The following is a 45,323-nucleotide window of genomic DNA, read 5'->3' as shown; positions in this document are numbered from 1 at the left end:
GATTCGGCCAACGCCCGCCCCATGTCTTCCACGCTCACTCGCAGCACCGAGGGGTCGCTGCGCACCAGCTGGTCAAGTTCTGCCGGGCTGGGAGCTGTTATGCGTGGCGAGCGGATGCGGGTGGTGGGCGTTGACCAGGTGCGTGTTGGCCGCCCGCAGCGCCTGTTGGCGCGGGTACCACTGTGGGGTCCAGGCGAGCGCGTTTTCGGAGACGGCGGAGGCGTCGGCCATCCCGGCATAGCCGGGGTTGCAGGCGTACGTGATGACGGCGACGCCGAGTCGGTTGCGCCGGCGGCGGTTGAAGCCGGCCAGCCACTCAGCCGGGCCGGCTCCGGACCGGGCAGGGAGCTGACCGGCATCTCATCTCCTAACGGGCCGCGGTTCGGGGCGCCTCGCAAGGATGCTGACCAGAGTCAACGTAGGCGGGCAAGCGTCTTGGGGCGACGCCCGTAAGGGGATCCGTTCCGGGCTGAGCGGGAAAACCCGTTGCGCGACGTCCTGTGATGAGTCAGAATATTGACCTATGGCCGAAGTTGTGCCGTTCTCCGAAGCGAAGGCCCACCTGTCCGAACTGGCCGAACGCGTCGAACTTGAACACGCGCGTGTCCTCGTCACACGCAACGGACGGCCGTCATTCGTACTGATGAGCCCCGACGACCTCGACGCACTCGAAGAGACACTCGACATCCTGCGGGACCCCGAGCTTGTCGCCTCGCTGAAGCGGTCGCAGGAAGAGGCTGCTCAGGGTAGTTCGCTGCCTTTGCCGTCTGCGTGAGTTCTCCGTCCGCGGACCCATACGATCTACGCATCACTGCTGAGGGACTCCGTCACCTGAACCGTCTCCCTACCAAGATCCGCGACGCGGCGCTGGCCACCCTACATGGCCCGATCCGCGAAAACCCGCGCCGGCTCGGCAAGACCCTCGTCGGCGAACTCGCCGGCTTGTTCTCGGCGCGACAAGGCGACTATCGGATCATTTACAGCATCGATGACACAGCCAAGATCGTCATCGTGCACGGGATTCAGCATCGAGCGTCGGTGTACCGCCGACGATGACTTGGGTCTGCGCGCCCGCTGCACCTGCTGTGCTCATCAAGGACGCCGACGCGCTGACGCGGGCGTAGAGTGGCCGAGTTGGACACCTATCGGCGCCTGGCCGACGGCTCCCCGATCGGCGACGTTCTCGCGCAGTTCGACGCGGAGGTCCTTGCCGCGCGCGGGGTGCCCGCGCGCGGCGATGGCAGCGAGGGCGCGTTGCTGTTGCCGCCCGGTTACCTGGCCGGGCTCGGCGTCGAGGCCGGCGATGTCCTCGGGTTGCGGGTCACCGCGTGCGGGTTCGAGGTCACGACGGTGGCACAGCCGGCTCCCTGTGATGTCGGCGCGGCGTTGGCCGCCCTGCTCGAGGAGCAGCCCCAGCGGCCCGAGATGCTCGACAACGCGGTGTGGACGGTGTGTGCCGACGACGAGGGACTGTTCCGGGAGCCGGCGGCGCCGTTGGGTGAGCTGCTCGCGGCGAGCGGGCTGGCCTGTGAGGGCGACTGGATCGCCTGTGCCGGTTTCGATTTCGCCGAGTGGCGACTGAACGCCCGGATCGAGTCGATCAAAGAGCGCTACGAGCTCGACGACGACGAGGCCCTGGCTGTGCTGGCCGTCGTGGGGATCTACGAGCAGACCCTCGATCTGGTCGAGGCCATGCAGAGCGCGGAGACCGCGCCGCCCGCGGATGACGAGGTGGCATTGGACCTCGACAAGGAGATCGCCGCCGCCGCGCTGCAGCCGCTGGCCGAGCCCGCCGTGGCGGCGGCCGCGCTGGACGAGATGCACGTGCACGACGACCAATCCGCCGCCGCGCTGGGTGTTTTCGCCGGGACGGCGGAGCCGCTGGCGTCGCGCGCGGCGCGGCCGGCGTTGCGCTGGATGCGGGCCAAGGCGCTCGAGGCGCTCGGCGACTGCGAGGAAGCGGAAGCGACGCTGCATGCCGCCGAATCGCTGGACCCGTCGTGGCCGCTGACCCTGCTGTCGTTGGCCCGCTATGCCGGCGACCGCGGCGACGCCGAGCGCGGCCTGGCGCTGCTGCGCCGCGCGGGGGCGCCCGACGACGACGACTTGGTGCAGCTGTTCGAGCGGTTCCGCCCGGCGCTCCGTGCCGGCCTGGGCCGCAACGAGCGCTGCTGGTGCGGGTCGGGCCGCAAATACAAGGCGTGCCACCTCAACCGCGAGCAGTTGCCGCTCGAGCAGCGGGCCGCGTGGCTGTACCAGAAGGCCGCCACCGATCTCATCGACAGCCCGTTCGGGTCCGTGTTCGTCGACGCCGCCGAGGCCCGGGCGCGGTACGGGGACTCCTCCGAGGCGCTCGTCGCCGCGTTCGGCGATCCGCTGGTCTGCGATGCGGTGCTCTTCGAGGGCGGGGCGTTCGCCGAGTTCCTCGACACGCGCGGGTTCCTCTTGCCCGACGACGAGCGCGCGCTGGCCGAGCAGTGGCTGCTGGTGCGGCGTTCGGTGCACGAGGTGCTCGACGTGTCACCCGGCCAGGGATTCACGCTGCGCGACGTGCGCACCGGCGACGTGCGCGAGGTGCGCGAGCGCACCGCCAGCGCGCGGGTGCGGGTGGGCGAATACTATTGCGCCCGCGTCGTTCCCGTGGGGGAGACGATGCAGGTATTCGGTGGGATGGAGCCGGTGTCACCGGGCGAGCGGGACGGGCTGATCGCGTTGCTCGACGACGAGCCGGCCCGGTGGAGCTCGTCGCGGCCCTGTCGCGACGGTTCGCTCCGCCGGTACGGTAGCCGAGGCGGCTCGCGGGTTGGCCGGGACCGTCGCCGACCGCTGCCTTGATCGGGTCTACGAGTCTTCCAGGTGGAAGCCTACTTTCATGGTCACCTGGTAGTGGCCGACGGCTTCGTCCTCCAGGTGGCCACGAATCGACTCCACTTCGAACCAATCCAGGTTGCGTATCGTCTGCGCAGCTCGCGCCAGGCCGCTGCGGATAGCCGCGTCGACGCCCTCGGGTGAACTTCCGACTATCTCGATCACGCGGTAGGTGTGATTGTTCATCGCTTCACCCTCGCACTGGCCGGGGCGTGACGAGCGGCCGGGTCGCGATCATGGCCCGGGGGATCGGTCGCCAGGGCCGGTGCACGGATCGACCGTTCGACAGTTGCTCGCGGGTGGATGAAGAGTTTGCCGATTCGGGTCCGAGAAAGAGGCGGTTCGCAGTACGCTTCCTGGCGACTGTGGTGGGGGTCCGTCGTGATCCCGGTGATTGCGGCAGAAAGAGGGGGAGAAGTGAACCGCCTCCTCGGGCTACGTCGGCGCGCAGGGTTGAGAGTCGGGGGACGCGTATCGGCGCCGACTGACCAGGAACGCCAGAGTTCCTCGGGCTCGGGTCCTGCGTTGGCCGCTGCGGGGCCCTCTGGCCGATTTATCCGTTTTCTCAACCTGTTTGGGCACCCGCAAGCTTTTGGCGCGATCGTCGTGCTGGCGGCACTGGCCGTCGTGCCCACGTTGTGGATCGGCTTTTACGCGGATGATTACAGTTTGATCGTCGAAATCGAGCATAAGGTGCCGTCTCTGGCGCACCGGTCTCCGCTCGACCTTTATCATTTTGCTTCCGACCGCACCGAGGTCGAACGCCAGATTCGGGACGGGCCGGCTCCGTGGTTCAGCGATCCCGGTTCGACGATGCACTTCTGCCGGCCGCTGACGAGTCTCATATTTGCTCTCGATCACAGTCTTTGGCGTTACCACGCGGTGGGCTACCACATCACCTCGGTATTGCTCTACGTCGGACTTGTGCTGTGCGTAGGCCTGTTTTTCCGCGTCGCTCTCGGCGTGCGCCGGCCAGGACCGTCGGCGGTGACGGCGACGCTGGCAACGCTGCTCTTTGCCGTTGACCCGCATCATGTGATGCCCGCCGACTGGATCTCGTCCCGCCACTTCGTGGTCGCGGCCATCCCGGCGGTGCTCGGTCTCGCCGCCCACGTGCGGTTCGTTCGCGACGGTTGGAAGCCGGGATTCTGGCTGGGCCCGTTCGGCGTCATGGTGGCCTTGCTCGGCAGCGAGGCGGGTGTGGGCGCTGTTGTTTACTGGCTGGCTTTTGACGCGTTCGGCCCGGCACGGCCCGAACGGTCGTCGCCCCGCTCTCGCCTGCTCTCGAGCATGCCGGTAATTGCGATCACCGCGGTTTATCTAGGCGTCTATACCCTCTTCGGCTTTGGTTCACGCGGCGGAGCATATTTCGATCCCACCAAAGAACCAATCGGTTTCTTGCGTGCCGCCGCTCAGCGGGTCCCCATGCTGGTGGGTATCGCGTTGTCGGGGATTCCCGAGGCGGCCCCGGCGGTTCCGACGGCGCTTTTTATTGTGCTTGGATTTGGCGCCGCGCTTATTGCGTTTGCGCTCTATCGGCTCGCGCGGCCAGCTATTTGCGATGCGGAGAAAGCCGCGCTGCGGTGGTTGCTCCCGGGAGCGGTGTTCTCGTTGGTGCTGACAGCTGGTCCTCCCAGTGCGCGGCTGATGCTGCTCCCGAGCATCGCGAGCGCGTTGTTGGTCGCCATCTTGATCTACGGCGGCAGCCGGCACCTCGCCACCGCACGCCCGAAATCGGCACTGCGCGCTGGACGGTCGTTTCTCGTTGGGGTACACCTCGTCCTGGCCCCGCTGGTGTTCGTGGTGGCCACCACGCAACTCGCCGATAGTGCTCGCGAGGAACGCGATGCCTTCGTCGGGGCCGAGTTCGATCATTCGGCAACCCAGCATGTGATCGTTCTGGCGGCCCCAGACATGCAACCGTTCTACGCCGGTACGGTCGCTCAGGCGCTCCAGCCGCGGGCGTTGAGTGGCTGGCATATCTTATCTATCAGCGACAGCGACCTTCGCTTTACCCGCACCGGTGTGGCCAGCTTCCGGCTCGACATTGTCGGCGGTGCACGTGGACGCAATAAAGCGTGGGATTCGCTCCGCGTGTCCCCCCGAGTTGGTCACCGCGTGGAACTCACCGGTGCTGCGGTGACCGTCCGCACCGTCGAGGGTCGTCTGCCGACATCCCTTGACGTGACGGTCGATGTCCCTCTCGATAGCCCCGGCCTCGCATTCGTGATCTGGCGTCACGGCCGCCTCGTCCGGTTTGTCCCGCCTCCGGTAGGGGGCAGCGTCGAAGTTCCTGGGAGCCTAACGCAGCCTAATTTCTCAGAGACGTCCCCGTGACGGGCCATGTATCCACGAGGTGCGTCCCAACCACTGTCGCCCACCGCACCCGACTATCGCGTCAACTCCGCGCAAAAACACCAGCCGCCTAGACCCCATCGACGTCGAGGCCGGGAGCAGCCATCGTGCGGTAGCCGATCGCAGACCCCGCCCGGCCCGCCTTTTCGACTTTTCGCGTGCGCGGTAGGGTTGTGATTCCTAAGCTGCACGCAGGGATGGTCTTTGTAGTGTTGCAGCTCGACGGTAGGTATTGAACAAAGCTCGTCGGAGGCCCTACTTTGGAAGTGTGCAAACACACGAAAGGATTAAGCGTGGTATCGGGAAAATCTGAAAACTCGTTGGAATTCACCGCGCACAACATTCGCCTCGACGACGGAACTTTCACGAAACCCGATTCAGCCACTTCAATGGTAGATCATCCGTGGTTCATATCGGCGCGCGGAATCCTGGAAACCGTCTTCCCTGGGGATAAAAGTCGACTCCGCTTGGCCGATGTGGGTTGCTTGGAAGGTGGGTTCGCTGTTGAGTTCGCACGCATGGGGTTCCAGGTTCTTGGTATTGAGGTGCGTGAATTGAATATCGCGGCGTGCAACTATGTCAAGTCAAAGACTGACTTGCCGAACTTGGCGTTTATCCAAGATAACGCCTTGAATATAGCCGAGCACGGCACTTTCGATGCTGTTTTCTGCTGTGGTCTGCTGTATCACCTTGATCGCCCTAAGAAGTACCTGGAAACGCTTTCAGCTGTAACGAAAAAGCTTCTGATTCTGCAGACACATTTTTCTCTTATCAGCCGGAACGATAGGAGATTTAGGTTGCCGACGAATATGTTGACAGACAAGCTACTGAGAAGGCCCGAGTCCACGAAGTACTCGCTTTCGCCGCCCAGCGAAAATGAGGGCCTTCCTGGAAGGTGGTATACGGAATTCTCCAACGAGCGATCATTCGACAAGAGGGAAACTGCGAAATGGTCGTCGTGGGACAATCGCCGGTCTTTCTGGGTTCAACGCGAACACTTACTTCAGGCGATTCGGGACGCTGGCTTTGACCTCGTGATGGAAGAATATGGTAATTTGCGACCAAACATTGCAGAATGTTTGGTCGGGGGGGCCTATCAAGCAAATCTTCGGGGGACTTTCATCGGTATCAAGACCTACAGTTCACCATAACCGCCGAAGTAGCTCGGCGTGTTATCTGAACCGCGGCGGAGTGGCTCTCGACGCTTCGGCATCACAGGGGCCACAGATCGTCAACAACCTGATACGGCCGTGCACTACCGCCACGCCCGATGAGCGTATTCGGCTACTCCCAACTGCCAGATTGGAAGCCTCCAAGCGGCGATTGTGCCAATTTTGGTGGTCTGTTGTTGAATGAGACGCATGCTGAACCTGGACACCCGTACTCGCGCCGGCGCCGTCCTCCGTCGCGCCGCGCGCCTCGGCCGCGGCGTGTGCTACGTGGGCCTCCATCAGTGCAACCTGTGCGGGTACTGGGTCCGCTTCGGGAGGCATCCTGACCTGCGAGACATGCTGGACCGGCATGGTTTTCGCTACTCCATCGACGACTTCGAGACCCTGAACCACCGCCGGTTCCTCTGTCCGGTATGCGGTTCAATTGATCGAGATCGGCTTTACAAGCTCTACGTTGACCAGTTCCTCCGACCCGACGGCATCCGCCGGGTGCTCGAATTTGCGCCATCAGCGCCCCTGTCCGCGTACCTGCGCAGCCGCGCCGACTTCCAGTACCGCACCGCGGATCTCATGATGACCGGCGTCGATGACGTCGTTGACATCATGGACATGCAGATGTACGCGGACGGCTCGTTCGACTTCTTCGTCTGCTCCCACATCCTCGAGCACGTCTCTGACGACGGCCGCGCACTCAACGAGCTTTACCGGATACTGGCGCCCGGTGGGTGCGGCATCGTTATGACGCCGGTGGGGCCTGACGGCTGCTTCGACGAGGATCCCGCGGTGACCGATGAAGCGGAGCGTTGGCGTCGTTTCTGTCAAGGCGACCACGTGCGTCTCTACGACCGCGTCACGCTATGTTCGCGTATCCGGCAGAGCGGATTCGAACTCTCTACGCTCGGCTGGCGCACTTTCACCCAGCAGACGTTCGTGCGGCATGGCATAGCTCTCAATTCGTTGTTGTATGTGGTGCACAAGCCAGAGGCCGCCGCGCTCTGACGGTCGACCTGGCGCACTGGGTTAGTGCGGGTCGGCGTGCGGCTGCACGCGACGCCTGGCTTCTCGCCTCAGGCGTTCGATCAACTGGGAGTATGAATCCACGAGCGCCCTTCGGCTCAGCGAATCGGCGCCGTGCGTGTACCACGTGGCTTTCAGTCGCTGCCAGGGCGTAGAATATCGTGTTTGAAGCGCCAGCATCGCAATCCGTGGGTGTTGTGTGACGGTTTCCAGTAACGCGGCGCGACCCTCCAGTCCCGGGACCTTGGCGACCTGGCGGAGCATGAAGTCAACCTGCTCGGCGACGATCTGTTCGCGCATCAGGTCGTCGGGGAACAGGTCAAGCATCGCGTCGAACGTCGCCGCATGCCCGAGACCATGCGCCACCCAGAACTTTGGTGGGTCGACGACGAGGTCGTACCACATGCCATGAGGGTGGCGACGGTAGACGGCCATCGTCTCCGGCAGCATGGCGATGCCGCCGTGAACCGCGTGCCGCACGTGCAGGTACCAGTCCAGCGGCATGACATCGGCCGGGATGTCGCCGTAGTTCGGGAGGCGGCGGTACATGACAGAGTTCGTCTGAATGAAGTTCCGCCTGAGCAGCTTGTCCACGCTCAGGTCGCGGCGCCAGGCGACCGGCGGGAATTCCGAATCGTCGATCCGGCCGTCTTCCCAGATCACTCTCACGGGATGGAAGCACACCGATACCTCGGGATGCTCGTCGAGGAATGTGACCTGTTTGCTGAGCTTTCGCGGATCGACCCAGTAATCATCGCCTTCGCACAGGGCGAGGTGCTCGCCACGAGCAGATGACAGGGCGTCGATCAGGTTCGCGTTAAGGCCCAGGTTTTCAGACCGGAAGATCGGCCGGAACAAGTCCGGGTGGCGGTCGGCGTACTCCCCGATTATTGCTGGCGTGGCATCGGTCGACGCGTCGTCGGCGACAATGATTTCCACAGGAAAGTCAGTCTCCTGAGCCACGAAGCTGTCAAGAGTTTGGCGGACGTAAGCCTCCTGGTTGTAAGTGGTCGCTACCACGCTTACTTTGGGGGCGTTCGCTGCTGTCCTGTCAGTCACACTGGGCTCCATTTTCGTCCCGTGGCTAAGACGCGTGCTGTGCCGTCGCCATCGGCCATGTCGTCACGTGAGGGCATCGTAACGATCTGCGAGCAGACAGCCTCCTTGGCCGGCGGCCTTTGAGACCCCAGACGAAGGTTCGCCGCGGAGTGCGGCTGCAAGCGAAGCGCCGCAGCGCCGCGTCGGCCGAAGTGGCCGCCGTACTCGGGCGGCCAGCCGAATTCAGGACTGGGTTGAGCTCGGTGTGCAGATTCCGTCTGGCGGCCAGACTCCTGGCTGGCGTCGTGGGAATCTGTCAGAGTGTTCCGAACACAGATCAGACAGCGGCATCCGCCGCGCATTTTTGGTGTCGTCCGGGCGGTTCATCGCCATTTGGGCCGGCAGCGTGGGCGACCGCGGTAGCGATCAGCGCGCGCGGCCCGGCGGCTTCATGGTTGTGCTGTTGGGTGCGCGCGACATGAAGCCCGCGCAAGACCCTGTTAGCGAAACCCAATCTGCCAGCAAGACCCAACGTATGGCTCCGTCTCAGCAACGAGCACCCACCTTGGGAGCGTCAAGGAAGGTCGTATTCGGCGGATGCAGCGCTGCTCCTCGATCGCCCGTCGTACTTCGTCGCTCCGACGGCCGCTGAACAGTCCCCCTCGCCGACAAGCGCAGCTCGACAATCTGGCGTGTCTTGGCTGTTCAGGGAGCTGTCGACAGAAATTTCGCAGTACCGTCACGAGACAGCTCGGCGCATAGTAACCTCCCGAGTGATGTTGTGGAACAGCGTGCTATTTCTGGGCTTCGGGATGGCGCTCGACCCGCTGCGGTTGGGGCTCGTCGCCGTCGTGTTGTCGCGCCAGCGCCCCATGCTGAATCTGTTCGCCTTCTGGCTGGGCGGCATGATCGCGGGCATCGGAATCGGAATGGCTGTGCTGGTTGTCATGCGCGACACCGCGATGGCAGCTTTGCGGAGTGCGGCGGCGGTGGTCGCAGACGTGCGATCCTCGATCGCCTTCTTCGAAGGTGGGCACCTTAAGATCACTCTTGGCGTCATTGCGCTGGTGTCGCTGGTGGTTCTTTTGGCGCGTGAGCGGGCGCGAACAGTGCGGCGCGTCGTCGCAGTCTCTGGCCATAGCGGGGGGACCGAGATGGCGGCGCAGCCGCGTGTGCTGCGATTGTTCGCCAGGCTCGGTGCTGTTAACCAAAGCATCCTGAACCGTGGGTTTTTCTGGCCGGCGTTCTTGGTTGGTCTCGGGTCGGCGACGCCGCCGGTGGAGACCTTGATGCTGCTGACCATCATCATGGCTTCGGGCGCTGCCATCGGCACGCAGTTCAGCGCATTCCTCGTGTACACCGTGATGGTTCTTGCGGTCATCGAGATTCCACTGGTCTGCTATCTGGGGGCACCCGAGAAAACTCAAGCGGTCATGGTGCGGGTCCAGAATTGGCTACGCGTTCGTCGTGCCCGGATTTCCCAAGCGGCGCTGGGTGTTAGCGGAGTGGTATTGATGGTTCAGGGCGTAGGGAGTCTCTAAAGGTGCGCCCTGCGAAGTGCGCTCGCCCAACTCGCAGCCGCTAGGGCTGCAGTGACTGAGCAACCGATCACGCCGAAGGCGCTCTCGCTCTCGACTGATGCGACGACTGTGGTATCCGTAGACGCCACGACGATCGATCTTGACGAAGCGGCCAACACTCCGCGTGTCTCGGTATGTGTACCCATGTACAACAACGGTGCGACGATCGAACGCTGCCTGCGGAGCATCCTGCAGCAGGACGGCGTCGACTTCGAGATAGTGGTCGTCGATGATGCCTCGACCGACGACGGTGCCGCGATTGCCGTGCGCATGCTCCGGCCCGGCGACCGGCTAATCTACGGCAAACCCCGCGCGGGACTCAACGGCAACCACAACAGGTGTCTGGAATACGCGCACGGCACCTGTATTCAGTTTGTCCACGGTGACGACTGGTTGCTCCCCGGGGCACTGTCGACGCTGTCCGGATATTTTGACGACCCGAATGTGGGACTGGCATTCGCGCCTCGGCACGTTAAGACGGATGACTTGAAATGGCTGCGTCGATGCGGTAATCCCCCGGGGCACTTTTGGGGCCTGAAAGAATACAACGATGGCCCGTGGCTGGTCACGCAGATGATGTTGCAGGGCGGGAAAGGGAATTGGATCGGCGAACCGACATGCGTGATGTTTCGCCGCGAATTGGCCCTGGAGGTCGGGGGACTTCGCGACGATATTTTCCAACTCGTCGATTTGGATTTCTGGTACCGCTTGATGCTGCGATCGGCGGTTTGTTTCGTCCCACGCGAGTTGTCGGTGCGCAGCCACAGCGGTGGCACCGAGACGGCGCGCAACGTCACAACCCGGCGTTGGTGGCTAGACCACCTGCGCATTCTCAGCTGGCTGATCGTGGACTCGGCATCGCCCGCTGCCGTTCGCATCATGTCGACGTTTTTGTGGCCACCCGCATGGTTGGTGGCCATGGGTGAAGTCATGCTGTTCGGGCCCCAGCGGTGGTCACGGCTGAAGATCCTTGCTCAAGCACCCTATCGGGAGTTCGCGCATGCCCGGCGGCTGCGCGACGACCCGTCAAGGCCGGCGGCGGTGTTGCCCGCGAGTAGACGAAGCTGACCTGGTTCACCTCTAAACAGTCTTGGGTGTGCTCGCCGCCGGGGTACGGTGGGTTCGTGTCACTTCTCATAATCGTCCCCGTGTTCGGGCAGCACGAGTACACCCACGCCCTGGTGGGCGATCTGGAGCGCGAAGGCGCCGACTACCTGATCGTGGACAACCGGGGCGACTATCCTCGGATCGGCGCCGAACGGGTCACCACCCCGGGCACGAACCTCGGCTGGGCCGGCGGCAGCGAACACGGATTCCGGATTGCGTTCACCGAGGGCTACTCCCACGCGATGACACTGAACAACGACACCCGGCTCTCCAAGGGATTCGTCAGCGCTTTCCTCGATCCGAGGCTGCCCGCCGATAGCGGAATCGTCGGGCCGATGTTTGATCATGGATTCCCTTACGCGACCAACGACCAGAAACCCGAAGCCGCAGATTACGTTCCCCGGCCACAGTATCGAGTAGTGCCCGCAGTGGAGGGAACGGCGCTCATGGTTTCGCGCGAGTGCTGGCAGGAAACGGGCGGTTTTGACCTTGTTAACTTCAAGCACATGTGGGGGCCCGACCTAGAACTTGCGGTACACGCCCGCAAGGCGGGGTTCGGCGTCTACACGACCGAGATGGCGTATATCAACCACTTTGGGCACAAGACCGCCAATGAGCATTTTGGCGCCTGGCGGTACACGCTTAGCGCGAACGTCGCGATGCTGCAGGGGCTGCGCAGGCTGCACGGCCTGGGGGCCGCGCTGGCCATCATGCGGCAGATCGGGGCCGCGCATGACCGCAAGTGGCACAAGCCGATTCCGCTCGACGATGCCAGCCGCCAGCTGACGGACTGACGGCCGTAGCCGGTCGTTCAGTGCACGATTTCGGCGGTCAGGCCGAAGTCGGCGAAAGTACGAGACGTGACGTCGCGCAGCGCATCCAAGGAGTTGTTGCGCCCGCTCAGCCAGGCGTTGACCGAGATCCACAGCTTCCCGCAGCTTCGCCCGGACACCAGGAACAGCTGCCCGCCCATGCGCTCCAGGGTGTGCTTGTTGATGCCCGGTTCGATCAACCGCCCCGACGCGTAGTCGGCCTCGGTGCCGTCCGGCCGGTTCACCGCCGGGTCGGTGTCCCCGAGATTGGAGCACCCGATCGGAAGGTCGGCGGTACCCAGGCCCATGCCCGCCGCCCGGCGTGCCACCCATTTGGGCGTCAGCGACGTCAGCGGCAGCGGCGCCAACAACTCCTCGGTGGTCTCGGCCAGGTCGGCGAACGCCTGCTTGAACTTGAGCCGCGCCTCGGTGAGGTCGGAGGCCAGGTGCGCCGGATCCACGGAGATGACCGGGAACACCAGGGCGTTGCCCCGGGTGTCGTCCTCGGTGCGGTTGCTGACCGGAAACGACAAGGTGACCGTGCCGTCGTCGCAGATGCGCCCCATCCGGGCGCCGAGTGTGCCCGCGAATCCTGCGAAGAGCGTGTACCCGTTGCCGCCAATGCTTTTCGCGCGTGCGTCCCACTCGGCCAGATCGACGTAGGCGGTCACGGCGGGCACCGTGACGGGCTGGTCGTCGCCGGCTCCCCGCGGTGAGGGGGGCGCCGACGCGATCGATGCGGCGACGTCGCGGCGCCGTTTCCGGGCGATACGCACCGTCGCGGCCACCGCCCGCCCCAGTTCGGGCGCCGAGGCGATGAACGCCCGGCCGTCCTCCAGCACGGCCCGCCTGCGGGTGCGGGAACGGGGGAGGGGATAGCCCAGGTAGCGCGTCCGCCCGTGGGCCGCGTCGCCGATCGCCTGCACAAACCCGATCCCGTCGACAAGCGTGTGCGAGCTCACCAGGGTGACGGCGGTGCCGCCGTCCAGCAGGGGCAACACCCCGAGATGCCGGCTGGGCCCGTATTCGGGATCCAGCGGCAGCCGCGCCCGCTCGAGAAGCCATGCGCTCACCTCCGCGCGCGGACGCGGTGCTTCGGCGACGTCGATGTCGGCGCCACCCCGGGAGATCACCCACCGGTCGCGCGCGAACGGGATCGGTGACCGTTCGACCCGCCGTCCCATCAGCCCGTACCCGAGGTTGCGGTGGAAGCGGCGCAATCCGTCCATATTCACCGGGCGGTTGTAGACCCAGCTGAACTGCACGAGCGCGCCATAGCCGAGCGCCCGCAGGCCCAGAAACGAGGCCTGGTCCATGTGTGCGAGGCGGTTATCCACCGCGTCCACGGTAGTTCATGGCCGGTACGGCACGCAGGGCTTTGGGTTCGCGCCCCGGCACGGTGACGGATTGGTATCCTGGCAACTTCGGCGTCTCGGCCGCAACGGCCCGTAACAAAGGTAATCTGTCCCCGTGGTTCAGTCTTCGATCCCTGCAGTGCTGCGCGAACGCGCGAGCCTGCAACCCAACGATACTGCGTTCACTTTCCTTGATTACGACCACGATTGGGACGGCGTCCCGATCACGATGACCTGGTCGCAGTTGTATCGACGGGTGCTCAATCTCAGCACCCACTTGCAGACTCATGGCTCGGCGGGTGACCGCGCGGTGATCCTGGCCCCCCAGAGCCTCGACTACATCGTCGGCTTTCTCGGCGTACTGCAAGCCGGACTCGTCGCGGTGCCGCTTTCGGTGCCCTACGGCGGCGCCCACGACGAACGCACCACGTCGGTGCTGGCCGACACCTCACCCTCCGTTCTTCTGACGACATCGGCCGTCGTCGACAATGTCCGTCCCTTCGGGCAGGCGCCGGAGGGCGAGTCCGCCCCGTCGATCATCGAAGTGGACCAGCTCGACCTGGATTCCCGCCAGAGCGGCCCCAGGCCGGGAACTCGGGGTGCCGGCAGTGACCCGTCGGACACGGCATACCTGCAGTACACGTCGGGCTCGACCCGGACACCTGCCGGTGTGACGGTCTCCAACAAGAACGTTTTCGCCAACTTCGAGCAGATCATGGCCGATTACTTTGTCTTTGAGGGCGGAGTGGCCCCGCCGGACCTCAGCGCGGTGTCGTGGCTGCCCTTCTACCACGACTTGGGTCTGATGCTGGGAATAATCATGCCGATCCTGGTGGGTGTGCCCAGCGTGGTGACCAGCCCGGTCGCCTTCCTGCAGCGTCCCGCCCGATGGATGCACATGCTGGCACACCCGGGTCGCACATTTTCGGGCGGACCGAACTTCGCCTTCCAAGTGGCCATGCGCAAGACCTCCAACGAGGACATGGCCGGGCTTGATCTCGGGGGTGTGCACACCATCCAGAACGGCAGCGAGCGGGTACAGCCCAAGACCCTCAAGCAGTTCGCCGACCGGTTCGCCCCGTTCAATCTCGATCCTGCGGCGCTGCGGCCTTCGTACGGCATGGCTGAAGCAACGGTGTACATCGCGACCCGTAACGTGGGTGAGCCACCCCACACCGTTCACTTCGACTCCGAGAAACTCCCCGCCGGCCAAGCGCACCGATGCGCAACCGGAAGCGGCACACCGCTGATCAACTATGGTGTCCCGAAATCGCAGCTGGTGCGCATCGTCGATCCGGACACCCGCACCGAGTGCGCGGACGGGGCCGTCGGCGAGATCTGGGTGCACGGCGACAACGTCGCCGCCGGATACTGGCGCAAACCCGAAGAAACCGCGGAAACGTTCGGAGCCCGCATCAACAACCCCTCGGAGAGCACTCCGGAGGGCCCGTGGCTGCGCACCGGGGACTCCGGCTTCTTCTCCAACGGCGAACTGTTCATCGTCGGCCGCATCAAGGACCTCCTGATTGTCTACGGGCGCAACCATTCTCCCGACGACATCGAGGCGACCATCCAGGAGGTCACCCCGGGGCGTTGCGCGGCGATCGCGGTCGCGGACAAGGGCGTCGAAAAGCTGGTCGCCATCATCGAACTCAAGAACAAGGGCGAGTCCGACGACGACGCGACGGACAGGCTGCGCCTCGTCAAACGCGAAGTCACGTCCGCGATTTCGAAGTCCCATGGGCTGCGGGTAGCCGATCTTGTCCTCGTCTCACCCGGCTCCATCCCCATCACCACGAGCGGCAAGATCAGGCGCTCGCAGTGTGTCGAGCTCTACCGGCAGGACGAATTCACGCGGTTGGACGCCTGAGTCTTTCCGTCATCGCCCTTGCGGTCCGAACAACGGGAGCGACTCGTCCTCGTCCCTCGCCTGTTCGGCGTCGTTCGAGTGGCCGTTGGCGCGGCCCGTGCCGTTGCTCCCGTTGCCGTGGCCGTTGGTTCCCGCGCTGACGAGTGCGTGCGCCAGGACGCCCGGGCCGAACAATGGCAGCGAGTGGCCCAGGTAGCGGTCGACTCTGCGTTTGTTGTTGCCGTTGCGATGGCCGTTGGCGGACACCGAAGCGCGTGCCGGTTCGACCAGATCATCCGTGAGGTTCGCTGACATGCCGCTGAGGTCGAACAAGGGCAGCGCGTGGTGGGGAACACGTGCGCTCGGTCGGCCCCCGCTGGTCGCCTTGCGTGCCCCCGATGCATGACCATTTGCCTGCGCGGCAGGCGACGGGACGTGCGTCCTGGGGCTGGGAAGGACCTTCATCCGGACCAGTTGTTCGGAGATCTGTTGCAGTTGCTGTTGTTTCGTCTCGTAAGCCGCGACCACCTGAGCGGGGGTCTTACCGAGGTTCGACGGCCACCAGTTCTTCTGGCCGATCATCGCGGCCAGCGCGGGCACGGTGATGGTGCGCACCACGAAGGTGTCGATCAGAATCCCCATGCCGAGGATGAAGCCGGCCTCGAGCATCGTGTAGATGCTGGCGCTCATCAAGCCGAACATGGACACGGCGAAAATCAGGCCCGCCGAGGTGATCACGCCACCGGTCGAACCCACGGTGCGGATGACCCCGACGCGCACCCCGTGCGGTGACTCGTCGCGGATCCGCGAGATCAGCAGCATGTTGTAGTCCGCACCGATCGCGACCAGCAGAATGAAGGAGAGCCCTGGAAGGCTCCAATGCAGGTTCTGGCCCATGAGTATCTGGAACACCAGGACGCCGAAGCCCATCGCGGACATGTACGAGAGCAACACCGAGCCGATGAGGTACAGCGGCGCGACAATGGCCCGCAGCAGGCCGACCAGGATCAGGAACACGATGAGGATCGTCGCGATGACGATGAAGTTGATGTCGCCGTTGTAGTAGTCACGGGTGTCCCTGAGCGCCGTCGGAACTCCGGCGACCGAGACTTTGGCGTCGGCCAGTTCGGTGTTCGGCAGTGCGGAGCGTGCCGCCTTCTCGATCGTGTTGACCTGGTCCATCGCCTCGGTGGTGAACGGATTCAGCCCGCTTTGGATGAAATAGCGGGCGGCGTGACCGTCCGGAGACAGGAAGATCTGCGCGCCTTTTTTGAACTCCTCCCTCGTCGTGATCTGGGGCGGCAGGTTGAAGCCGGCCATGGACGGCGTGGCGGCGTCCTGCTTCATGTTCAACAGGAACTGCGACGCCTCGTTGAGGCCGCTGCCGAGTCGCCGGGTCTGGTCGACCAACGCCTTCACCCCGCCGGCGATCGCGCGGCTACCGTCGGCCAGCGCGGTGGAGCCCTGTTGCGCCTGCGCCATCGTGGTCTGCAGGCCCTTGATCGTCTTCATGGCGCTGGATGCCTGGGTCAGCGTTTGCTGCACGGTGTCCAGCGTCTGGCCGATGGTCGCCGCTTTCTGGGCCGACTGCAGATTGCGGGACATGATCTTCAGCGAGTTCAGGGTTCCGTCGTTGTCGGCCGCGACCAGGGCCGCCAACCCGGCCCGCGACTGCACACAGCCGGGGTCGGCGTTGCACTCCGGGCTGTCGTTGAGCGCCGCCAGCATCGGGCCGGCCCACTGGGCCGTGTTCTGGGCGTGCGCGGTGGACGCGCCGAGGTTGTCGCCGAGCGACTTCATCTGCCCGGTGTAGCCGGCGCCCTGATCCAGCGCGGCGATCGTCTTGTCGCCGCCGAGCAGTTGCTCCATCGCCGTCAGCGCCCCGACCGTTCCGCTTAGGCTCGCCACGGCGGAGGACACCTGGTCCCGAAGCTGGGCCAGTGCGTCCGCCAACTGATTGGAGCCGTTGACCAGCTTGTCCAAGTCGTCGCCGTGGTTGGCGATCTGGCCGGACACCTCGTCGAGTTTGCCGCCGACCTCGCCGGCCTGCCAGGACAGCTTCATCTGTTCCAGCCGTTCGCCATTGGGCCGCGTCAGGCCGCGCACCATGGTGATGTCGGGCAGCTGGCTGACCCGGTTGGCGACCTGTTCGAGGTCGGCGAGGGCGGTCGGGGTCCGCAAGTCATGGGAGGACTGGACGAACAAAATCATCGGGGTCATCGCGTTCATCGGGAAATGGCGGTTCATCGCGTCATAGCCCTTGGAGCTGTCGACGGAAGCCGGCATCGTCTTGAGGTCGTCGTAGTTGAACCGCATCACGCTGGTGCAGCTGGCCAGGGCGATGAGCACGACCAGACTGCCCACCAGGTGGATTCGCGGCCGGCGCACCACCCGCGTGCCGATGACCCGCCACGTGCGCGTCGTCAACTCGCGGCGGGGCTTGATCCAGCCGCGGCGTCCCGCGAGGACGAGCAGGGCGGGCATCAACGTCACCGCGGAGCACAACGCCACACCGATCGAGATGGAGATCGCCGGGCCGACGGCCGAGAAGACTTGCAGCTTGGTGAAGACCATCGCGAGGAAGGTGACCGCGACCGTCGCCGCCGACGCGGTGATGACCTTCCCGATCGACATCAACGCGTTCTTGACCGCTTCATCCGAAGTTTGGCCGTGCCGCACATAGTCGTGGTAGCGGCTGATCAGAAAGACCGCGTAGTCCGTTCCCGCACCGAGCATGACCGCGCTCATCAGGATCATGCTTTCCAGGTTGAACGGCAGGCCCGCGCCGACGAGCCCGGACAACACGCCCTGGGTGGTCCCGATCGATGCGCCGATGTTGGCCAACGGCACCAACATGGTGACCACGTTGCGGTAGATGATGAACAAGATGACCAGCACACAGATCACGGTGGTGATCTCGATGAAGTGCGCGTCCTCTTCGGTCATCGCGGTCATGTCGGCGATCGTGGCCACCGGCCCGCTGAGGTATGCGGTGAGAGTGGTGCCGGCGGTGACTTGTTCGGCTATCTGTTTCACGTGATGAAACGCCGCAAGGGTCGCCGGCGCCATGGGCACCTCGGGGAAGCTGACCGGCAGGTTGATTGCCTTGCCGTCCTTGCTGGCCAGGAGCTCGCGCATCTCCGGGACCTTCAGGACGTCCTGGACACCTACCTTGGCCTGCTTGTCCTGCTCGTCCTGCTGCAGCCTGTCGACCAGTTTCCGGTAGACGCCTTCGTCGGTGGGGGTCAGCCCGTGCTCGTCGATCAGGATGATCAGTGCCTGGGAGCCGCCGCCGGTTTCGTGGAACGCCTTTTGCATCTCTTGGCCCACGAGCACCGTCGGGGCGTCATCCGGCAGCGGCTTTTGCTCCTGCTTCGCCGCCTGCACCGGAAGCGGCGGAAATATCAGCGCCAGGGCGCCGGCGAACATGATCCAGCAGGCGATGACCACCAGCGGCCGCCGCACCACCAAGTTCCCGAGACGGTCGAACAGCCCCCCGGGTTTCGCCGCCTCATGAGAACCGGTACGGCTTGACACGCAACAACCCTACAATTTGATCACGATCCACGTCGGGTGATCGCGATTCGCGAGGTGATCGTGATCTGGGCGTGACGTTAGCCGGGCCCGCGGCCGACCGAATCGGCGGTAGCCCGATGTGGCCCGCCATGCTCGCGTAAAGTTTGCCGTCATGTGGGGCATCGTGCTGTGGATGGCGCTGGTCACGGCGCCCGACCCGGTGCGCATGGGCATCGCCATCCTGTTGATCTCGCGGCCGCGGCCTTTGCTCAACCTGTTCGCATTCTGGCTCGGCGGCATGACAACGGGCGCCGTGGCGGGCCTGACCGCGTTGCTGGTTCTGCGCGACGCGTTGCCCGCCCTGGTGCACGACATGACGGCGACGACGGCCCGTTTCACCGGCGGGCACGGCCAGATCGTCGTCGGCGTCCTCGCGCTGTCGATCGCCGCGATCGGCGCGATGCGCAGGCCGGCGCGGGTGCCGGTAGCGGCCGCGTCGCTACCGCAATCGAGCACCCCGACGGCGTTCTCCCGGCTGGTGTCGCGTGCCCGCAACACCCTCGGTAGTGGCAATCCCTGGGTGGCGTTCGTGGTCGGTCTCGGGCAGGCGACCCCGCCCGTGCAGTACCTGACGGCGCTGACGGCCATCCTGGCCTCCGGAGCGGCGTTCGCCACGCAACTCGGCGCCGCCGTGGCTTTCACCGCCGTGACACTGGTGCTGGTCGAGATCCCGCTCGTCAGCTATCTGGTGGCGCCGGCGAAAACCGAGGCGATCACGCTGCAGGCGCACGGGTGGATGCGCACCCACAGCCGGCGGATCCTGGTCGTGAGCGCCGGCGTGCTGGGCGTCGTGATGCTGGCCCAGGGGACGGGCGTGGCCTGAATCATCGCCTGAGCTACCCTGCCGTTCCGCCGGAGCCCGCCGCGATCAGGTGGTGCCTCCGGACTTCGTCCTCGAGCAGGTCGGCGGTGGTGGTCACGCTGACCCTGGCCGGTGTCATGCGGTCGGCGATCTGGCGGGCGCGCGCGACGTAGTCCGGAGCCAGGACGGTGCGCAGGTCCTTGAGCAGCGACTTCTTGGTCACCCCCGCGAAGCGTCGCGCCTTGCCGACCTTGAGCGTCGCGACCTGCAGTGCCCAGGCGGGCTGTTCGGCGCCGATCCACAGGACCAGCGTGGGCACTCCGGCCCGCATGCCCGCGGCCGTGGTCCCCGCGCCACCGTGATGGACGACCGCGCGGCAGGAGGGGAACACGGCCGCGTGGTTCACCTCCCGGACCACCTTGACGTTGTCCCGGTGCGGCGCGTCGCCGAAGTCGGTGACCCCGGCGCAGATCAGCGCCCGCTCGCCCAACTGCGCACAGACGTCGCCGATCATCGCGACCGCGTCGGCGGGCGACTCGACCCGCATGCTGCCGAAACCGAAGTAGATCGGCGGCGTCCCCGCCGCGATCCACGACGCGACCTCGTCGTCGCACGCCGTGGACAGCTCCAGTGTCAGCTGGCCCACGAACGGGCGCCGGCTGTCCCACTCGTCGGTGAGACCCGGAAAGTAGACCGCGTCGTAGGCCTGGATCTCCAGCGCTCGGCCGTCGATCATCCGCCTGGCCGAGGAGCGCCACGTCTTGGGCAGACCCAAGGCGCGCCGCTGGGTGTCCTCGGCGTCTTTCGTCATCCACCAATACATCCCGTAGAGCGCGCGCATCGTCGTACGGATCAGCGGCCCGGGCACATACGGGACGATGTGGCCGTTGATCCGGTGCGGGAAGTGGTGCATGGCCGCCATCGGAATGCCGTAGTACTCGGCGATATTCGCGACGACGCCCTGGTAGGTCTGGCCCGACACGATGATGTCGGCGCCCTCGGCCAGCGACACCAGCGCCGTGCTCATCTCCGCCCAGCCCCGCGTCAGGTACTCCGCGCCCGGCCGCAACACGTTGACCGGATTCTGGACCCGCCAGAAGTGGCGGAACACTTCCTCGTCCAGCTGCGTGTGCGAATCGGGCCCGTAGGCAACCGCCGAAAGCCCAACGGATTCGACGAATCCGATCAGGTTGGGCGGCACCGCCATCCGCACGTCGTGCCCCCGGCGCCGCAGCTCCAGGGCAACCGCGGCGCAGGGCTCGACATCGCCACGGGTGCCATGGACAGCCAGGACAGCTTTCATTGCCGGAATCGGTTACCTTGCGCGCGTGGGCTTTTGGGGCTTGGCGAGCCTCACCTGGCGGCGCGGACCGGGATCTCGGCCAGGCTGCCCGCGACGACCTTGTCGAACGCCGACTTCAGCGTGTCCGTGTAGCGGATCACCGACTCGCGGGCGACCGGGTTGTTCGGGAAGGAGACCATGATGGAGACCTCGTCGAAGAGCCGGAACACCGTCGAGTACATGTAGGCCGGGCTGCGGCCGTCGGTGAACGCGGTCGCGTTCACCCCGTCCAGCGCGGTGGCCACGATCGCGGACAGGGGAGGCAGGCCCGCGTCCATGTAGCTCATCATGGTGAACTGCGGCCCGTACTTGCGCAGCCACGGGGCCAGTTCGAGCACCTTGTCGAACGGCACGTTCGCGCAATCCATGTTCGCGTCGAAGGAGGCCTGCGCGGCGCGGGCGGTCTCCTCGAACGAGTTGGGGTTGATGGGAACCGTGAACGGCACCACACCGGTGAACCAGCCCACCGTCATGAAGTCCGCCGGGCTCTTGCGCTTGTCGGTCGGGGTGAGCCCGTAATACGTCTCCGCACCGGACAATTCGTGGTGAGCCAGAGCGGCGCAGGCGAACAGCCCACCGCTGAACCGGGCGCCGGCCTTCTGGCACATCGCCTCGAACTGTGCGGTCTGCTCCGGGCCCAGCAACTGCACCGCGTGCACGTCCCCGCCGCACGGGATCGACTGGTCACCCAGCGGCAGCGGGAAGTCCGGCAGGGTTCCGCCGTTGGCCTCGGCGAACTCGATCCACTTGCGCACCTCGGGGGAGTCCAGCGTCATGGCCGACACCGTCGCGGCCTCGCGCAGGCAGAAGTCGTCGTAGCTGGCCGCGGGCGGCAGGGTGACCGGCGCCTTGCCCTCCAGGATGGCGGTGTAGTTCATCAGGATCTCGACGTAGAGCCCGGCGATCAGCATCGGGTCGCAGTGCAGGTGGTCGACCACCGCGTACAACGCGAAGCGCTCCTCGTACTGGACGATGCCGAACCGGAAGCAGTCCCACTGCAGCGGGTCCGGCGTCGCCAGGACGTGCTCCTCCCACTGCGGCTGGGTCATCTCACCGTATTGCTTTGCGACGAACTGGATGTCGCGCGGGTTCGCGATGGTGTGCCGGACGATGTCCTCGGGGCCGTTGTACTCGAACCAGCTGTGGTAGGTCGCGTGCCGACGAAGGTGCGCGTTGATGACGTAGGTCATGGCGCGGATGTCGCAGCGGCCGGGAACGTCCCAGGAGCCCATGATCGCCCGTGAGTAGTCGAGCCCCTTCTCGTTGAACTCCACGTAGCCGCGAAGGTGGCCTACCTGCATGGAACTCGCAGGCACCGAACTGACCGGTGCTTGCCGTGCCTTCGCGAGTGAACCAGGCGTTGGCTGCCACGTGACGACTGATCCCCCATTCAGGTCCCAGTCGTAGGCGTTCCCCACCCGCAGGCTGTCGTGCTCGGTGCCGCCACCTATGAACACGTGTCCCTCCTCTGTTCCAACTCCTGAAAAACAGGCCACATTGCCGTCCGGATCTCCGTCACGCCGGGGCGTCCTCTTTGGGCGCCAGCTTGTCGACCAGGTGATCCGCCAAACCCCGCACGGTCGTGATGTCGGCAGAGGTGATCCGTACCCCCGTTTGAGATTCGATGTGCGTCCGCAACTCCAGGTTGCCCAACGAGTCGAGGCCGTATTCCGAGAGCGGGTGATCCACGTCGATGTTGCGGCGCAGTATCAACCCGATCTGCTCGGACAGCAGACGCCGCAGCCGGGTCGGCCACTCCTCGAGTGGCAGCTCGGCCAGCTCGGCGCGCAGCTTGCTGGAACCCGAACGCTGTTCGCCGGCCGTCTTGAACAGCTCGAGGAACTTGCTGCGTTCGGCGAAGGACGCGATCCACGGGGTCCCGACGAGCGGGGTGTAGCCCGTGTACGCCCGGTCGTGGCGCAGCAGCGACTCGAACGCGTAGGCGCCTTCGTCCGGCGTGATCGCGGCGCCGCTGCCCTCGGCGAAGTCGGCACCGCGACCGATCTCGGCCCAGGCGCCCCACGCGATGGCGGTGGCCGGCAGCCCCTGCGCGCGCCGCCACTGGGTGAACGCGTCCAGCCAGCTGTTGGCCGCGGCGTAGGCGCCCTGCCCCGGCGAGCCCAGCAGGGCCGCCGCCGAGGAGAACAGGCAGAACCAGTCCAGCTCGGCTTTCTGAGACTGGCTAGCGGTGGCCTGGTGCAGGTTCCAGGCGCCGTGGACCTTGGGCGCCCAGTCGCGGTCGAGCAACTCGTCGGTGATGTTGATCAAGGTGGCGTCCTCGACGACCGCCGCCGCGTGCAACACGCCGCGCAGCGGAAGCCCGGTGGACGTCGCCGTGGCCACCAGCCGCTCCGCGGTGTCGGCGTGGGCGATGTCGCCGCATTCCACGATCACGTCTGAACCTATCGCTCGGACAAGCTCGATCGTTTCAAGCGCCTTCTGGGTGGGCTCCGAGCGCGAGCTCAGCACGATCCGGCCCGCGCCCGCGGCGGCCATCTTCTCGGCCAGGAACAGCCCCAGCCCGCCCAGGCCCCCGGTGATGATGTAGGAGCCGTCGCGGCGGAACACCGGTGCCTGCTCGGGCGGCAGCACGACGCTGCTGCGCCCGGCCTGCGGGATGTCGAGGATGAGCTTGCCGGTGTGCTCGGCCGCGCTCATCACCCGGATCGCGGTGGCCGCCTCGGCCAGCGGGTAGTGCGTGCTCTCCGGCATCGGCAGCACGCCCTCGGCGGTCAACCGGTACACGGTGCTCAGGATCTCGCTGACCTGGTGCGGGTGGCTGACCGACATCAGGCCCAGGTCGACGCCCCAGAACGCGAGGTTGCGCCGGAAGGGGAACAGGCCCAGCTTGGTGTCGCCGTAGATGTCACGCTTGCCGATCTCGACGAACCGCCCGCCCAGGGCCAGCAGCTTGAGCCCGGCCAGCTGCGCGGCACCGGTCACCGAGTTGAGCACGATGTCCACGCCGTAGCCGTCGGTGTCGCGGCGAATCTGGTCGGCGAACTCGATGCTGCGCGAGTCATAGACATGCTCGACGCCCATGTCGCGCAACAACTGCCGACGCTGCTCGCTGCCGGCGGTGGCGAAGATCTCCGCACCCGCGGCGCGGGCGATCGCGATGGCCGCCTGCCCCACGCCGCCGGTTCCGGAGTGGATCAGCACCCTGTCGCCGGCCTTGATGCGGGCCAGGTCGTTCAGGCCGTACCAGGCGGTGGCGTGCGCGGTGGTCACCGCGGCCGCCTGTGCGTCGGTCATGCCCTCGGGCAGCGTGGTGGCCAGGCGCGCGTCACAGGTGACGAACGTGGCCCAGCAGCCGTGGGGGGACATGCCGCCGACGTGGTCGCCGACCTTGTGGTTGGTCACGTCGGGTCCGACCGCCGTCACCACGCCGGCGAAGTCGGTGCCCAGCTGCGGCAGGATCCCGTCCAGGCTCTGGTAGCGGCCGAACGCGAGCAGCACGTCGGCGAAGTTGATGCTCGACGCGGTGACGGCGACCTCGATCTCCCCGGGCCCCGGCGGAATCCGGTCGAAGGCGGCGAACTCCATGCTCTGCAGGTCGCCGGGCATGCGGATCTGCATGCGCATGCCGTCACGCTCGTGGACCGCGATGGTGCTCTGGCGCTCCTCGGGCCGCAGCGGCGACGGGCACAGGCGCGCCGCGTACCACTCGTCGTTGCGCCACGCCGTCTCGTCCTCTTCCGGGCCGACCAGCAGCAGCTGGCGCACCACCTGCTCGGCGTCGGTGTCTTCGTCGACGTCGATGTGGGTGGTGTGCAGGTGTGGGTGCTCGGCCCCGACGACGCGCAGGAGGCCGCGCAGGCCGCCTTGCTCGAGGTTGGGCCGGTCGTCGGACAGCACCGTCTGCGCGTTGCGGGTCACGACGTACAGCCGTGGCGCCTCACCCTCGATCTCGGGCAGCTCGCGGATGATGCGCACCAGGTGACGGACGTACTCGCCGCCCCGGGAGGCGCTTTCCTCGTCGGTGGCGCCGTTGGGCGGCGCGGTCAGCAGGACGACGCCGGTGAACCCGCCGTTGCCGATCTGGCTGCGCAGCCGTTCGGCGACCGCCGCGTGCTCGGCGTCGGGCGGCCACGACATCGTCGTGCACTCCGTGTCGTGCAGCTTCATCGCGTCGGTGAATGACGCGGCCACCAGGTCCGCGGCGTCGGAGGTGCTGATCAGCAGCCACGCTCCGGGCTCGGCGGTGGCCACGTCGGGCAGCGACCGCCGTTGCCACTCGACGGTCAGCAGCCGCTCGCTCATCACCCGGGCGCGTTCGCTGCCCGGCGCGGAGCCGGTGCCCATCTGCAGCCCCCGCACCGTCAGCAAGAGGGCGCCGTGCTTGTCGAGCACGTCGAGGTCGGCCTCGACGGCGCCGCCGGTCGCCGCGGTCACCCGCGAGTAGCAGTAGCGGGCGGCGTGGACCGGGCCGTAGACGCGCAGCTGGTGCACGCCCAGCGGCAGCAGCAGGCCGCCGAGGCTGGCGTTGGCGACGCTGGGGTGGGCGGCCACCGACTGGAAGCACGCGTCCAGCAGCGCCGGGTGCACGCCGTAGCTGGTCTGCTGCGTCCGGATCACGCTGGGCAGCCCGATCTCGGCCAGCACCGTGGTGCCGGTGCCCTCGGCGGTGTGTGCGGCGGCCAGGCCGGTGAACGCCGGCCCGTACTGAATGCCGCACAGGTCCATCGCGTCGCGAAGGTCGGCGCCGTCCAGGCGGCTCGGGTGTGCGGCCAACAGGGCGTCGATGTCCAGCGCCGGCGGCTGGTCCTCCTCGTCGAGCAGGTCGTACAGCACCGCGCTGGCGCGCCGCACCTGCATCCCCTCGTCGGTGGTCTCCACCGAGAAGGTCAGGGCGCCGGGCGCCTCGGCGGTTGCGGTGAGGCTGACCTGCGTCTCCTCGTCCAGGAGCAGCATCTGCTCGAAGCGGACGTCGCGGACTCCCGCGGTCTCGCCGAACACGGTGCGGGCCGCGGCCAGCGCCATCTCGCAGTAGGCCGCACCCGGCAGGGTGGCCGTGCCGTGGACCCGGTGATCGGCCAGCCAGGGCAGCACTGCGGTGCCGATCTCGGCCTGCCACACGTGGCGCTCGGGCTCCTCGGGCAGGCGCACGTGCTGGCCCATCAGCGGGTGCACCGCGACGCTGGAACGCAGGGCGCGCGAGCTGTGGCCGTCGCGGCTCAGCAGCAGTGTCCGGTGCGTCCAGGACGCCAGCGGCGCGTCCACCAGGTGGCCGCCCGGGTACAGCACGGAGAAGTCGACCACCGCACCGGTGGAGTACACGTCACCCACGAAGCCGCGCAGCCCCTGGGGCAGTGGCTGCTCGCGCCGCATGGCGGCGAGAGCAGCCACCGTCATGTCCAGGCTCTTGGCGGTCTGGTCGACGGCGTGGGTCAGCAGCGGGTGCGGTGCGAGTTCCCCGAAGACGCGGTAGCCGTCTTCCAGCGCCGCCTGCACCGCCGCGGAGAACCGCACCGTGTGGCGCAGGTTGTCCACCCAGTAGTTGGCGTCGCAGTACGGCTCCTCGCGAGGGTCGAACGAGGTGGCCGAGTAGTACGGGACCTCCGGGGTCAACGGCTCGATGTCGGCGAGGACGTCGTAGAGCTCGTCGAGGATCGGGTCCACCTGCGGCGAGTGCGACGCCACGTCGACTGCCACCTCACGGGCCAACACCTCGCGCTGCTCCCAGGCCGCGACCAGCTCGCGGACCGTTTCGGTCGCCCCGCCGATCACGGTGGACTGCGGCGAGGCCACCACGGCCACCACGGCGTCGTCGACGCCGCGGGCCATCAGCTCCGAGAGCACCTGCTGGGCGGGCAGTTCCACCGACGCCATCGCGCCGTTGCCGGCGATCGTGGTCATCAGTTTGGAGCGCCGGCAGATGACCCGCACGCCGTCCTGCAGCGAGAGCGCCCCGGCGACCACCGCCGCCGCCGCCTCGCCCATCGAGTGGCCGACGACCGCGCCGGGCCGCACCCCGTAGGACTTCAGCGTCGCCGCCAGCGCGACCTGCACGGCGAACAGCGTCGGCTGCACCCGGTCGATGCCGGTCACCTTCTCCGCCGCGGTCAGCGCCTCGGTCACCGAGAATCCGGACTCGGCGGCGATCAGGGGTTCCAGCTCGGCGATGGTCGCGGCGAAGACCGGCTCGTGGGCCAGCAGGTCCGTGCCCATCGCCGCCCACTGCGACCCCTGCCCGGAGAACACCCAGACGGGGCCCTTGTCGTCCTTGCCGGCGGCCTCCAGGTAGGGGGTGTCGCCGTCGGCGACCTCACGCAGCGCCTCGACCAGCTGCGAGGTGGTGCCGGCCAGCACGGCCGTGCGCACCGGGCGGTGCCCACGCCGGCGGGAAAGGGTGTAGGCCAGGTCCGCCGTCGTCAGCTCCGAGGCGTGCGCGTCGACCCAGTCGGCGAGCCGGCCGGCGGTTTCCCGCAGCCCCTCGGCCGACGACGCCGACAGCGGGAAGAGCAGGGCGCCGTCGTGACGGGTGTCGATCACCGCGCCGTTGAGCGAAATGGTCTCGGGGGCCTGTTCCACGATGACGTGCACGTTCGTGCCGGAAAGGCCGTACGCCGATACCGCCGCCCGCCTCGGCGCAACGGCGCTGGTCGGCCACGGGGTGTTCTCCCGCGGCACGAACAGCCCGGTCTGGATCTGGGCTATCTCGTCGGGCAGGGCCTCGAAGTGCAGGTTCTTCGGGACGACGCCGTGCTGGACGGCGAGCACCGCCTTCATCATCCCCAGCACGCCCGCCGCGGCCTGCGTGTGCCCGAAGTTGGTCTTCACGGCGCCCAGGACACACGGGTGGTCCACGCCGTACACCTCGGCGAGGCTCGCGTACTCGATCGGGTCGCCGACCGGTGTGCCGGTGCCGTGTGCCTCCACCATGCCGACCGTCTTGGGGTCCACGCCGGACGCCGCCAGGGCCGCGCGGTACACCGCGGCCTGCGCCTCGGCCGACGGCATGGTGATGTTCATGGTGTGGCCGTCCTGGTTGGCGGCCGTGCCACGGATCACAGCCAGCACCCGGTCGCCGTCGCGCTGCGCGTCGGTCAGGCGCTTGAGCAGCAGCACCACGCAACCCTCGCCGGTGACGAAGCCGTCCGCCTTGGTGTCGAACGCGTGGCAGTGCCCGGTCCCCGAGAGCATGCCCCCGGCCGAGGCGGAAACCGACCTGCGCGGTTCCAGCATCACGTTGACGCCGCCCGCGAAGGCCATCTCGCTCTCACCGTCGGCAAGGCTGCGGCAGGCCTGGTGCACGGCGAACAGACCCGACGAGCACGCGGTGTCGATGGTCGCCGCCGGGCCCCGCAGCCCCAGGGCGTAGGAGATCCGGCCCGAGGCCATGCAGGAGATGGTGCCCGGCGTTCCGTACGGCCCGTCGAACGCGTCGGTGGCCGCCGACACGAATTCGTAGTCGCTGTAGTTGTGTCCGATGAACACGCCGGTGGCCTCGGCGATGGTGGCCTTGGTGAGGCCGGCGTGCTCCATGGCCTCCCACGCCGTCTCCATCAGCAGGCGCTGCTGCGGATCCATCGCAGTCGCTTCTTTTTCGGAGATGCCGAAGAACTCGGGGTCGAAAGCGCCGATGTCCTCGAGGAAGGCGCCCCACTTGCACATCGACCGTCCGGGCACACCCGGTTCCGGGTCGTAGTAGTAGTCGACGTCCCAACGGTCGGCGGGAATCTCGACGACCATGTCGTCGCCGCGCAGCAATGCGTCCCAGAAGAGGTCAGGGGAGTTGATGCCCCCCGGCAGCCGGCATGCCATCCCAATGACGGCTACCGGAGTAACTCCTGCCCTATCCACTGTCCTTCACCTCTCCTCGACCTATCCTGAAGTTCCTATCACTGCCGGCAGCTCTTATCAGCGCTTCGAGAAATATCGTTGAATTTTCGGCACCGACCGCGAACATCGCAGTGCCGCACGAACAACTCATCGACCCCCACAATCGAAGCTTGCCGCAAGACCTTGGCGCGATCTGAAGCGTAGCGGCTTCGGTTCACCTGCGCGGAAAAATCGTTCGGACGTACAAAAAATTTACGAACCTTAGGAGCTCCCCAAGCTGCCCACGGGCCTGACTGATTCATCGGTCATTAGGGGGATCGCGGCCCTGCGATGCATCCTGATCGGCTAGAAACCGCTGCTAGAGGCGCTGTGCGCCAACGCTGTCCGGCATTCGTGGGTTCGGGCCGCGGTGCGGCGACTGAGTGCGACAGTGGTACGGCCCTCCGCGGCTGGGTGGGCGAACTCCCCAGGGAGCGCCCGTCGATGTAACAGGGGACTGCCGCATCGGCAGTGCTTGGCCGAGCGGGGATCGGGCGCCCCGCCGAGCCCGGACAGGGTGAGTCCGGCGCCTGGAAGTGCTGTGCCAGTGGAGCCCGATCCAGATGATAGGGGTTTCCGGGAATCCGCGCGGGCAATTCGACGAATCGATATGTATAAGTGACATATTCCACATCAATGGTTTTCGTGACGTTGGTGCTGAGCGTTACTCTACAAGTGTTTAATGAATGGCCTGACCGTTCCCTGGGCGGGCGGTGGGCCCGATCTCGCCGGCTGCCCGCGCCGCGGTCCCGCGCCGGGCGAACTGCGGGTTCGGCCAAAGACGGTAGTCCGACAAACCGACACGTTGCAAGATGCGCGTTGGGCGGCAACGGTTTCCGGTCGTCTGGTGTGGCCATTCCATGGAAGGCGCTGCACACAAAGGGGTTTGGGTAAACCAAGGCCGTCCGGTGTGGGCGGTGGCGTCGTTGTGCCCGGTGTCGACGCACTGGATACCATGGCCGGTGAACGCAACGGATTCCCGCCAGTACAACTTTCCGCCAGTACAACCTTTCCACCAGTACAACGGAGTACGCACGCCATGACGACAGCCCGGGTGCCCAGACTGCCGCTCGACGAAGCCAGGGCCGCCGCCGACGAAGCGGCGGTGCCCGACTACATGGCGGAGTTGAGCATCTTCCAGGTGCTGCTCAACCATCCGCCCCTGGCGCGCGCGATCAACGACCTGCTCGCCACGATGCTGTGGCACGGCGACCTGGACCCGCGGTTGCGCGAGCTGGCGATCATGCGGATCGGCTGGCTGACCGCCTGCGACTACGAGTGGACACAGCACTGGCGTGTCGCCTTCCGGCTGGGGGTGCCGGCCGACGACCTGGTCGGGGTGCGCGACTGGCGGCGCCACGAGTCCTTCGGGCCCGCCGAGCGCGCGGTGCTGGCGGCCACCGACGACGTGGTGCGCGACGGTGCCGTCAGTGCGGACAGCTGGGCGGCGTGCATGCGCGAATTCAACGGCGACACAAGGGTTCTGGTGGAACTCGTGACCGCGATCGGGGCGTGGCGAATGATCGCGTCGATCCTGCACAGCCTCGACGTCCCGTTGGAAGAGGGTGTCGTGAGCTGGCCCCCGGACGGCCGGGCGCCCGCGCCGTGACGCGCCGGGCGAGGGCCTTCGCGGCCTTCGCGTACGAGCCCTTCCCGTACGAGATTGACTTATCAATCACTAAATCTTAGCGTCGGCGAATGCGAACCAGGGTCGCCGAACTGCTCGGCGTGGAGTTCCCGATCTGCGCTTTCAGCCACTGCCGCGATGTCGTGGCCGCGGTGACCAATGCGGGCGGATTCGGAGTGCTCGGCGCCGTCGCGCACAGTCCCCAGCGCCTGGAGAGCGAGCTGACCTGGATCGGGGAACAGACGGGCGGCAAGTCGTTCGGGGTGGACCTGCTGTTGCCGCCCAAATATGTCGGGTCCGAGCGGGGCGGGATCGATGCCGCACAGGCCCGGGACCTGTTGCCCGAGGAGCACCGCGCCTTCGTCGACGACCTGCTCGCCCGCTACGGCGTCCCGGCGACCGGCGAACAGACGCGTACGCCCGCGGGGGGGCTCAACATCTCTCCCAAGGGCTACGAGCCCCTGCTCGACGTGGCCTTCGCCCACGACATCCGGCTGATCGCCAGCGCACTCGGGCCGCCCCCGGCCGACCTCGTCGAGCGCGCCCACGCCAACGACGTGCTGGTCGCCGCGCTGGCCGGCACCACCCGCCATGCACGGCGGCATGCGGCGGCGGGGGTGGACCTGATCGTCGCGCAGGGCACCGAAGCGGGCGGCCACACCGGTGAGGTGGCGACGATGGTGCTGGTGCCCGAGGTGGTGGACGCGGTCGCGCCGGTCCCGGTGCTGGCGGCCGGGGGCATCGCCCGGGGCCGCCAGGTCGCCGCGGCGCTGGCGCTGGGGGCCGAGGGCGTCTGGTGCGGGTCGGTATGGCTGACCACCGAGGAAGCCGAGACGGTTCCCGTGGTCAAGGAGAAGTTCCTGGCCGCCAGTTCCTCGGACACCGTGCGGTCGCGGTCGATGACCGGGAAGCCGGCCCGGATGCTGCGCACCGCCTGGACGGACGAGTGGGAACGCCCGGACAGTCCCGTCCCGCTCGGCATGCCGCTGCAGAGCGCGTTGATCACCGAGTCGCAGGTGCGGATCAACAAGGCGGCCACCCATCCCGACGCCAAGGCCCGCGAGCTGGCCACCTACTTCGTCGGCCAGGTCGTCGGATCGCTCGATCGGGTCCGGCCGACGCGTGCGGTCGTTCTCGACATGGTCGAGGAGTTCATCGACACCGTCGGGCGCCTCGAGGGCCTGGTCGAGAGGTGAGCAGCGGCGTCCGCCGGAGCCGCGCGGTCACCGACGAGGACAAATCCCAGCGGCGTGACCAGATCATGGCGGCCGCCAAGGAAGCGTTCGCGGACAGAGGTTTTCACGCGACCACGATCGCTTACATCGCCAAGCGGGCACACCTGGCCTACGGCTCGGTCTATTGGTACTTCGACTCCAAAGACGAGTTGTTCCACGCACTGATGGCGGCCGAGGAGAGCGCGCTGCGCGGGCACGTCGGGGCCGCCCTGGTCGCGGCGGAAGCCGGAAACGGCGGGCGCCCGGTGCCGCTGCGGGCGTCCCTGCAGACCGCCGCACAAGCCACGTTGGAGTTCTTCGAGGCCGACAAGGCCACCGTCAAGCTGTTGTTGCGTGACCCTTACGCGCTCGGCGAACGATTCGAGAATCACCTGGGCGGCATGTACGAGCGGTTCGTCGACGACATCGAGGCCGTCGTCGTCGCCGCGCAGGCGAGCGGCGAGGTGGTGGCCGCCCCGCCCCGGATGGTGGCCTACACCCTGGCCGCGCTGGTGGGACAGCTGGCGCAGCGGCGGCTGAGCACCGACGACGGCGTCACCGCGGCGCAGGTCGCCGACTTCGTCGTTGCGCTGGTGTTCGACGGGCTGCGCCCTCGTGAGCCCATAGGCCCAGCTCAGCCCGGATAAAACTGGGCGAAGCCGGTGGGGCGGGTGAAGGGGAGCATAAAGAATCGGAAACACGGCACCCGGAATTTGACCGCGTCTCACCCGTCGTGCATCATCGGTGGGGTATGCACCTCGTTAGGTGAGGCGGCTACACGAATACAGGCCACTGACCCCGAACGTCGAAAGACGCCCCGGGTCAGGACAGCTCCTCCCGGCTTAAGGGTTGAGCCCAGGTGGCTTCCGGGCAACCGGATCACGTCGTGTGGTGTCAAAACTCTGACGAGAGGGGTGCAGGTCTCCGACGGTCGTCGGGTTCTGTACTCCACGCGTGCGCGCTGATCGTGCGGATGGTCCGCACGAGTCGTGACCGTTGAGGAGGTGAGGGACTCATGAGTTCCAGCGATAGTCCGGGTCGAAATCCGAACTTCGTCTCGTCCCGATCCGGTCTCCGGCACGACTTCCTCGGCTGAGGTTTTCGCAGCGCCAATCGGCTTGCCAGCCAGGCGCTCTGGGGTCGGAACCACTACGGGACGGGACGCGTCAGTCCAGTTAGCTCTCGTTTTGGAAGACCTCGAGGAGGCGATGATGACCGCAGTCCTGTATGACGAAGTGGCAAGCCCGGCGCCCGTCCGCAAGCTGACGGTGGTGCGCGACACCGACGCGGTCGTGGCGCCCACACCCGGGAAGGCGGCGCGCCGGCTCGACGGCCGGCCGTTGGGCGGCGACCCTCTGGTCGACGGCGCGGCCCGTCTGCTGAGCATCCCGTTGCGTCACGTGTACGCGGCGCTGTGGCGCGTCGGCGTGCTCGAAGTGCGGGCTTGAGTCCCTCGGGGCGCACCCGAATGTGCGGTGCATGAGTAGAATCGACGCAGCGGCACCGATCCGGCCATCACCGGGGAGCCTTCGGAAGAACAGCCACTCCGGCCCAGTAGAACCGAACGGGTAGGCCCGTCACAGCCTTTCAATGAGCGGCCACGCGAAAGTGCGGCAAGCGGGGTGGTACCGCGGCGCTCGCGCACCCGGCGCGTCGTCGTCCCTGTGACGGCATTGGGCACAGGAGACGACGCGCGACGTGACCGACAAGGCTTACCCCAGACTGGCCGGCGGCGCGCCCGACTTCCCGGCGCTCGAACTCGAGGTTCTCGACTACTGGGACCGCGACGACACCTTCCGCGCCAGCATCGCGCGCCGCGACGGCGCCCCGGAATACGTGTTCTACGACGGGCCGCCGTTCGCCAACGGGCTACCGCACTACGGGCATCTGCTCACCGGATACGTCAAAGACATCGTCCCGCGGTACCGGACCATGCGCGGATACAAGGTCGAGCGCCGCTTCGGCTGGGACACCCACGGGCTGCCCGCCGAACTGGAAGTCGAGCGCCAGCTGGGCATCACCGACAAATCGCAGATCGACGCGATGGGCATCGCCGCGTTCAACGACGCCTGCCGCGAGTCGGTGTTGCGCTACACCGACGAATGGCAGGCCTACGTCACCCGGCAGGGTCGCTGGGTGGACTTCGGCAACGACTACAAGACGCTCGACCTGCCGTACATGGAGTCGGTGATCTGGGCGTTCAAGCGGCTGTGGGACAAGGGCCTGGCCTACGAGGGCTACCGGGTGCTGCCGTACTGCTGGCGCGACGAAACCCCGTTGTCCAACCACGAATTGCGGATGGACGACGACGTCTACCAGAGCCGCCAGGATCCCGCCGTCACGGTCGGCTTCCCGGTGACGGGCGGCGACCTCGACGGGGCCTACCTGCTGGTGTGGACGACCACGCCGTGGACCCTGCCGTCGAACCTCGCGGTCGCGGTCAACCCGGACGTGACCTACGTGGTCGTCCGGGCCGGCGATCGCCGTTACGTGCTGGCCGAGGCGCGACTGGGCGCCTACGCGCGCGAACTGGGGGAGGAGCCCGAGATCCTGGGCACCTGCCGGGGCGCGGACCTGCTGGGGGTGCACTACCTGCCGCCCTTCCCGTACTTCATGGACACCGCCAAGGCATTCCAGGTGCTGCCCGGGGAGTTCGTGACCACCGAGGACGGCACCGGCATCGTGCACATGGCGCCGGCCTACGGCGAGGACGACATGGCGGTCTCCGAGGCGGCCGGCATCGTGCCGGTCACCCCGGTCGACGCCAAGGGCCGTTTCGACGCCGGAGTCCCGGATTACCGGGGGCAGCACGTCTTCGACGCCAATGCTCAGATCATCCGCGATCTGAAGAACGGCACCGGCGCGGCCGCGGCCAACGGCGCGGTGCTGCTCCGCCACGAAACCTACGAGCACCCCTACCCGCACTGCTGGCGGTGCCGCAACCCGCTGATCTACCGGGCGGTGTCGTCGTGGTTCGTGTCGGTCACCGAGTTCCGGGACCGCATGGTGGAGCTCAACGAGCAGATCACCTGGTACCCCGAGCACGTCAAGCACGGCCAGTTCGGCAAGTGGCTGCAGGGCGCCCGCGACTGGTCGGTGTCGCGAAACCGCTACTGGGGCACCCCGATTCCGGTGTGGAAGTCCGACGACCCCGCCTATCCGCGCGTCGACGTCTACGGAAGCCTCGACGAGCTGGAGCGCGACTTCGGGGTGCGCCCGGACAACCTGCACCGGCCCTACATCGACGAGCTCACCCGGCCCAATCCCGACGACCCGACCGGTCGCAGCACCATGCGACGCATTTCCGACGTGCTCGACGTGTGGTTCGACTCGGGGTCGATGCCGTACGCGCAGGTGCACTACCCGTTCGAGAACGCGGATTGGTTCCAGACGCACTACCCGGGCGATTTCATCGTCGAGTACATCGGGCAGACGCGGGGCTGGTTCTACACACTGCACGTGCTGGCCACCGCGCTGTTCGACCGCCCCGCGTTCAAAACCTGTGTGGCACACGGAATCGTGCTGGGGTCCGACGGGCAGAAGATGAGCAAGTCGCTGCGCAACTACCCCGACGTCACCGAGGTGTTCGACCGCGACGGCTCCGACGCGATGCGCTGGTTCCTGATGGCCTCGCCGATCCTGCGGGGCGGCAACCTGATCGTCACCGAGCAGGGCATCCGCGAGGGCGTGCGCCAGGTGCTGCTGCCGCTGTGGAACGCCTACAGCTTCCTGGCGCTCTACGCGCCGAAAGTGGGCACCTGGCGTACCGATTCGGCGCACGTGCTGGACCGCTACATCCTGGCCAAGCTGGCGGTGCTGCGCGAGGACCTCACCGCCGAGATGGAGAACTGCGACATCTCGCGTGCCTGCGAGCACCTGCGCCAGTTCACCGAGGCGTTGACGAACTGGTATGTGCGACGGTCGCGTTCGCGGTTCTGGGCGGAGGACACCGACGCCGTCGACACCCTGCACACCGTGCTGGAGGTGACCGCGAGGCTGGCGGCGCCGCTGCTGCCGTCGGTCACCGAGATCGTCTGGCGCGGTCTGAGCGGCGGGCGCTCGGTCCACCTGACGGACTGGCCGCACGCGGGCGTGGTGCCCGCGGACGCCGATCTGGTCGCCGCGATGGACCAGGTCCGCGACGTGTGCTCGGTGGCGTCCTCGCTGCGCAAGGCCAAGAAACTGCGGGTGCGGCTGCCGCTGCCGAAACTTACTGTGGCAGTGGAGAATCCGCGACTTCTTGAGCCGTTCGCCAACCTGATCGCCGACGAGCTCAACGTGAAGGCCGTCGAGCTGACCGACGCCATCGACACCTACGGCCGCTTCGAACTGACCGTGAACGCCCGGGTGGCCGGGCCGCGGCTGGGCAAGGACGTGCAGGCCGCGATCAAGGCGGTCAAGGCCGGCGACGGCGTCGTCAACCCCGACGGCACCTTGACCGCGGGTCCTGCGGTGCTGCAACCCGAGGAGTACAGCTCACGGCTGGTGGCCGCCGACCCGGAGTACACCGCGGCGCTGCCCGACGGGGCCGGGCTGGTGGTGCTGGACGGCACGGTCACTCCCGAACTGGAGGCCGAGGGTTGGGCCAAGGACCGCATCCGCGAACTGCAGGAGCTGCGCAAGTCGACCGGCCTGGACGTCTCCGACCGCATCGCCGTGGTGATGTCGGTGCCCGCCGAGCGCTTCGACTGGGCGGCGGCGCACCGGGACCTGATCGCCGGCGAGATCCTGGCCACCCGCTTCGAGTTCGGCGATCCGGGACCGGAGGCCGTCGCGATCGGCGGCGGCGTCCGGGTGAGCCTGAGCCGAGATTGACGTTTTGCAGACAAACCGCGAGAGCGGGCCTGCAATACGTCAATCTCGGCGATATCCGCGACGGTCGAGTGCCTCACTGACGCGGCCGATGATGTCCTCTTCGCTGTCCTCGGCGACCACCCGCACCACGATCCAGCCCAGTCGCTGCAGTTTCGCCTGACACCGAATGTCTTTCACGTACTGCCTGCGGTTGGTCCGATGCTGATCGCCGTCGTACTCGGCGGCGACCTTGCGGTCCTTCCAGCCCATGTCGAGGAAGCGGATGGGTTTCCAGCCCTCGACGACCGGTATCTGTGTAACCGGCCGCGGAAAACCCGCGTCGATCAACAACAGCCGCAGCCAGGTCTCCTTCGGGGACGCGGCGCCGCCGTCGACGAGCGGCAGGACCGCGCGCAGCCGCCGCAGGCCCCGGGCCCCGGGGTAACGCCTGGCGAGCTCCAGCACACCCGCTGGGGCGAATGGTGTCGCGTACATGAGTGCGTCGAGCCGCGCCACCGCCTCCGCGCGCGGCAGATGCCGGCCCAGATCGAAGGCCGTGCGGGCCGGCGTCGTGACCGGAATGCCCGCGACCCGGGTGATCTCGTCGTCGGCCAGCCTTTCGTTGCGTACGAGCAGCCCGCGCTGGGGGCGGGCAGCGGGCGCGATCAACTCCACGGATGTGTCCGTGTCGACCCACTGGGCGCCATGCAGCGCCGACGCGGCGATTCCCGCGACGACCGCCGGTCGCCCAGCTGCCAATACAGCGCCCTCAATCCGATCGCGCAGCGACGGCTCGGGCCGCTTGGGCACGTAGACCCCGCGATAGAGGGGGCGATACCAACGCTGCAACTCGTGCCTGGTCACCCTGCCGGCCGCCACGGCCTGTCCGCCGAGAAAGACATTGCTCACGCCCGCATGGTGACACCGGCCGCCGACAGCACGCGACATCGACATTTGACAGGAAAATCGCGAGAGCGGCCCTGCACAACGTCGATCTCGGCGAAGGCTAGCCCTGACGAGCGCGCCAGCGCAGCCGGCGGCCGCGCACCTCCACCTCGACGTCACGAAAACCGACCGCGCGCAGGCGATCCGGCAGGGTCTCGGGCGAGACGGTGTTGCAGGTGTCGCGAATGTGCAGGAGACGGAAGCGCAGCGAGGACACGCTGTCGCTGCCGGCGAACACACCGCCGGGCCGCAGGACCCGGAAGGCCTCGGCGAACAGCCGGTCCTGCAGTTCGGCGGTCGGGACGTGGTGCAGCATGGTGAACGACACCACCGAGCTGAACTCGTCGGCCGGCAATCCGGTGTTCGTGCCGTCGCCGTTGACGACGTGGGCCCGGTCTCCGTAAAGGCGTTGCAGGCGCTGCGCCATCGGCGGATCGATCTCGACCGCGGTGAGGCGCGGCGTCCTGTCGACGAGCAGCCGCAGGACGGCGCCGTAACCCGGGCCGACTTCCAGCGTGCTGTCGCCCAGGTCCACGCCGCCGAGGACCCAGGGCAACAGCCGCCCCTCGACCTCGCGTGCCCAGCGATCGGAGCGGCAACACCACCGGTGGGCCAGGTTCATCGCCATACCGGAGGACGCTAGACCAATAGCATCTGCAGGTGTGGAGTCCCGCTGGGTGCTGCACCTGGACATGGATGCGTTCTTCGCTTCCGTCGAACAACTCACCCGACCGACCCTGCGGGGCCGGCCGGTGCTGGTCGGCGGACTGGGCGGGCGCGGAGTGGTGGCCGGCGCCAGCTACGCGGCGCGCGTGTTCGGCGCGCGGTCGGCCATGCCGATGCACCAGGCCCGCCGGCTGATCGGCGTGACCGCGGTGGTGCTGCCGCCGCGCGGGGTGGTGTACGGGGTGGCCAGCCGCCGGGTGTTCGACACGGTGCGCGGCATGCTGCCCGTCGTGGAGCAGCTGTCCCACGACGAGGGCTTCGGCGAGCCGGCCCAGCTCGCCGGGGCGTCCGCCGAGGATGTGGAGGCGTTCTGCGAGGAGTTGCGGCGACGGGTTCGCGAAGAGACGGGCCTGGTCGCGTCCGTCGGTGCCGGCTCGGGCAAGCAGATCGCCAAGATCGCCTCGGGTCTGGCCAAACCCGACGGCATCCGGGTGGTGCGCCGCGACGAGGAACGCTCGCTGCTCGGCGGATTGCCGGTGCGCCGGCTCTGGGGCATCGGCCCGGTTGCCGAGGAGAAGCTGCACCGGCTCGGCATCGAGACCATCGGCCGGCTGGCCGCGCTGACCGACGCCGAGGCGGCCAACATCCTGGGCGCGACGGTCGGGCCGGCGCTGCACCGGCTGGCCCGCGGCATCGACGACCGCCCCGTCGCCGAGCGCGCCGAGGCCAAGCAGATCAGCGCCGAGTCCACCTTCGCGGTCGACCTGACCGGGCTGGAGCAGTTGCTCGACGCCATCGGACCGATCGCCGAGCACGCGCATCGACGTCTGCTGCGCGACGGCCGCGGCGCCCGCACCGTCACGGTGAAGCTGAAGAAATCCGACATGAGCACCCTGACCCGTTCGGCGACGCTGCCGTATGCGACCACCGAGGCCGGTGCGCTGGTCGCGACGGCCCGGCGGCTGCTGCTGGATCCCCGCGATATCGGGCCCATTCGCCTTCTGGGCGTTGGCTTTTCGGGACTGAGCGAGGTGCGCCAGGAGTCGCTGTTCCCGGGCTTGGAGCTGCCGGGGGCCGGCGCGGAATCCGCGGGCGTCGAGACCGCGACCGAGGCGATGTTCGCGCCCCAGCCGCAGCCGTCGGCGTGGCGGGTCGGAGACGACGTCGCCCACCCCGACCTCGGTCACGGCTGGGTGCAGGGCGCGGGCCACGGGGTGGTCAGCGTGCGCTTCGAAACCCGTGCTTCCGGCCCGGGACAGGCGCGCACGTTCCCCGCCGACACCGGCGACCTCTTCGGCGCCAACCCGGTCGACTCCCTGGACTGGCCGGACTATGTCGGTCCGCTGCAGGCCGATACGTCAGCCCCAGCGGGCGATGGCCGCGGCGACCGGTAGTTTCGCGGCCAGCGCGGCCATCAGCAGCAGCCTGGCCTGGGACGGCCGCAGGCGGGGCACCAGCACGGCGCCGGCCTCCACCAGTTCCTGGCCGGGGCCGTAGCCCGCCCTGACCCGCGCGCCGGGCACCCGGGTGGACACCGCGACCACCACCCCGTCGCGGCAGTGGCGGCGCACTCCGTCGATCACCGCCGCTCCGGCGTTGCCCGAACCCACCGCCTCCAGCACGACGGCCGCGGCACCGGCGGACACGCACGCATCCAGCGCGACCGCGTCGCTGCCCGGGTACACCGCGACGATGTCGACCCGGGGCGCCCCGGCGGCGCTCAGGTCGCCGACGTACGGCCGGGTCTTGCTGCGGGTCAACCTCACCCCGCCGTTCACCGTGCCGAGCAGCTCGCCGGCGAAGCCACTGAGGTCCGCGGTCGTCGCCTTGTACAGGCCCAGCGGCTGCAGCAGGCGGCCGGCGAAGCACACCAGCACACCGATGCCGGCGGCGGCCGGGCTGGCCGCGACGGCCAGCGCGTCGCGCAGATTGTCCGGACCGTCGGCGTCGGGCGCGTCGGCGCTGCGCATCGCGCCCGTCACCACCACCGGGGCGGCGTCCGCATAGGTCAGTTCCAGCCACAGCGCCGTCTCTTCGAGGGTGTCGGTGCCGTGCGTGACGACCACGCCGTCGGAACCGCCGTCGACCGCGGCCCGCACCGCGGCGCGGATACGGTCCCAGTCCGCCGGGGTCAGCTGCGAGCTGTCCACGGCCAGGACGTCGACGACTTTGAGGTCCTCATCGACGTCGAGGCCCGATGTCAGCTCCGCTCCGCTGCGGGTGGGCCGGCGCACCCCGTCGGCGCCGGTGCTGGTCGCGATCGTGCCTCCGGTGGTGATGACGGTGAGCCGGGCCATGGGGGGATCATCCCGCAACGGCTTTAGGGGATGATGGGGGAGTGTCTGAGGAACCCACAGGATCGGCCGAGCCGGTGACCGCGGCCGGGGAGTCCGGGGAACCCGCAGGCGCTGGACCGCAGAGCCCGCTGAACCCGCCCCGGCGGCTGCGCCTGTTGCTGTCGGTCGCCGCGGTCGTGCTGAGCTTGGACATCGTGACCAAGGTGCTCGCCGTCAAGCTGCTGCCGCCGGGCCAGCCGGTCTCCATCATCGGCGACACGGTGACCTGGACGTTGGTGCGCAATTCGGGGGCCGCGTTCTCGATGGCGACCGGGTACACCTGGATGCTGACGGTGATCGCGACCTGTGTGGTGGTCGGCATCTTCTGGATGGGGCGGCGGCTGGTGTCGCCGTGGTGGGCGGTGGGCCTCGGCATGATCCTCGGCGGCGCCATGGGCAACCTGGTCGACCGGTTCTTCCGGTCGCCCGGGCCGCTGCGCGGACACGTCGTGGACTTCCTGTCGGTCGGTTGGTGGCCGGTGTTCAATGTCGCCGACCCGGCCGTGGTCGGCGGGGCCATCCTGCTGGTGGTGCTGTCGGTCTTCGGCTACGACTTCGACACCGCGGGCCGGCGCAAGGCCGGCGGGGACACCGCGGGCCGGCGCAAGGCCGGCGGGGACACCGCGGGCCGGCGCAAGGCCGGCGAGCGTTGACCGAGCGCTCGATGCCCGTGCCGGAAGGGTTGGCGGGCATGCGTGTCGACGCCGGCCTGGCGCGCCTGCTGGGTCTGTCCCGCAGCGCCGCGGCGGCCATCGCCGAAGACGGCGGTGTCGAACTGGACGGCGTGCCGGCCGGGAAATCCGACCGGCTGACGCCCGGCGCCTGGTTGCAGGTGCGGATACCCGCAGCGCCGGCGCCGCCGGAGAACACGCCCGTCGACGTCGAGGGCATGACGATCCTCTACTCCGACGAGGACATCGTCGTGGTCGACAAGCCGGCGGCGGTGGCCGCGCACGCGTCGGTGGGCTGGAGCGGGCCCACGGTGTTGGGTGGCCTGGCCGCCGCGGGCTATCGGATCACCACGTCGGGAGTGCCCGAGCGCCAGGGGATTGTGCATCGCCTCGACGTCGGCACCTCCGGGGTGATGGTGGTGGCGCTGTCCGAGCGCGCCTACACCGCGCTCAAGCGTGCCTTCAAACAGCGCACCGTCGACAAGCGCTACCACGCGCTGGTGCAGGGGCATCCGGACCCGTCCAGTGGCACGATCGACGCCCCGATCGGACGCCACCGCGGCCACGACTGGAAGTTCGCGGTCACCAAGGACGGCCGACACAGCCTCACCCACTACGACACGTGCGAGGCCTTCATCGCCGCCAGCCTGCTCGACGTGCACCTGGAAACCGGTCGTACGCACCAGATCCGGGTACATTTCGCCGCGCTGCACCACCCGTGCTGCGGCGACCTGACCTATGGCGCGGATCCGGTGCTGGCGAAAAGGCTTGGCCTGGAACGGCAATGGCTGCACGCGCGGTCGCTGTCGTTCGTCCACCCGGCCGACGGCCGGCGGGTGGAGTTCGTCAGCCCCTACCCCCCGGACCTGCAGCACGCGCTGGACGTGCTGCGGGCCGAAGGCTGAATCAGGCGGGCTTGCGCGCCTCGACGAGGACCCGCGTGGAGTGGGCGACGAAGGGCCCGTCGGCCTCGATGCGCTCGTGCAGTTCGGCCAGCCGGTCGCGGTAGCGCTGCACCGTGAAGTCCGGCACCGTCCAGATCACCTTGCGCAGAAAGTAGATGACGGCCCCGACGTCGAAGAACTCGGCCCGCATCCGTTCCATCCGCATCTCGACGACCTGCAGCCCGGCGGCCTGTGCCTGCGCGCGCTGGGTGTCCGGCTGCAGCTCCGCCCATTTCTGCGGTTGGGGCCCGATGAAGTACTCGACCAGTTCCGCCATGGTCGCGGGCCCGATCTGCTGCGCCAGGTAGGTGCCGCCCGGCCGCAGCACCCGCGCGATCTCGGCCCACGGCACATCGATGGGGTGACGGCAGCTCACCAGGTCGAACGCCTCGGCGGCGAAGGGCAACCCCGGCTCGTCGCCGGTCATCACGACCACCACGCCGCGCGGATGCAACAGCTTGGTCGCCAGGGCCGCGTTGGGCGGCCACGACTCCGTCGCGACCATCGCGGGCGGGAATTTCGCCACGCCGGCGAGCACCTCACCGCCCCCGGTGTCGAGATCGCAGGCGGCCGACACGTCCGCCAGCCGCCGGCTCAGCAGCCGCTGGTAGCCCCAGGACGGGCGTTCTTCGGTCGCGCGCCCGTCGAGCCAGGAAAAATCCCAACCGTCCACCGAGACCGATTCGGCTTCGCTCACCAGATCCTCGAAGCTGCGAGTCATGCGCGCATTCTCATCCACGAAATGCGATCGGCGCGCGGCGGGTCGGCGGCGCGGGGGCAGCTCACTCGGGGCGGCAGATGAACGTAGCGCCGTTGAAATCGAGCTTGACCTCGCCCCGGTGTGCGGCCTGTTCCGATCCGAGGTATCCGGACCGCCGCAGGTTCAGGACCTGGTGGTCGCCCTTCCAGTTGAGCACCGCGCTCGGCGGGGCCAGCTGGTTGTAGAACTGCGCGGTGAGCTGACCGAAGCCCGCGCGTTGGTAAGCCGCCTGTACGCAGCTGTGGACGTCGTTGTTGTAGGCGCAACCGTCGCGGGCGGCCTTCCAGTCCTTCCGCGCGGACAGCAGGGCTGCGCGATCCGCGCCCGGTCGGGCCAGCGCCTGGTGGTAGGCGGTCTTCGTGCGGTGGTTGAGATCGCTCAGGTGCGGGTCGGCGCAGATCAACCGCTTGACCGCGTTGGCGGGGGCGGCGCAGTCGGCACCCGCGGTGCCACCGGCCGCTGGGTGGGCTGCGGCCAAACCGCAGACGCTCAAGACCAGGGCCGCGATGGTGGCGGGCGGCAGTCTCATACCTGCCAAGTATCACCGGTTTGGCGGGTGTCGTATGCGACATGCCGGACTGTCCACAGGTTGTTGGCAGCATGTGCTCAGAACTTTGCCCGACTGTTATCGTCCGGGCGATCCCGGGAGATGCCGCCCGGGCCCGCCGTCGAGGCGACGGCGCGACGGGGAATCTGCAGCCATCCGCATCCCTGCGCGCACCGATGTCCTAGGTTTGCTCTATGACCCGCGTCACACCACCCACACTGTCCTGTCGGGCGACCCCCGGTCCGGGCGCCGCCATCGTCAGGAGCGACCGCCGATGAACCTCGGTGACCTGACGAATCTGGTCGAGAAGCCGCTGGCCGCCGTGTCCAGCCTGGTGAACACGCCCAACTCGGCCGGGCGCTACCGGCCGTTCTACTGGCGCAACGTGCTCGACGCCGTGCAGGGCCGCACCCTCGAGGACGCGGTCGACGGCAAGGTGGTGCTCATCACCGGCGGGTCGTCGGGCATCGGGGAGGCCGCCGCGAAGAGAATCGCCGAGGCGGGTGCGGCCGTCGTGCTGGTCGCCCGCACCCGCGAAAACCTCGAGAAGGTCGCCGCCGAAATCCGGGCGGTCCGCGGCCACGGCGGAACCGCCCACGTCTACCCCTGCGACCTGTCGGACATGGACGCCATCGCCGCGATGGCCGACCAGGTGCTCGCCGACCTGGGCGGCGTCGACATCCTGGTCAACAACGCGGGCCGGTCGATCCGGCGCTCGCTGGCGCTGTCCTACGACCGGATCCACGACTACCAGCGGACCATGCAGCTGAACTACCTGGGCGCCGTTCAGCTGATCCTGAAGTTCATCCCCGGGATGCGGGAGCGCGGCTCGGGCCAGATCATCAACGTCTCGTCGGTCGGCGTGCAGACGCGCGCACCGCGCTTCGGCGCCTACATCGCCAGCAAGGCCGCGCTGGACAGCCTGTGCGACTCGCTGCAGGCCGAGACCCTCAACGACGGCGTCCGGTTCACCACGGTGCACATGGCGCTGGTGCGCACCCCGATGATCAGCCCCACCACGATGTACGAGAAGTTCCCCGCGCTGACGCCCGAACAGGCCGCCGGCGTGATCGCCGACGCGATCGTGCACCGGCCGCGGCGGGCGAGCTCGCCGTTCGGGCAGTTCGCCGCCGTCGCCGACGCGGTGAACCCGGCCGTCATGGACGTGGTGCGCAGCCGCGCCTTCGGCATGTTCAGCGACTCCGAGGCCGCCAAGGGCGGCGAATCTGCTTCCGGTACAGCCGAACTGGACAAACGGAGCGAGACGTTTGTGCGGGCGACCCGCGGGATACATTGGTGACACCATGAGCCTTCCGAAACCCGACAACCAGACCACCACCGTCGTCATCACCGGCGCGTCCTCCGGTATCGGCGCCGAACTGGCGCGGGGACTGGCGCGGCGCGGCTTCCCGCTGCTGCTGGTCGCCCGACGGCGCGCGCGCCTTGACGAACTGGCCAACGAGGTAGGTGAGGACTACTCCGTCGGGGTAGAGGTCCTGCCTCTCGATCTGTCCGACCCGCGGTCGCGTGGCAAGTTGGCGGAGCGACTGCGCAGCGACCCGATCGCCGGGCTGTGCAACAGTGCCGGGTTCGGCACCAGTGGGCTGTTCCACACGCTGCCGCTCGAGCGCGAGAGCGAAGAAGTCACCCTCAACTCGCTGGTGCTGATGGAGCTCACCCACGCGGCCCTGCCCGGCATGGTCGAGCGCGGCGCCGGCGCGGTGTTGAACATCGCGTCGATCGCCGGTTTCCAGCCGTTGCCCTACATGGCGGTCTATTCGGCCACCAAGGCCTTCGTGCAGACGTTCTCCGAGGCCGTCCACGAGGAATTGCACGGAACGGGGGTGTCGGTCACCTGTCTGTGCCCGGGGCCGGTGCCCACCGAGTGGGCCGAGATCGCCAGCGCCGAGCGCTTCAGCATTCCGGTGGCGCAGGTCTCCCCGCGCGACGTCGCCGAGGCCGCGATCGGGGGGATGCTCGCCGGTAAGCGCAGCGTGGTGCCGGGAGTGGTGCCCAAGGCGGTCAGCATGAGCGGCAGGTTCGCGCCGCGCAGTGTGCTGCTGCCCGCACTGCGGATCGGTCAGCGCCTGCGCGGCGGCCCCAGTAGCTGAGCGTCGGCCCC

The 45,323-nt window shown here is 67.6% G+C and carries 34 protein-coding genes and 1 riboswitch; of the genes, 21 read left to right on the top strand and 13 right to left on the bottom strand.

What is annotated here, in order from left to right; all coding sequences use genetic code 11:
• Positions 1–72: 72 nt before the first annotated feature.
• The gene (locus FPZ47_RS30610) at positions 73–312 is read right to left on the bottom strand and encodes a Tn3 family transposase (RefSeq protein ID WP_210419869.1); all 240 of its coding nucleotides are present in this window, start codon (positions 310–312) and stop codon (positions 73–75) included.
• 211 nt (positions 313–523) lie between these two features.
• Between FPZ47_RS30610 and FPZ47_RS10350 the strand changes: the two genes are divergently transcribed.
• From FPZ47_RS10350 to FPZ47_RS10340, 3 genes are all read left to right on the top strand, one after another.
• Positions 524–775 (top strand): type II toxin-antitoxin system Phd/YefM family antitoxin, encoded by a 252-nt coding sequence (locus FPZ47_RS10350; protein WP_144950844.1) that lies wholly within the window; start codon positions 524–526, stop codon positions 773–775.
• A complete protein-coding gene (locus FPZ47_RS10345) occupies positions 772–1,056 on the top strand; it encodes a type II toxin-antitoxin system RelE family toxin (RefSeq protein ID WP_210419867.1) in 285 nt (94 codons plus the stop codon). The genes FPZ47_RS10350 and FPZ47_RS10345 overlap by 4 nt, the downstream gene beginning before the upstream one ends.
• Positions 1,057–1,134: 78 nt before the next feature.
• Positions 1,135–2,835, top strand: coding sequence for an SEC-C domain-containing protein (locus tag FPZ47_RS10340; protein ID WP_144950845.1), 1,701 nt, complete (start codon positions 1,135–1,137; stop codon positions 2,833–2,835).
• Between the two features lie 6 nt (positions 2,836–2,841).
• Here FPZ47_RS10340 and FPZ47_RS10335 read toward each other — a convergent pair whose 3' ends face one another.
• Entirely contained in the window at positions 2,842–3,054 is a 213-nt protein-coding gene (locus FPZ47_RS10335; RefSeq protein ID WP_144950847.1) for a dodecin, read from the bottom strand.
• 339 nt (positions 3,055–3,393) lie between these two features.
• Here FPZ47_RS10335 and FPZ47_RS10330 point away from each other — a divergent pair, with 339 nt between their 5' ends.
• The 3 genes from FPZ47_RS10330 to FPZ47_RS29360 all read left to right on the top strand — a co-directional run bounded on the left by FPZ47_RS10330 (position 3,394) and on the right by FPZ47_RS29360 (position 7,394).
• A complete protein-coding gene (locus FPZ47_RS10330; protein WP_144950849.1) occupies positions 3,394–5,205 on the top strand; it encodes a hypothetical protein in 1,812 nt (603 codons plus the stop codon).
• Positions 5,206–5,516: 311 nt separating this feature from the next.
• Positions 5,517–6,374, top strand: coding sequence for a class I SAM-dependent methyltransferase (locus FPZ47_RS10325; RefSeq protein WP_246133358.1), 858 nt, complete (start codon positions 5,517–5,519; stop codon positions 6,372–6,374).
• A 210-nt stretch (positions 6,375–6,584) separates the two neighbouring features.
• Positions 6,585–7,394, top strand: coding sequence for a methyltransferase domain-containing protein (locus FPZ47_RS29360; protein ID WP_246133359.1), 810 nt, complete (start codon positions 6,585–6,587; stop codon positions 7,392–7,394).
• A gap of 21 nt (positions 7,395–7,415) precedes the next feature.
• Here FPZ47_RS29360 and FPZ47_RS10315 read toward each other — a convergent pair whose 3' ends face one another.
• The gene (locus FPZ47_RS10315; RefSeq protein ID WP_246133360.1) at positions 7,416–8,471 is read right to left on the bottom strand and encodes a glycosyltransferase; all 1,056 of its coding nucleotides are present in this window, start codon (positions 8,469–8,471) and stop codon (positions 7,416–7,418) included.
• A gap of 755 nt (positions 8,472–9,226) precedes the next feature.
• Between FPZ47_RS10315 and FPZ47_RS10310 the strand changes: the two genes are divergently transcribed.
• From FPZ47_RS10310 to FPZ47_RS10300, 3 genes are all read left to right on the top strand, one after another.
• Complete coding sequence (locus tag FPZ47_RS10310) at positions 9,227–9,991, top strand: GAP family protein (RefSeq protein WP_246133361.1); 765 nt, start codon at positions 9,227–9,229, stop codon at positions 9,989–9,991.
• A 108-nt stretch (positions 9,992–10,099) separates the two neighbouring features.
• Entirely contained in the window at positions 10,100–11,098 is a 999-nt protein-coding gene (locus tag FPZ47_RS10305) for a glycosyltransferase family 2 protein (protein ID WP_425461769.1), read from the top strand.
• Between the two features lie 56 nt (positions 11,099–11,154).
• The gene (locus FPZ47_RS10300; protein ID WP_144950902.1) at positions 11,155–11,931 is read left to right on the top strand and encodes a glycosyltransferase family protein; all 777 of its coding nucleotides are present in this window, start codon (positions 11,155–11,157) and stop codon (positions 11,929–11,931) included.
• Between the two features lie 17 nt (positions 11,932–11,948).
• Here the strand turns inward: FPZ47_RS10300 and FPZ47_RS10295 are convergent, their stop codons facing one another.
• On the bottom strand, positions 11,949–13,286 hold the full coding sequence (locus FPZ47_RS10295) for a condensation domain-containing protein (RefSeq protein ID WP_246133362.1): 1,338 nt from the start codon (positions 13,284–13,286) through the stop codon (positions 11,949–11,951).
• Positions 13,287–13,419: 133 nt separating this feature from the next.
• On the opposite strand from FPZ47_RS10295, the gene FPZ47_RS10290 reads away from it, so the two are divergent.
• A complete protein-coding gene (locus FPZ47_RS10290) occupies positions 13,420–15,174 on the top strand; it encodes an AMP-binding protein (protein WP_144950853.1) in 1,755 nt (584 codons plus the stop codon).
• A gap of 9 nt (positions 15,175–15,183) precedes the next feature.
• Here the strand turns inward: FPZ47_RS10290 and FPZ47_RS10285 are convergent, their stop codons facing one another.
• Positions 15,184–18,690 (bottom strand): MMPL/RND family transporter, encoded by a 3,507-nt coding sequence (locus tag FPZ47_RS10285; protein ID WP_246133363.1) that lies wholly within the window; start codon positions 18,688–18,690, stop codon positions 15,184–15,186.
• Positions 18,691–18,841: 151 nt separating this feature from the next.
• Here FPZ47_RS10285 and FPZ47_RS10280 point away from each other — a divergent pair, with 151 nt between their 5' ends.
• Positions 18,842–19,552, top strand: a complete 711-nt coding sequence (locus tag FPZ47_RS10280) for a GAP family protein (protein WP_144950855.1) — start codon at positions 18,842–18,844, stop codon at positions 19,550–19,552.
• A gap of 13 nt (positions 19,553–19,565) precedes the next feature.
• Here FPZ47_RS10280 and FPZ47_RS10275 read toward each other — a convergent pair whose 3' ends face one another.
• From FPZ47_RS10275 to pks2, 3 genes are all read right to left on the bottom strand, one after another.
• A complete protein-coding gene (locus FPZ47_RS10275) occupies positions 19,566–20,834 on the bottom strand; it encodes a glycosyltransferase (RefSeq protein WP_144950857.1) in 1,269 nt (422 codons plus the stop codon).
• Between the two features lie 50 nt (positions 20,835–20,884).
• Positions 20,885–22,174 (bottom strand): condensation domain-containing protein, encoded by a 1,290-nt coding sequence (locus FPZ47_RS10270; protein WP_246133364.1) that lies wholly within the window; start codon positions 22,172–22,174, stop codon positions 20,885–20,887.
• Positions 22,175–22,388: 214 nt separating this feature from the next.
• A complete protein-coding gene (gene pks2, locus FPZ47_RS10265; RefSeq protein WP_144950861.1) occupies positions 22,389–28,679 on the bottom strand; it encodes a sulfolipid-1 biosynthesis phthioceranic/hydroxyphthioceranic acid synthase in 6,291 nt (2,096 codons plus the stop codon).
• A gap of 1,057 nt (positions 28,680–29,736) precedes the next feature.
• On the opposite strand from pks2, the gene FPZ47_RS10260 reads away from it, so the two are divergent.
• The 5 genes from FPZ47_RS10260 to ileS all read left to right on the top strand — a co-directional run bounded on the left by FPZ47_RS10260 (position 29,737) and on the right by ileS (position 36,353).
• Positions 29,737–30,306 carry a carboxymuconolactone decarboxylase family protein gene (locus FPZ47_RS10260; RefSeq protein ID WP_144950863.1) on the top strand — a complete coding sequence of 190 codons (570 nt, stop codon included), beginning with the start codon at positions 29,737–29,739 and terminating at the stop codon, positions 30,304–30,306.
• A gap of 89 nt (positions 30,307–30,395) precedes the next feature.
• Complete coding sequence (locus tag FPZ47_RS10255) at positions 30,396–31,520, top strand: NAD(P)H-dependent flavin oxidoreductase (protein WP_144950865.1); 1,125 nt, start codon at positions 30,396–30,398, stop codon at positions 31,518–31,520.
• Entirely contained in the window at positions 31,517–32,185 is a 669-nt protein-coding gene (locus tag FPZ47_RS10250; protein ID WP_246133366.1) for a TetR/AcrR family transcriptional regulator, read from the top strand. The genes FPZ47_RS10255 and FPZ47_RS10250 overlap by 4 nt, the downstream gene beginning before the upstream one ends.
• Before the next feature lie 103 nt (positions 32,186–32,288).
• Positions 32,289–32,459: riboswitch (M-box (ykoK) riboswitch) on the top strand.
• Between the two features lie 290 nt (positions 32,460–32,749).
• On the top strand, positions 32,750–32,986 hold the full coding sequence (locus FPZ47_RS10245; RefSeq protein ID WP_144950867.1) for an Rv1535 family protein: 237 nt from the start codon (positions 32,750–32,752) through the stop codon (positions 32,984–32,986).
• 250 nt (positions 32,987–33,236) lie between these two features.
• Positions 33,237–36,353, top strand: coding sequence for an isoleucine--tRNA ligase (gene ileS / locus FPZ47_RS10240; protein WP_144950869.1), 3,117 nt, complete (start codon positions 33,237–33,239; stop codon positions 36,351–36,353).
• Positions 36,354–36,392: 39 nt separating this feature from the next.
• Here ileS and FPZ47_RS10235 read toward each other — a convergent pair whose 3' ends face one another.
• The gene (locus tag FPZ47_RS10235; RefSeq protein ID WP_425461768.1) at positions 36,393–37,241 is read right to left on the bottom strand and encodes a hypothetical protein; all 849 of its coding nucleotides are present in this window, start codon (positions 37,239–37,241) and stop codon (positions 36,393–36,395) included.
• A 97-nt stretch (positions 37,242–37,338) separates the two neighbouring features.
• Positions 37,339–37,905 carry a class I SAM-dependent methyltransferase gene (locus FPZ47_RS10230; protein ID WP_144950873.1) on the bottom strand — a complete coding sequence of 189 codons (567 nt, stop codon included), beginning with the start codon at positions 37,903–37,905 and terminating at the stop codon, positions 37,339–37,341.
• Positions 37,906–37,939: 34 nt separating this feature from the next.
• Between FPZ47_RS10230 and FPZ47_RS10225 the strand changes: the two genes are divergently transcribed.
• Positions 37,940–39,337, top strand: a complete 1,398-nt coding sequence (locus tag FPZ47_RS10225; protein ID WP_144950875.1) for a DNA polymerase IV — start codon at positions 37,940–37,942, stop codon at positions 39,335–39,337.
• Here the strand turns inward: FPZ47_RS10225 and FPZ47_RS10220 are convergent.
• Entirely contained in the window at positions 39,302–40,240 is a 939-nt protein-coding gene (locus tag FPZ47_RS10220; protein WP_144950878.1) for an asparaginase, read from the bottom strand. The genes FPZ47_RS10225 and FPZ47_RS10220 overlap by 36 nt on opposite strands.
• A 41-nt stretch (positions 40,241–40,281) precedes the next feature.
• On the opposite strand from FPZ47_RS10220, the gene lspA reads away from it, so the two are divergent.
• Both lspA and FPZ47_RS10210 read left to right on the top strand, forming a co-directional pair.
• Positions 40,282–40,932, top strand: a complete 651-nt coding sequence (gene lspA / locus FPZ47_RS10215; RefSeq protein ID WP_144950880.1) for a signal peptidase II — start codon at positions 40,282–40,284, stop codon at positions 40,930–40,932.
• Complete coding sequence (locus tag FPZ47_RS10210; protein ID WP_144950882.1) at positions 40,929–41,855, top strand: RluA family pseudouridine synthase; 927 nt, start codon at positions 40,929–40,931, stop codon at positions 41,853–41,855. The genes lspA and FPZ47_RS10210 overlap by 4 nt, the downstream gene beginning before the upstream one ends.
• A gap of 1 nt (position 41,856) precedes the next feature.
• Here the strand turns inward: FPZ47_RS10210 and FPZ47_RS10205 are convergent, their stop codons facing one another.
• Complete coding sequence (locus tag FPZ47_RS10205; protein WP_144950884.1) at positions 41,857–42,615, bottom strand: methyltransferase domain-containing protein; 759 nt, start codon at positions 42,613–42,615, stop codon at positions 41,857–41,859.
• Between the two features lie 61 nt (positions 42,616–42,676).
• Positions 42,677–43,183 (bottom strand): lysozyme inhibitor LprI family protein, encoded by a 507-nt coding sequence (locus FPZ47_RS10200; RefSeq protein WP_144950886.1) that lies wholly within the window; start codon positions 43,181–43,183, stop codon positions 42,677–42,679.
• Between the two features lie 292 nt (positions 43,184–43,475).
• On the opposite strand from FPZ47_RS10200, the gene FPZ47_RS10195 reads away from it, so the two are divergent.
• Positions 43,476–44,501, top strand: coding sequence for an SDR family NAD(P)-dependent oxidoreductase (locus tag FPZ47_RS10195; protein ID WP_144950888.1), 1,026 nt, complete (start codon positions 43,476–43,478; stop codon positions 44,499–44,501).
• Positions 44,502–44,505: 4 nt separating this feature from the next.
• A complete protein-coding gene (locus FPZ47_RS10190; RefSeq protein ID WP_144950890.1) occupies positions 44,506–45,312 on the top strand; it encodes an SDR family NAD(P)-dependent oxidoreductase in 807 nt (268 codons plus the stop codon).
• Positions 45,313–45,323 lie beyond the last annotated feature (11 nt).

The organism is Mycobacterium helveticum, from assembly GCF_007714205.1.
Lineage (GTDB): Bacteria > Actinomycetota > Actinomycetes > Mycobacteriales > Mycobacteriaceae > Mycobacterium > Mycobacterium helveticum.
Note: the sequence above shows the minus strand (reverse complement) of the source record. Positions and strands in the feature narration are given on the sequence as shown.

Coding starts and splice junctions, on each gene's coding strand:
- FPZ47_RS10245 (WP_144950867.1), top strand. CDS start 32,750: ATGACCGCAGTCCTGTATGACGAAGTGGCAAGCCCGGCGCCCGTCCGC.
- FPZ47_RS10205 (WP_144950884.1), bottom strand. CDS start 42,615: ATGACTCGCAGCTTCGAGGATCTGGTGAGCGAAGCCGAATCGGTCTCG.
- FPZ47_RS10220 (WP_144950878.1), bottom strand. CDS start 40,240: ATGGCCCGGCTCACCGTCATCACCACCGGAGGCACGATCGCGACCAGC.
- FPZ47_RS10275 (WP_144950857.1), bottom strand. CDS start 20,834: ATGAAAGCTGTCCTGGCTGTCCATGGCACCCGTGGCGATGTCGAGCCC.
- FPZ47_RS10255 (WP_144950865.1), top strand. CDS start 30,396: ATGCGAACCAGGGTCGCCGAACTGCTCGGCGTGGAGTTCCCGATCTGC.
- FPZ47_RS10310 (WP_246133361.1), top strand. CDS start 9,227: ATGTTGTGGAACAGCGTGCTATTTCTGGGCTTCGGGATGGCGCTCGAC.
- FPZ47_RS10270 (WP_246133364.1), bottom strand. CDS start 22,174: ATGCAGGTAGGCCACCTTCGCGGCTACGTGGAGTTCAACGAGAAGGGG.
- FPZ47_RS10230 (WP_144950873.1), bottom strand. CDS start 37,905: ATGGCGATGAACCTGGCCCACCGGTGGTGTTGCCGCTCCGATCGCTGG.
- FPZ47_RS10350 (WP_144950844.1), top strand. CDS start 524: ATGGCCGAAGTTGTGCCGTTCTCCGAAGCGAAGGCCCACCTGTCCGAA.
- FPZ47_RS10195 (WP_144950888.1), top strand. CDS start 43,476: ATGAACCTCGGTGACCTGACGAATCTGGTCGAGAAGCCGCTGGCCGCC.
- FPZ47_RS10200 (WP_144950886.1), bottom strand. CDS start 43,183: ATGAGACTGCCGCCCGCCACCATCGCGGCCCTGGTCTTGAGCGTCTGC.
- FPZ47_RS10190 (WP_144950890.1), top strand. CDS start 44,506: ATGAGCCTTCCGAAACCCGACAACCAGACCACCACCGTCGTCATCACC.
- FPZ47_RS10335 (WP_144950847.1), bottom strand. CDS start 3,054: ATGAACAATCACACCTACCGCGTGATCGAGATAGTCGGAAGTTCACCC.
- FPZ47_RS10260 (WP_144950863.1), top strand. CDS start 29,737: ATGACGACAGCCCGGGTGCCCAGACTGCCGCTCGACGAAGCCAGGGCC.
- FPZ47_RS29360 (WP_246133359.1), top strand. CDS start 6,585: ATGCTGAACCTGGACACCCGTACTCGCGCCGGCGCCGTCCTCCGTCGC.
- FPZ47_RS10280 (WP_144950855.1), top strand. CDS start 18,842: ATGTGGGGCATCGTGCTGTGGATGGCGCTGGTCACGGCGCCCGACCCG.